This window comes from Parvularcula mediterranea, from assembly GCF_013085255.1.
Taxonomy (GTDB): domain Bacteria; phylum Pseudomonadota; class Alphaproteobacteria; order Caulobacterales; family Parvularculaceae; genus Parvularcula; species Parvularcula mediterranea.
The window spans coordinates 57,015-114,685 of the sequence record NZ_JABFCX010000001.1; the positions used below are offsets into that span (position 1 = coordinate 57,015).

47 protein-coding genes and 1 tRNA gene (2 of these 48 cut by a window edge) are annotated in these 57,671 nt (G+C 61.2%); 15 read left to right on the forward strand and 33 right to left on the reverse strand.

The genetic code is table 11. From position 1 onward, the window contains the following. Positions 1-59: the 3' end of a glycerol kinase GlpK gene (gene glpK / locus HK107_RS00240; RefSeq protein WP_173195635.1), read on the forward strand. Its footprint begins 1,435 nt before the window's first position; 59 of the gene's 1,494 nt are visible here — the last part of the coding sequence; its start codon lies off the left edge, out of view; the stop codon is at positions 57-59. Here glpK and HK107_RS00245 read toward each other — a convergent pair. The 4 genes from HK107_RS00245 to HK107_RS00260 are packed head-to-tail and all read right to left on the reverse strand — an operon-like array spanning position 56 to position 3,451. Continuing rightward, entirely contained in the window at positions 56-784 is a 729-nt protein-coding gene (locus tag HK107_RS00245) for a glycosyltransferase (protein WP_198912247.1), read from the reverse strand. The genes glpK and HK107_RS00245 overlap by 4 nt on opposite strands. Then, positions 781-1,359 carry a TIGR04282 family arsenosugar biosynthesis glycosyltransferase gene (locus tag HK107_RS00250; protein ID WP_173195637.1) on the reverse strand — a complete coding sequence of 193 codons (579 nt, stop codon included), beginning with the start codon at positions 1,357-1,359 and terminating at the stop codon, positions 781-783. The genes HK107_RS00245 and HK107_RS00250 overlap by 4 nt, the downstream gene beginning before the upstream one ends. After that, positions 1,356-2,399 carry an SDR family oxidoreductase gene (locus HK107_RS00255; RefSeq protein ID WP_173195639.1) on the reverse strand — a complete coding sequence of 348 codons (1,044 nt, stop codon included), beginning with the start codon at positions 2,397-2,399 and terminating at the stop codon, positions 1,356-1,358. Before HK107_RS00255 ends, HK107_RS00250 begins: the two co-directional genes overlap by 4 nt. Beyond that, positions 2,399-3,451 (reverse strand): methyltransferase domain-containing protein, encoded by a 1,053-nt coding sequence (locus HK107_RS00260; protein ID WP_173195641.1) that lies wholly within the window; start codon positions 3,449-3,451, stop codon positions 2,399-2,401. Before HK107_RS00260 ends, HK107_RS00255 begins: the two co-directional genes overlap by 1 nt. A gap of 151 nt (positions 3,452-3,602) precedes the next feature. Between HK107_RS00260 and HK107_RS00265 the strand changes: the two genes are divergently transcribed. Further along, positions 3,603-4,580: a radical SAM protein gene (locus tag HK107_RS00265; protein ID WP_173195643.1), complete on the forward strand. Its 978-nt coding sequence runs from the start codon at positions 3,603-3,605 to the stop codon at positions 4,578-4,580. Between the two features lie 107 nt (positions 4,581-4,687). Beyond that, positions 4,688-8,032, forward strand: coding sequence for a S41 family peptidase (locus HK107_RS15905; protein ID WP_173195645.1), 3,345 nt, complete (start codon positions 4,688-4,690; stop codon positions 8,030-8,032). A 222-nt stretch (positions 8,033-8,254) separates the two neighbouring features. Here the strand turns inward: HK107_RS15905 and HK107_RS00275 are convergent, their stop codons facing one another. The 3 genes from HK107_RS00275 to prpB are packed head-to-tail and all read right to left on the reverse strand — an operon-like array spanning position 8,255 to position 10,680. Continuing rightward, positions 8,255-9,415 (reverse strand): bifunctional 2-methylcitrate synthase/citrate synthase, encoded by a 1,161-nt coding sequence (locus tag HK107_RS00275; RefSeq protein ID WP_173195647.1) that lies wholly within the window; start codon positions 9,413-9,415, stop codon positions 8,255-8,257. Then, the gene (locus HK107_RS00280) at positions 9,408-9,764 is read right to left on the reverse strand and encodes an antibiotic biosynthesis monooxygenase family protein (RefSeq protein WP_173195649.1); all 357 of its coding nucleotides are present in this window, start codon (positions 9,762-9,764) and stop codon (positions 9,408-9,410) included. Before HK107_RS00280 ends, HK107_RS00275 begins: the two co-directional genes overlap by 8 nt. 4 nt (positions 9,765-9,768) lie before the next feature. Further along, entirely contained in the window at positions 9,769-10,680 is a 912-nt protein-coding gene (prpB, locus tag HK107_RS00285) for a methylisocitrate lyase (protein WP_173195651.1), read from the reverse strand. Between the two features lie 150 nt (positions 10,681-10,830). Here prpB and HK107_RS00290 point away from each other — a divergent pair, with 150 nt between their 5' ends. After that, a complete protein-coding gene (locus HK107_RS00290) occupies positions 10,831-11,163 on the forward strand; it encodes a DUF3140 domain-containing protein (RefSeq protein WP_173195653.1) in 333 nt (110 codons plus the stop codon). Positions 11,164-11,165: 2 nt separating this feature from the next. Here HK107_RS00290 and HK107_RS00295 read toward each other — a convergent pair whose 3' ends face one another. From HK107_RS00295 to HK107_RS00330, 8 genes are all read right to left on the reverse strand, one after another. After that, positions 11,166-11,684, reverse strand: coding sequence for a DUF421 domain-containing protein (locus tag HK107_RS00295; protein ID WP_173195655.1), 519 nt, complete (start codon positions 11,682-11,684; stop codon positions 11,166-11,168). Between the two features lie 90 nt (positions 11,685-11,774). Beyond that, entirely contained in the window at positions 11,775-13,316 is a 1,542-nt protein-coding gene (locus HK107_RS00300; protein ID WP_173195657.1) for an MmgE/PrpD family protein, read from the reverse strand. Positions 13,317-13,343: 27 nt separating this feature from the next. Then, complete coding sequence (locus HK107_RS00305) at positions 13,344-14,840, reverse strand: CoA-acylating methylmalonate-semialdehyde dehydrogenase (protein ID WP_173195659.1); 1,497 nt, start codon at positions 14,838-14,840, stop codon at positions 13,344-13,346. A 97-nt stretch (positions 14,841-14,937) separates the two neighbouring features. Beyond that, positions 14,938-15,888: a 5-oxoprolinase subunit C family protein gene (locus HK107_RS00310; protein WP_173195661.1), complete on the reverse strand. Its 951-nt coding sequence runs from the start codon at positions 15,886-15,888 to the stop codon at positions 14,938-14,940. Continuing rightward, a complete protein-coding gene (pxpB, locus tag HK107_RS00315; RefSeq protein WP_173195670.1) occupies positions 15,885-16,511 on the reverse strand; it encodes a 5-oxoprolinase subunit PxpB in 627 nt (208 codons plus the stop codon). Before pxpB ends, HK107_RS00310 begins: the two co-directional genes overlap by 4 nt. Continuing rightward, positions 16,504-17,238, reverse strand: a complete 735-nt coding sequence (pxpA, locus tag HK107_RS00320) for a 5-oxoprolinase subunit PxpA (RefSeq protein ID WP_173195672.1) — start codon at positions 17,236-17,238, stop codon at positions 16,504-16,506. The genes pxpB and pxpA overlap by 8 nt, the downstream gene beginning before the upstream one ends. Further along, a complete protein-coding gene (locus tag HK107_RS00325) occupies positions 17,235-18,404 on the reverse strand; it encodes an Nramp family divalent metal transporter (protein WP_173195674.1) in 1,170 nt (389 codons plus the stop codon). The genes pxpA and HK107_RS00325 overlap by 4 nt, the downstream gene beginning before the upstream one ends. Positions 18,405-18,466: 62 nt before the next feature. Then, positions 18,467-19,606, reverse strand: a complete 1,140-nt coding sequence (locus tag HK107_RS00330; protein WP_173195676.1) for a succinylglutamate desuccinylase/aspartoacylase family protein — start codon at positions 19,604-19,606, stop codon at positions 18,467-18,469. Between the two features lie 201 nt (positions 19,607-19,807). Here HK107_RS00330 and cphA point away from each other — a divergent pair, with 201 nt between their 5' ends. The 5 genes from cphA (at position 19,808) to HK107_RS00355 (ending at position 29,449) form a co-directional block, all read left to right on the forward strand. Continuing rightward, positions 19,808-22,549, forward strand: coding sequence for a cyanophycin synthetase (gene cphA, locus HK107_RS00335; RefSeq protein WP_173195678.1), 2,742 nt, complete (start codon positions 19,808-19,810; stop codon positions 22,547-22,549). Positions 22,550-22,577: 28 nt separating this feature from the next. Further along, entirely contained in the window at positions 22,578-24,782 is a 2,205-nt protein-coding gene (locus tag HK107_RS00340) for a cyanophycinase (RefSeq protein ID WP_173195680.1), read from the forward strand. Positions 24,783-25,003: 221 nt separating this feature from the next. After that, positions 25,004-27,253: a CHASE2 domain-containing protein gene (locus HK107_RS00345; RefSeq protein WP_173195682.1), complete on the forward strand. Its 2,250-nt coding sequence runs from the start codon at positions 25,004-25,006 to the stop codon at positions 27,251-27,253. Continuing rightward, positions 27,250-27,669, forward strand: a complete 420-nt coding sequence (locus HK107_RS00350) for a hypothetical protein (protein WP_173195684.1) — start codon at positions 27,250-27,252, stop codon at positions 27,667-27,669. Before HK107_RS00345 ends, HK107_RS00350 begins: the two co-directional genes overlap by 4 nt. Before the next feature lie 4 nt (positions 27,670-27,673). After that, positions 27,674-29,449 (forward strand): M48 family metalloprotease, encoded by a 1,776-nt coding sequence (locus tag HK107_RS00355; protein ID WP_173195686.1) that lies wholly within the window; start codon positions 27,674-27,676, stop codon positions 29,447-29,449. 9 nt (positions 29,450-29,458) lie between these two features. Here HK107_RS00355 and HK107_RS00360 read toward each other — a convergent pair whose 3' ends face one another. Then, positions 29,459-30,871, reverse strand: a complete 1,413-nt coding sequence (locus HK107_RS00360) for a helix-turn-helix domain-containing protein (RefSeq protein WP_173195688.1) — start codon at positions 30,869-30,871, stop codon at positions 29,459-29,461. 138 nt (positions 30,872-31,009) lie between these two features. On the opposite strand from HK107_RS00360, the gene HK107_RS00365 reads away from it, so the two are divergent. Next, positions 31,010-32,602 carry an isocitrate lyase gene (locus HK107_RS00365; RefSeq protein ID WP_173195690.1) on the forward strand — a complete coding sequence of 531 codons (1,593 nt, stop codon included), beginning with the start codon at positions 31,010-31,012 and terminating at the stop codon, positions 32,600-32,602. 602 nt (positions 32,603-33,204) lie between these two features. Here the strand turns inward: HK107_RS00365 and HK107_RS00370 are convergent. The 12 genes from HK107_RS00370 to HK107_RS00420 all read right to left on the reverse strand — a co-directional run bounded on the left by HK107_RS00370 (position 33,205) and on the right by HK107_RS00420 (position 43,371). Beyond that, on the reverse strand, positions 33,205-33,636 hold the full coding sequence (locus tag HK107_RS00370; protein ID WP_173195692.1) for a hypothetical protein: 432 nt from the start codon (positions 33,634-33,636) through the stop codon (positions 33,205-33,207). After that, on the reverse strand, positions 33,633-33,761 hold the full coding sequence (locus tag HK107_RS15780) for a hypothetical protein (protein ID WP_269815554.1): 129 nt from the start codon (positions 33,759-33,761) through the stop codon (positions 33,633-33,635). Before HK107_RS15780 ends, HK107_RS00370 begins: the two co-directional genes overlap by 4 nt. A gap of 97 nt (positions 33,762-33,858) precedes the next feature. Beyond that, positions 33,859-34,434, reverse strand: coding sequence for an RHS repeat-associated core domain-containing protein (locus HK107_RS00375; RefSeq protein ID WP_173195695.1), 576 nt, complete (start codon positions 34,432-34,434; stop codon positions 33,859-33,861). An 801-nt stretch (positions 34,435-35,235) separates the two neighbouring features. Further along, complete coding sequence (locus HK107_RS00380) at positions 35,236-35,685, reverse strand: hypothetical protein (protein ID WP_173195697.1); 450 nt, start codon at positions 35,683-35,685, stop codon at positions 35,236-35,238. 29 nt (positions 35,686-35,714) lie between these two features. Continuing rightward, complete coding sequence (locus HK107_RS00385; RefSeq protein WP_173195699.1) at positions 35,715-36,452, reverse strand: RHS repeat-associated core domain-containing protein; 738 nt, start codon at positions 36,450-36,452, stop codon at positions 35,715-35,717. A 121-nt stretch (positions 36,453-36,573) separates the two neighbouring features. Beyond that, positions 36,574-36,649, reverse strand: a tRNA-Phe gene (locus HK107_RS00390). Positions 36,650-36,708: 59 nt separating this feature from the next. Then, positions 36,709-37,650, reverse strand: coding sequence for an N-acetyl-gamma-glutamyl-phosphate reductase (argC, locus tag HK107_RS00395; RefSeq protein WP_173195701.1), 942 nt, complete (start codon positions 37,648-37,650; stop codon positions 36,709-36,711). Beyond that, on the reverse strand, positions 37,647-38,957 hold the full coding sequence (locus HK107_RS00400) for an acetylglutamate kinase (protein WP_173195703.1): 1,311 nt from the start codon (positions 38,955-38,957) through the stop codon (positions 37,647-37,649). Before HK107_RS00400 ends, argC begins: the two co-directional genes overlap by 4 nt. Continuing rightward, positions 38,950-40,008, reverse strand: a complete 1,059-nt coding sequence (locus tag HK107_RS00405; protein WP_173195705.1) for an acetylornithine deacetylase — start codon at positions 40,006-40,008, stop codon at positions 38,950-38,952. The genes HK107_RS00400 and HK107_RS00405 overlap by 8 nt, the downstream gene beginning before the upstream one ends. After that, positions 40,001-41,209: an argininosuccinate synthase domain-containing protein gene (locus HK107_RS00410; RefSeq protein ID WP_198912248.1), complete on the reverse strand. Its 1,209-nt coding sequence runs from the start codon at positions 41,207-41,209 to the stop codon at positions 40,001-40,003. Before HK107_RS00410 ends, HK107_RS00405 begins: the two co-directional genes overlap by 8 nt. Further along, positions 41,206-42,201: an N-acetylornithine carbamoyltransferase gene (locus tag HK107_RS00415; RefSeq protein WP_173195707.1), complete on the reverse strand. Its 996-nt coding sequence runs from the start codon at positions 42,199-42,201 to the stop codon at positions 41,206-41,208. Before HK107_RS00415 ends, HK107_RS00410 begins: the two co-directional genes overlap by 4 nt. A 120-nt stretch (positions 42,202-42,321) precedes the next feature. Further along, positions 42,322-43,371, reverse strand: a complete 1,050-nt coding sequence (locus HK107_RS00420) for a hypothetical protein (protein WP_173195709.1) — start codon at positions 43,369-43,371, stop codon at positions 42,322-42,324. A 121-nt stretch (positions 43,372-43,492) separates the two neighbouring features. Between HK107_RS00420 and argH the strand changes: the two genes are divergently transcribed. Together argH and HK107_RS00430 are read left to right on the forward strand one after the other, a co-directional pair. Next, positions 43,493-44,875, forward strand: coding sequence for an argininosuccinate lyase (gene argH, locus HK107_RS00425; protein WP_173195712.1), 1,383 nt, complete (start codon positions 43,493-43,495; stop codon positions 44,873-44,875). 3 nt (positions 44,876-44,878) lie between these two features. Further along, entirely contained in the window at positions 44,879-46,021 is a 1,143-nt protein-coding gene (locus tag HK107_RS00430) for a hypothetical protein (RefSeq protein ID WP_173195714.1), read from the forward strand. 2 nt (positions 46,022-46,023) lie between these two features. On the opposite strand, the gene HK107_RS00435 is transcribed toward HK107_RS00430, so the two are convergent. Both HK107_RS00435 and HK107_RS00440 read right to left on the reverse strand, forming a co-directional pair. Further along, entirely contained in the window at positions 46,024-46,440 is a 417-nt protein-coding gene (locus HK107_RS00435) for a response regulator (RefSeq protein ID WP_173195716.1), read from the reverse strand. Further along, positions 46,391-47,908 (reverse strand): sensor histidine kinase, encoded by a 1,518-nt coding sequence (locus tag HK107_RS00440; protein ID WP_173195718.1) that lies wholly within the window; start codon positions 47,906-47,908, stop codon positions 46,391-46,393. The genes HK107_RS00435 and HK107_RS00440 overlap by 50 nt, the downstream gene beginning before the upstream one ends. 285 nt (positions 47,909-48,193) lie before the next feature. On the opposite strand from HK107_RS00440, the gene HK107_RS00445 reads away from it, so the two are divergent. After that, the gene (locus HK107_RS00445; RefSeq protein ID WP_173195720.1) at positions 48,194-49,354 is read left to right on the forward strand and encodes a DegT/DnrJ/EryC1/StrS family aminotransferase; all 1,161 of its coding nucleotides are present in this window, start codon (positions 48,194-48,196) and stop codon (positions 49,352-49,354) included. On the opposite strand, the gene HK107_RS00450 is transcribed toward HK107_RS00445, so the two are convergent. Further along, on the reverse strand, positions 49,351-50,478 hold the full coding sequence (locus HK107_RS00450; protein WP_173195722.1) for a glycosyltransferase: 1,128 nt from the start codon (positions 50,476-50,478) through the stop codon (positions 49,351-49,353). The genes HK107_RS00445 and HK107_RS00450 overlap by 4 nt on opposite strands. 184 nt (positions 50,479-50,662) lie before the next feature. Between HK107_RS00450 and HK107_RS00455 the strand changes: the two genes are divergently transcribed. Further along, positions 50,663-52,138 (forward strand): glycosyltransferase, encoded by a 1,476-nt coding sequence (locus HK107_RS00455; protein ID WP_173195724.1) that lies wholly within the window; start codon positions 50,663-50,665, stop codon positions 52,136-52,138. A 12-nt stretch (positions 52,139-52,150) separates the two neighbouring features. Here the strand turns inward: HK107_RS00455 and HK107_RS00460 are convergent, their stop codons facing one another. Together HK107_RS00460 and HK107_RS00465 are read right to left on the reverse strand one after the other, a co-directional pair. Further along, positions 52,151-53,494 (reverse strand): nucleotide sugar dehydrogenase, encoded by a 1,344-nt coding sequence (locus tag HK107_RS00460; protein ID WP_173195726.1) that lies wholly within the window; start codon positions 53,492-53,494, stop codon positions 52,151-52,153. 199 nt (positions 53,495-53,693) lie between these two features. Continuing rightward, positions 53,694-56,048: an acyltransferase family protein gene (locus HK107_RS00465; protein ID WP_173195728.1), complete on the reverse strand. Its 2,355-nt coding sequence runs from the start codon at positions 56,046-56,048 to the stop codon at positions 53,694-53,696. Between the two features lie 305 nt (positions 56,049-56,353). On the opposite strand from HK107_RS00465, the gene HK107_RS00470 reads away from it, so the two are divergent. Beyond that, positions 56,354-57,671, forward strand: partial view of a glycosyltransferase family 2 protein gene (locus HK107_RS00470; protein ID WP_173195730.1) — the 5' portion only. The gene runs 1,283 nt beyond the window's last position; 1,318 of the gene's 2,601 nt are visible here — the first part of the coding sequence; its start codon is at positions 56,354-56,356; its stop codon lies off the right edge, out of view.

Sequence of the window (57,671 nt, forward strand, 5' to 3'; positions counted from 1 at the left end):
GGCTCAAGCGCTGGAAGGCTTGTGTGCAGGCTGTGTTGAGCGTCGCTGAAGCGGGTTAGCGGACGTCGGGGTACTTGTCGCCGAGGCGCTTCCTTGCGCCGAAGCCCCAGCGGATGCCGACATTGGCATAGACGAGATTGGCCTTGAGCCCGCCCCAGGCGGCAACCCGGCGATCATCCGTCCGCACCAGACGGTCGATGAGCCGTACACGGCCGAGCGCCGTCATCTTCACGCAGAGGTCGGCCTCCTCCATTACCATCATCTCAGGATCACAGCCGCCAACCGCCTCAAAGTCTGTCTTGCGGAAGAACATGGCATGGTCGCCGAAGAGCAGCCTGCATCCTCTGAAGAAAAGGTGGGGGCGGAACAAAAGCGGCGCGTACCAGGTCTTGGCCCAGTTATGGAGCGACGTGATCCACCGGGTCTGACGATCGCCTTCGAGAATCGCGGTGAAACCTGCGAGCACGGTCCTCGGCTCTTCCATCACCTCACGGACGACCTTGCAGGCATCCTCGGGAAGCATGGTGTCCGCATGGAGGACCATGACGAGCGGACCTTGCGCTTCGGCAACGCCTCGGTTGATCTGGCGCGCGCGGCCCTTAGGGTCCTGCTCGATGACCTTGAAGCCCGCCTCGGAGGCGATCTCACGGGTCCGGTCGGTGCTGCCGCCATCGACCAGGATCACTTCGTCAGGCTGCGGATCGAGCGCGGCGATGTTACGGATGGTGCGCGGCAGCGCTTTTTCTTCATCGAGCGCCGGGATGACGATGGTCAGCGCGCTCACTGGGTAAGGTCCGGCCAGCGCTCGAGGTCTTCGGGACGGTCGACATCGTGGAGGGTTTCGAGGACTTCCGGCTCGATCCCCTTCGCCTTCATGCGCTCCACCGTCTCGCCGTAAACGCGCTCAGTACCCCACGGCATGTCGGTGAAGAGCCAGTCGGCCTTCTCCGGAATCGCGAGGGTCCAGTAACCGCCATCATGGGCCGGGCCGATGGCGTAGCGGCCTTCGGCTGAGGCCATCCCCGCCTTGCGGAGGCTTGAGGGCGAAAGGTCCGGGCAATCCGTACCGAGAAAGATGACGGGTGCGGGGTCGCTGGCGAGGGCGAGACGCTCGCCGAGATCGCCGGCCGGCTGCTCCTGGAAATCAAGAGGCCCCAGCCACTCCGTGAACGCATCTTCGTCTGCGCCCGTGCCCCACAGGGTGAAGGGCAGGCCGCTTTCCCGTACGCGGGCCACCGTCAGCTCGGCCAGCTTCCGGTGCATCTCCGCTGCGCCTTCTGGTCCCAGCGCGGGGATGAGCCGGGTCTTGCACTGCCCCGCCACGGGAAAGCGCGCGAGGATGACGATGCGGGCGGTCATGCTGCGCCGCGTTTCTTTCTCGGCTTGATGAAGCCCGCTTCGATGCAGTAGGCGGTGATCCGCTCCCACCATGCCTCGTCGCAGGGCGGACAAGCCTCGCCAGAAAACGCGCGGTACTGACTGTCGTCATACTGAGGGTTGCGGGTGAAATAGCGGGCATAGACTTCAGCGCCGCGCTGGAAGAACCGGCGCTCCGATGGCCTGAGCGATGCCATGTCGAAGCTCTCGGGGTCCACCCAGTCGGGCGAGGACAGCCCCTCGAACTTGGCGAGCGTCTCGGGGAACGCGCGCAAGGGCGTCGGCCTGCCCGAGACGAGGTGGAAGACCTTGCCCTCCGCCTCATCGAACCGCTCCACCATCGCGATGATCCCCCGGCAGACATGGTCGATCGGCACGAGGTCGAGGGTCGCGTGGGGCGCGGCGGGCATCGTCCTGACCCAGCCTTCCGCAAAGACTTTCAGGATCGGGTAGATCGTATCGAAGCTCCGGGTGCGTCCTTCTTGGTGATCGCCAAGGACGATGCCGGGCCGCGCGATGGCGAAGCGCACGTCGCTGTCACGAACGAGGCGTTCGGCGCGGAGCTTGGTTGACTCATAGCCGTTGGTGAAGCCCTGGCCTTCGTCGAACTCTGTCTCGAGGAGCGTGCCTTCGCGGTCGCCAGCGATATAGGCGGTGGAGATGTGGACGAGCTTTGCGCCGGCAAGCTTCGTCAGCGCAAGGACATTCTTCGTGCCCTCAACATTGACCGCGCGGTGGAGGTCATTCTCATCGACGAAATCGGTGACTGCGGCGCAATGGACGATCGTGTCCGCTTCTTCCGCCAGCGCCTGCCACTCAGCCTCGGAGAGCCCAAAGCTTTCCTTGGTGATGTCGCCCTGAACCGCCCGCAGGACGGGCACGGTGCGCCCATCATTCCTCAGGATATCGGGGTTGCGGTTAACGAGGCCGATGACCTCGTAACCCTTATCCGTCAGCCTGCCGCATATTTCCCCGCCGAGAAGCCCGGCGGAGCCCGTGACGAGGACCCTGCCAGAGGCCATTAGCAGCAGGCGCCCGAAGTCGCCTCGGCGTCAGGCTTCACGGCGCTGCCATAGGGCATCTCGATACCGCAGCCCTTGAAGATGCCGTAATGGGTGGAGAAATCACCAATGAACTCGAAATGCTCCGCAAACCGCGTATCCTTCAGCATGAGGAACGTGTTGCCGCAGACCGGGAAGACGCGGCCCTTCTGGATCAGGTGGTGATTGTCGAGAGCGAAGGCGTCCTCCATCCCCGGGATCGTGCCCCGGTAGATGACAGCCTGTCCGTAGTCCTCGCAACGTGGCTCGAGCCCCGCCAGCTTGAACAAGCGGTAGGTCGCGGAGAAGAAGTTGTAGCCCTGCACCTTGGCGAGCTGCTGCGGATCGCCAATGACCAGCGGGCGGTCGTGGACAAGACGCGGATCGGCAAAGCCGCACTCCCGTGTGATGCGGTCGAAATCGCCCCAGTACAGCGCACCGGAGATGCATTCGCCATGCAGGACAGGATCGCGCTGCAGCTCCTCAGGCACGCGGCGGTCGCCATAGACGTCGGAGAAGTAGATCTCGCCACCCTCTTTCAGGAGGCGATGGGCCTGCTCGAACACGGCGCGCTTGTCCTGCACGAGGTTGATGACGCAGTTCGAGACGATGATATCGAAGCTGCCGGGCTCAAGGTCCAGCTCATCGAGCTTTTCGATATCGCCTTCCATGAACTCGACATTGGCAAAGCCAAAGCGCTCCGCATGCCAATCTTTATGGCGGTTCGCGACTTCGAGCTGCTCAGGCGTCGCGTCAACGCCGACGATGCGGCCCTTGGGGCCGACAAGCTGCGAAAGGACATAGGCGTCTTGGCCAGAGCCAGAGCCGAGGTCGAGGATGGCGGCCCCTTCGAGGCATTCGGGAGCGACAAGCCCACAGCCGTAATAACGGCCCGTGACCTCGTCATGGACGTTCGAGAGCGCCTGACGGATCTCAAGCGGCGGGGCTTCGGTGGTGCAGCAGGCATCGGTGCGCAGATCCTCCGAACCCTGAAGGACCTTGCCATAGTAAAGCTGCGAATTCTCGATATTCATCTGATGGTTCCCGGTACCGTCGATCGCCGTTTCGGCATCTCCTGAAGCAATGTGACGCCGATGTCACGTTGATTGACAGCTTCGCTCCGGAGTGGCCAAAAGTTACCGTCTAGGTCGTAACTCCCGCGCGAGAAGGCGCGAACAGGTTTCCATGGTGCAGTTCCCCGATCCCGCCCAGTCGCCCTTCAAGCGCGACGGCGATAGCCTCGGCGAAGGCAAGTTTGCCGATCCCGTCAGGACCGGCGACGGCTCGCGCCGCGCTTTCGTTCCTCTATCGGGCCTCGACACGCTGTGGTTCAACACAGGCACCCTCTGCAACCTCGCCTGCGCGACCTGCTATATCGAGAGCTCTCCGACCAACGACGCCCTCGTCTACATCACCAAGGCGGAAGTCGAGGCCTATCTCGATGAGATCGAGCGGGAAGAGATCGGCACGCGGCAGATCGGCTTCACCGGCGGTGAGCCCTTCATGAACCGCGACATGGTGCCGATCATGGAGATGTGCCTCGAGCGCGGCTTCGAAGTGCTGGTCCTCTCCAACGCCATGCGCCCGATGCGGCGTTTCGAAGAGCAGCTGAAGGCCATCGCCGACAGGCATTCAGGCAAGCTCCTGATGCGCGTCAGCCTCGATCACCACACCAAGGAGGCCCACGAGGCCGAGCGCGGTCAGGATACCTGGGATAAGGCGATCGATGGGCTTCTCTGGCTCCATGACAATGGCTTCCGCGTCGCGGTCGCTGGTCGCCAGCTCCCCACCGAAACGATGGAGGAAGCGCGCGACGGCTATGACCGGCTCCTGAAGGCCATCGGCATTGTCCTCGACCTCTCCGACCCCGAACGCCTCGTCGTCTTCCCAGAGATGGACGAAAGCCTCGACACGCCGGAGATCACCGAGGAATGCTGGGGTATCCTCAGCATGCAGAAGACCGCCGTCATGTGCTCGACCAGCCGCATGGTGGTCAAGCGCAAGGGCGAAGCGACCCCGCGCGTCGCGGCCTGCACCCTCCTGCCCTACGACCCCCAGTTCGACATGGGCGAGACCCTCACCGAGGCGTCCCAGGCGGTAAAGCTCAACCACCCCCATTGCTCAAGGTTCTGCGTCCTCGGAGGCGCGAGCTGTTCCGCCTAGTTCGCGTAAGCCGGGAATAGGAAAAGGATAAGCAGTCCGGCGGTTGCTCTCGGCCGCTGAGGGGTCATATCGTTTCTCAGTATCACAATAAGAAACGAGGACCCCCGGTGACGAAAACCCTGACGAGCTCTGCTCTTGCGCTCAGCCTCCTGGCGAGCACGGCTTCCGCCGAGACCCTTCTGCTGGGCGATCCCGCGATCAGCGAAGACCGCATTGCCTTCACCTATGCTGGCGACATCTGGACCGCCGCTAAAGATGGCAGCGATGCCCGCCGCCTGACTTCGGCCATGGGCGATGAGAAGGCGCCGCACTTCTCCCCCGACGGCTCGAAGGTGGCCTTCACGGCGAACTACAACGGCAACTGGGACGTCTTCGTGGTCGATGCCGATGGCGGCGTGCCGAAGCAGCTGACCTGGCACCCCGGCGGCGATGACGTCCGTGGCTGGTCCGCCGATGGCGAGATGATCGCCTTTGCCTCGTCCCGCGAGACCAACCACGGCCGCTCGGACCAGCTCTTCCACGTGAGCCCCGATGGCGGGATGCCCGAGAAGATGATGGACGCCCGCTACTACATGGGCGACTGGCACGAGGACGGCGAAACCCTCGCCTATATCGACTATGGCCCGGCCAACAATGCGCTCTTCGGCGGCTCGTCAGGCTGGTTCGGCTACCGCGGCGGCACGACGCCTTCGATCATGGTCATGGACACCGAAGCCGGTGAGCTGACCCGCATCCCCGGTGACCGGGTTTCCGACATCTTCCCGATGTTCGACGGCGACGATGTGGTCTTCCTCTCCGATCGTGGAGAGAATGAGCGCTTCAACGTCTACCGCTGGTCCGCCGAAAGCGAGGAAATCGAGCAGCTCACGGATGAAGATGAATGGGATGCTATCGCAGCTGACCTTCACGGCGCGGACCTGATCTATGAGTCCGGTGGCCGCCTCAAGATGCTGGATCTCGACACAGGCGAGGTCGCAGCGCTCGAAATTACGCTCAATGCTGATCTTCCCGAGCTGCAGCCGGGCTTCAAGAACGCATCGCGCAACATCGATAGCATTGGCCTCTCCCAGACCGGCAAGCGCGCGGTCATCACGGCCCGGGGCGATGTCTTCACCATCCCCACCGACGAAGGTTCGCCGAGAAACCTGACGCCAGAAGGCGGCGACCGTGCCTATACTGGCACCTGGTCCCCCGATGGCCAGCAGGTCGCCTACATCCACGATGACGGCGAGACGCAGATGCTCGTGATCCGCAGCCAGCTCTATGATGGCGAAGCGGAGAGCCCGGGCCTCAAGGACGGCATCGCCTTCATCCGCAAGCTGATCGATGGCGACCCCGCGGAAGAGAAGAGCTTCGATCTTGGCGAAGGCTTCAACTCCATCCTCGCCTTCACGCCTGAAGGTGACAAGATCGTCTATCAAGACGAAAAGCTCCGTCTCAGGATGATCGATCTCGATAGCGGCGACATCTCGACCCTTGCGACCCATGAGCGGCGCGCAGGCCACTCGGTCTCGATATCGCCCGATGGCCGCTGGCTCGCTGCCGCGATCGAGAAGGCGAACTTCATGCAGGACATCGAGCTCATTGATCTGAGCACGAATGGTCGTCGCCGGGTGACCCTGTCCGACGGCATGGCCGACGCAGGCTCTCCGGCGTTCAGCCCCGACGGCAAGTATCTCTACTTCACGGCCTCGACCAACTCTGGCCCCACGCAGGTCGGCCTCGACCTGTCGAGCCAGGAGAAGCCCTACCGCGCAGGCATCTACGTCGCCGTTCTCTCCGACGAGGGCATGTCCCCTGTCATGGACGGCAAGGGCGACGAGCCTGCCAAGGCGGAGAAGAAAGACGAGGACGCTGAAAGCAGCGACGAGAAGAAGGACGACAAGAAGACCGATCTCGATACGGATGATCTTATCAACCGCATCGTCGCCCTCCCCGTCCCCGAAGCCTCCTATTACGGCCTCGAAGTCACCGACGCCGGCGATCTCCTCTACCTGATGGGCGAGCAGCCGGGCATTGCGACCAATCCTCCGGGCACACCCTTCGGCCAGAACTTCAAGCTGATGCGCTGGTCCATGAAGGACAAGAAGGCCAGCGAAGTCGCGAGCGGCGTGACGGGCTTTACCCTGTCGGGCGATGGCAAGCAGATGCTCGCCGTGAAGCCGGGCGGCGCCCTCTTCTTCGGCGCATCGGGCGGCTCGGACATCAAGCCTCTCGACCAGTCGGGCCTCCGCGTGATGGTCGACCCGAAGGAAGAGTGGGCGCAGATCTTCTCCGACGTCGTGCGGATGGAGGCGGCCTATTTCTACGACCCCGACATGCACGGGCTCGACTGGGAAGCGACCGCTGAGAAGTATCGCCCGCTCCTCGAACATGTCGGCAGGCGCGCGGACCTCAACACGGTCCTCTCCCTGATGATTGCGGAGATGCAGGCCGGTCATAACCGCGTCGGCGGCGGCGACATTCCGCGTCCTGACAGCTCAGGCGTCGGACTTCTCGGTGCTGACCTTTCGGTCAGGAACGGTGCCGTCCGTATCGAGAAAATCTACACGGGCGAGCTCTGGAACCCCTTCGTCATGGGTCCGCTCTCCGAGCCGGGTCTCGATGTCGAAGAGGGTGACTACATCCTCACCGTCAACGGCATGCCGATCGGTGACGAGGGCAACCTCTTCCAGCACCTCCAGGGGCTCACAGGCCAGCAGGTGACGCTCGGTGTTGCAGACAGCGCCGATGGCCGGGGCTTGCGTGCCGTGACCGTCAAGCCAGGCGGCAGCGAGTTCGCCATGCGCCTCTGGAACTGGGTCGAGGAGAACCGCAAGCGGGTGGACGAGGCGACCGACGGCCGTGTCGGTTACGTCTATCTTCCGAATACGGCGGGTGCGGGCTACACCTTCTTCAACCGCATGTTCTTCCCGCAAGCCGACCGCGACGGCATGATCATCGACGAACGCTCGAACGGCGGTGGTCAGGCTGCGAACTATGTGACGGACGTCCTCGGCCGCTCCTACCTCTCAGGATGGAAAGACCGGTACGGGAAGACCTTCAACACGCCAGGCGGTGCCCATTACGGGCCGAAGGTCATGCTGATCGACCAGGACGCAGGCTCGGGCGGTGACTTCCTGCCTTACGCTTTCCGTGAGGAAGAGCTCGGTACACTGATGGGCACGAGAACCTGGGGCGGCCTGATCGGCATCTCCGCGAACCCCTCGCTCATCGACGGCGGCTTCCTGACGGTGCCGTTCTTCCGCTTCTATGACACGGACTACGAATGGTCGGTGGAGAATGAAGGCGTCGCGCCCGACATCGAGGTGAAGCTCAACCCGATCGCCACCAACGAGGGGACCGACAGCCAGCTCGAAGCGGCGATCGAGAAAGTGCTCGAAGACCTCGAAGGCTGGGATGATCCGGTCCCGGACGAGGCCCCGGCTTATCCGACGGAGCTTGGTCAGTAAGAGCTTCGGGAGGAAGGGCACGACCCCCTCCTCCCCGCTCTCCCGGAAGCGCTGTAAGCGCTATCCGGGACCTATGGACTGACGTTCGAACCGCCGAAACGGCTAAGATGCCTGGTCCATGGATCCCGGATATTCGCGGTGCGAATTCCGGGAAGACGGCAGAACCAAAGCAACAAAAAAGGGCGGCCTGAGCCGCCCTTTTCCTTGATCTGAAGCCCGGCCTCAGCCGCGCTGGTCGATCGGCACGAACTCGCGCTGAGTCTCACCGGTATAGGCGCTCAGCGGACGGATCAGCTTGTTGTTCTCAAGCTGCTCGATCACGTGAGCCGTCCAGCCGGTGATGCGGCTCATGACAAAGAGCGGCGTGAACATCGGGATCGGGAAGCCCATAAGGTAGTAGGCAGGGCCCGCCGGGAAGTCGAGGTTCGGATAGATGCCCTTCGCCTCGACCATGGTGTCGTCGAGGATGCGGCTCATCTCCCAGTATTTCTTCGCTTCGTCCGTGTCCGTGACTTCGACCATCTTCTTGAAATAGTCCGTCATCGTCGGAACGCGGCTGTCGCCCGAGCGATAGACCCGGTGGCCAAAGCCCATGATCTTCTTCTTGGTCGCCAGCGCGTCGAGCATCCACTCTTTGGCGTTCGAAGGTTCACCAACCTCTTTCAGCATGTGCATCACGGCTTCATTAGCACCGCCATGGAGCGGGCCCTTGAGCGCGCCGATGCCGCCGACGGCCGCGGAGTACATATCGGAAGTGGTCGAAGCGATCACGCGCGCAGCAAACGTCGAGGCGTTGAACGAATGCTCAGCGTAAAGAACCATCGAAACGTCGAAGCACTTCACGACTTCAGGCGCAGGCACTTCGCCAAAGCACATGTTGAAGAAGTTTTCCGACCAGGTCAGCGACGGGTCCGGATCAATCGGCCCCTTGCCTTCACGGTGGCGGAACTCAGCGGCCACCATCTCAGGCAGGCGCGCATACATGCGGACGGCGAGGTCATAGAGGCCCTGGCGGTCGAAGCCTTCAGCCGTCATACCGGAGCCAACATTGGCCTGCTCATCTTCCTGACCAGCAAAGCTCAGCGAGGTGCGGACCATGTCCATCGGGTGCGCGTTCTTGTTGTAGCGCTTGATCATGTCATGGGTCGCGTTCGAAATTCCGCGCTCGGAGCGTTCCTTCTCACGGAAGGCCTCGAGCTGCGCCGTCGTCGGCAGCTCGCCGTTCCAGATGAGGTAGGCGGTCTCTTCAAAGCTGCCGTTCACCGCAAGATCCTGCACGGCATAGCCGCGATAGGTCAGCGAGTTCGTCTCAGGCACCACTTTCGAAACGGCGGTGTCATCGGCCAGAACTCCGGCGAGACCGTATTTCACATCTTCAGACATCGGACTTTTCCTTTTCAATCAGACGACGGCCTTCTGGACCGCTGTAGGCGCGCGAAACCCTAGCCACGCGCAGTTCATAGTGCTCGTAGAAGCGATCAATTCCCTCAGCCTGCGCGTCTTTATGCTCGGCGTGGCGTTTCCAGGTTCTGATCGCCTCTTCGTCTTGCCAGTAGGATACCGTGATCCCGAACCCGTCCGGCGACCTCGCGCTTTCGGCGCCCAGATAGCCTTCCATGGTCTTGGCCAAGGCAACCATCCGCTCCGCAGTCTCCGCATACCCCGCACCGTCTGCCAATCGGCTTGAGAAGACGACAGCATAGTAGGGGGGCGTGAGACCGCGCGCGAACATGGCGCTATTCCATCGGCGTATCGCCGACCTCGAAGTTGAAGATCGCCTGGTCGTAGGTCGAATATTCTTCGTACCGAAGATAATCGTAAAGCGTCTTACGGTGCTGCATCCGGTCGAGGATCGCGTTTTGGTCGCCCGCTTCGAGGAGGTGGTCGAGACCCCGCTCGACCTCGCCCATGGCCAGACGGAACGTCGTCACCGGATAGATGACGATGTTGAAGCCGAGATCCTCAAGCTCCTTTTTCGTCAGGAGGCGGCTTTTCCCAAACTCGGTCATGTTGGCGAGGATCGGCACGTCGATGGCCTCGCGGACGGCTTCGAATTCCTTCTCGGACTTCATCGCCTCGGGGAAGATCATGTCCGCGCCCGCATCGACATAGGCCTTCATGCGGTCGATAGAGGCTTCAAGGCCTTCGATGGCGCGCGCGTCGCTCCGTGCAATGACAGTGAAGTTCTTGTCGCGCTTCGCATCGACGGCCGCGCGGACGCGCTGGACCATCACCTCGGTGGGGACGATTTCCTTCCCGTCGAGGTGGCCGCAGCGCTTGGGCATCACCTGGTCTTCGATGTGGCAGCCTGACAGGCCTTTTTCTTCCAGCATACGGATGGTCCGTGCCGCACTCATCGGCTCACCGAAGCCTGTGTCGATGTCGATGAAGGCCGGCAGGTCGGTGACGCGCGCGATCTGCTCACCACGGTCGGCAAACTCGCTCAGCGTCGCAATGCCGATATCGGGCAGGCAAAGATCAGCGGTCAGCATCGCGCCGCCGATATAGACGGCGTCATAGCCCTTGCGCTCGATCATCTGCGCGACGAAGGGCGAGAAGGCGCCGGGCACCTGGTGCAGCTTGCCGTCATTCAGGATATCGCGGAACGCCTGGCGCTTTTCCGCAGCTGTCTTCTTGGTGAAGAGCATGGTTGTCCTTTCCTCTAGCGGGACGCCTTTTCGGCGTTTCTGTTGCATCTTGGGCGCCTCTTAGGCCCCTCTTCCCCCCGCGTCACCCCGTCCTGAACTCCGCGCAGTTTCAAGGCGTTAGCGAAGGCGAAACCGGAGGAGGCTGCAAAGGTGAGCAAGGACAGAGAAACCGTCTGGGACGAGTGGCGCGACCTCGTGAACATGGCGCCCAAGGAGCTCGAGGAGTGGCTCGGAACCGAGGAGTCTAAATCCGTCGGCGACTCAGGCAGCGGCGAGAGCACCGGGCACAAATCCGGCCGCCGCATCGTCACGATCAAGCGCACCAATAAGGACGACCTGACCGATGACCAGTGGGACCACATGGGCAAGGTTGTGGGCTACATCAAACGCCACAAGGCGCAGGGGCCCGAGAGCGACATCGAAAACTCCGACTGGCGCTACAGCCTGATGAACTGGGGTCACGATCCCTGTAAGGACGATTGATTCTACTGGCTCGCATCGGGGATGGATGCTCCGTCTCCGACCTTGTCCTTGGGGATGACGGAAATCGTTCCATCGCTCTCCAGCACCATAGCCGCCACCTCGTCGCGCGAGCCGAGTGAGCTGTCCCTCAGGGCGCTGTCGAGCTCGGACGAAGCGACGCGTTCATTCTTCATCGCTTCCTCGAGTTCCTTGCCGTCGTGGAAAAGGAGCCGAGGCTCCGCCTTCAGAAGCTTATCGAAGCCGTCCCAGCGGCTGGCGAGCCAGGTGAAGCCGAACTGCAGCACCACCAGCGTGCCAATCGCCGCAAGCCCCTGAAGCAGCGGCGTCCCCTTGGACAGCATCATCGCCGCGAGGATCGACCCGAACGCCACGGTCACGACAAAGTCGAACATGTTCAGCTTGGAAAGCGTCCGCTTCCCCGAAGCCCTGAACATGACGATGATGCCGATATAGCCTAGTACGCCGATCATCACGGTGCGGAAGATAGGCTCCCAGCCTGTGAAGATGGCATCTGTTGGCATTCCCGCCCTCTCACTGTTGAGCTAGAACGCAAACAGGCGGGAACGTCGAACGTTCCCGCCTGTCTTTGATCAGGTCTATGCTTTTGAGGCTTAGAAGATGCCCTTCAGTCCGTTCTCCTCAAGATAACCCTGAGGCGCGACCGGGTTGAGGGTCAGGACTTCTTCCGCCGAGAGGTTCGGGAGGCGCTGGACGAGGTCGAGGAAACGATCGCTTTCCGACTTGTCGAGGATATCCTCTGTGAGCGTCACGAACTTCTTGATGTACTGCTCACGCTCGAACGGACGTGCGCCGTCGGGGTGCGCGTTGGCGAGGGCCTTCTCGTCCTCGAGGACCGTGCCGTCATTCATCGTCACCACGACCTTGGCGCCGAAAGCTTTCTCTTTCGGGTCCTGCGAGTGGTAGCGGCGCGTCCACTCAGGATCTTCCGTCGTGGAGATCTTGTGCCAGAGCTGGACCGTGTCGCGGCGCTGGGCGCGTTCCGGGGCATACGAACGAACATGGTGCCACTCGCCATCCTGAAGCGCGACGGCGAAGATGTACATGATCGAGTGATCGAGGGTCTCGCGCGATGCGTGCGGATCCATCTTTTGCGGATCGCCAGAACCCGTACCGATCACATAGTGTGTGTGGTGCGACGTGTGCAGTACGATCGACTTGACGTTATCGAAGCCGCCAGCGTCCTTGATCTTCGGACCCATGTCGAAGGCGAGGTCGATGAGTGCCTGGGACTGGTACTCGGCGGAGTGTTCCTTCGTGTACGTATCCATGATGGCGCGCTTGGCTTCGCCCTTGCCGGGCAGCGGCACGACATAGGTCGGCTCGTAAGGGCTCTTGCCCTGGTCACGGGCCGTGCGGCCGTTGAGGATGAAGCTGAGAACTGAGTCCTCGCCCTCATAGATCGGGGACGGAGCACCCTCGCCGCGCATGCAGCGGTCAACAGCTTCGATGGCTTGCTTACCGGCATAGGCAGGGGCGAAGGCTTTCCACGAGGAGATCTCGCCCTTGCGCGACTGACGTGTGCTGATCGTCGTGTGGAGGCCCTGCTGGATCGACTGGAAGATCACTTCCTTGTCGAGGCCGAGGAGCGTACCGACGCCTGCCGAAGCCGACGGGCCGATATGGGCGATGTGGTCGATCTTGTGCTCGTGGAGGCAAATGCCTTTGACGAGGTTCACCTGGATCTCATAGCCCGTAGCGATGCCGCGCAGGAGCTCATCGCCCGATTTGCCCGTCTGCTGAGCAACGGCGAGGATCGGCGGGATGTTGTCGCCCGGGTGCGAGTAATCCGCAGCGAGGAACGTGTCGTGGAAGTCGAGCTCACGCACCGCCGTGCCGTTGGCCCATGCCGCCCACTCGGCGCAGACGCGCGTATCCGTAGGCAGACCAAAGAGCGTCGCGCCGCCATTGCGAAGGTGCGCTTTCGCCTGGGCGCGTGCTGTCTTGATCGGACCACGGTTGAGCGAGGCGATGGCCACCGAAGCATTATCGATGATCCGGTTGATGATCATGCCCGTGACATCATCGTCGATGCCCACCGGGTCGGCGGCCACTTCGGCCATTTTCCAGGCAAGCTGGTCTTCGCGCGGCAGTTTATCCTTGGACGGATGGGCGCGGACGTCGTGCATTTCCATGTTCGTTCTCTTTCGTGCGTGTAGTGATTATTGCATCGTCGGGATGATGAAGCTCTGGTCGCCGATATCGCCATCAGGCCAGCGCTGGGTGACGGTCTTGATCTTGGTCCAGAAGCGAACGCCCTCCGGGCCGTGCTGGTTCACATCGCCAAAGGCCGAACGCTTCCAGCCGCCAAAGGTGTGGTAGCTCACGGGCACCGGGATCGGTACGTTGATGCCGACCATGCCGACATTGACCTTCGAGGCGAACTCGCGCGCGGCCATGCCGGAGCGGGTGAAGATCGCGACACCGTTCCCGTACTGATGCTCCGAAGGCAGACGGGCTGCTTCCTCGAGGCTTTCGGCGCGGACGACCTGCAGGACCGGGCCGAAGATCTCGTCCTGGTAGGACTTCATCGAAGGCTTGACGTTATCGAAGAGCGACGGACCGATGAAATAGCCATCCTCATGCCCCTGAAGCTGGAAGCCTCGCCCATCGAGCTTGAGGTCAGCGCCCTCATCGACGCCCATCTGAATGTAGCTTTCGATCCGTTCACGGTGCGCTTTCGAGACGACCGGACCATAATGCGCATCCATGTCGGTGGAGACACCGACGCGCAAGGACTGCGCCGCATCCATCATCGCTTCGACAAAGGTGTCGGCCGTCTTCTGGCCCACAGGCACAGCGACGGGGAGTGCCATGCAGCGCTCGCCAGCAGAGCCGTAGGCCGCGCCGACAATGTCTTTCACGACCTGATCCATGTCGGCGTCGGGCATGATGATGCCGTGGTTCTTCGCGCCGCCCATGGCCTGAACGCGCTTCCCGTGCTTGCCGCCCTCCGTGTAGACATATTGCGCAATGTCCGAGGAGCCGACAAAGCTGACGCCCTTGATGTCAGGGTGCTGAAGGATCGCGTCGACCGCTTCCTTGTCGCCATTGACCATGTTGAGGACACCGGCAGGCGCGCCCGCTTCCATCATCAGCTCACAGAGCCGCAAGGGCACCGAAGGATCGCGCTCGGAAGGCTTGAGGACGAAGGTGTTGCCGCATGCAATCGACACCGCAAACATCCAGCAGGGGATCATCGCTGGGAAGTTGAAGGGCGTAATCCCTGCCGTCACGCCGAGGGGCTGGCGCATCGAATAGACGTCGATACCGGGGCCTGCGCCTTCCGTGTACTCACCTTTCAGGAGATGCGGCACGCCGCAGGCAAACTCCACGACGTCGAGACCGCGTTGCACATCGCCTTTTGAATCGGAGATCACCTTCCCGTGCTCGGAGGAGAGGAGCTCGGCCAGCTCGTCCATATTCTCCTCAACGAGGCGCTTGAAGTTGAACATGACCCGCGCCCGGCGCTGGGGGTTCGTGGCCGACCATTCAGGTAGCGCAGCCTTCGCAGCGGCCACGGCCTTCTCCACTTCGCCCCTTGTGGCGAGGGCGACCTTGCCTTGCACCTGCCCAGAATTGGGGTCGAAAATATCGCCGAAGCGGCCCGATGTGCCCGAAACGCGCTCGCCATTGATGAAATGTGTGACTTCCCGCATGGGCGTCCTCCGAATGCTCAAATGCGAGGGTCTATGCGGGTTTGGCCGCCGCCCTCGTTTGCGCTGCACCTGCCAAATGGCAGCCCTTTAGGCAAGCTCAGCGGGCGGGAGTGGGAGAAAGCTCTCGCGGCGTGAGGACACCGGCATAGCGCGCGCAGAGACCGCGGAAGTCGGCCTCTGCTTCCTCCTCGGTGCGCTCGAAGAACTGCACCCGGTGGCCGGGGCCGATCTGGCCGAGGCGATGCATGTCCGCCGCAATGACCGACAGGACGCGGGGGTAGCCGCCGGTCGTCTGGGCGTCCGGGCCAAGGATAATCGGCAGGCCTGATGGCGGCAGTTGCACCGTACCGGGATGAACGGGCGCGCTAGCGATTTCGCTCCTGTCGAGGGCCAGCGCCTCAGCCTCGAGCGGCACGCCCATCCGGCTGAGCTGCCGCGAGGCCGTGAACGGTTTGCTGAACAAGCCTCGTTGGGCCGCGCGCGGGAGCGCACTGAACTCCGGCGAGCGGGTCACACGGATGATATGGCTCTGCGCGAAACGCGGCAGGAGGTCCGATGGAAGGTCCCGTGTCGTGCTCTGATTTGACCCGACCTCAAGAACGTCGCCTTCCCGCAGCGCCCTCCCCGCGAACCCGCCGAGCGATGCTGGCAGGTAGGTGGACGCTGAAGCCATGACCTCAGCCGCCTCAAAGCCTCCCGCCACAGCGAGATAAACCCGGAACCCGGCAGAAACGGAACCGATGCTCAGCTTACTGTTTTTCTTGAGGAGGAGCGCTTGACCGAGCCCAGCTGGCTGACCATCGACGGCCAACTCCGCTTGCCCTCCGGTCACAGCGAGCGCCACATCCTGCTGGGCTTCGAACGCCGCGCCACCCATCGGGATTTCAAGAACAGGATTACCGAATCCATTCCCGCACAGATGATTTGCCAGCGTAGCGCTCAGCTGGTCTGCAGGCCCTGACCACGGCACGCCCACATGCCGGAAGCCGATGCGCGGATAGGCCTGAAGAATGCTCTGTGGCCCCGGTTTCAAAACGCGCAGGCTCATAGGGGTTTGAACCTCACACGCATTCCAGCCTTCAGCGTAAAAGGCTCCTCCGCTTGCGGATCGAAGAGCGTAAGCTCTGTTCGGCCGATGATGTTCCATCCTCCCGGCCCCGGCAAGGAATAGATCCCGCTCAGCGCTCCGCCAATCCCTACCGATCCCGCAGCCACCCGAGGCCGAGGCTGCGCCCGCCGGGGTGTCGCCAGCGCCTCGTTGAGGCCCTCAAGATAGGCGAAGCCGGGAAGGAAACCCACGACGGAAACAGTGTAGACGGAGCTTGTGTGCATCGCGATGATATCAGCCTCGGCCACGCCAGCCCGCTCCGCAACCACCGCAAGGTCAGGCCCCGCCTCTCCGCCGTAGCGGACCGGAATGATGATGTCGCCGCCAGCTTGGGGTGCCTCACTCGGAGAGAAAGAAGCGAGCTGCTGGGCCAACAGCTCCTCGGCCTGCGCTAGGCTCAATCCTGCGGGATCGAACAGCACCGCGACGCTCTCAAGGCCCGCCACCACATCCAGCCACGGGTCCCTGCGAAGATGCTCCGCCAGCGCGCGTGCGGTTTGAGCTCCGTCAACAGAAACCGTCAGTGCACGGTCCGATAGTCGTTCAAGCGCCAATTCAGGCATACGGCGAGCCAATCGCGAACCCGGCACGCGTCAACGCCTCATGGATAGCGCGCGCTGCCTCTGCAGCACCTGGCGTGTCGCCATGAAGGCAGAGGGTTTGCGCGGAGATCACGAGCCCGCCCCCGCTTGCTGTCTTGACGGCATCACCGCGCGCCAGAGCAACGGCCTGCTCGATCCGCGCGTCGGCATCGTCGAGAACCGAGCCAGCTTCTGCTCGCGGCTGAAGGAAGCCTTCATCTGTGTACCGTCTATCAACGAAGCCTTCGCGGATGAAGGCGAGCCCTCTGACCTTCGCGGCCTCCTTCATCGCCGAACCAGCGAGCCCGACAAGCGCCAAGCCCTCCGGCACTGCTGCCACCACAGCGTCGGCAATCGTCCGGTCCTTCGCCGCATCATTGTAGAGCGCGCCATGAGGCTTCACGTGGGTCAGCGCTACGCCTTCTTCCTTCGCAAGCGCAAGCAACAAATCGATCTGCTCACGAAGCGTCCGGGTAAGCTCCTCCGCCTCCATCGCCATGCTCTTCCGGCCGAAATGCTCGTGATCAGGATAGGATGGGTGTGCGCCCGCACTGACACCGTGTGCCTTCGCCAGCCGCAGGGCCGCGCGCATGGAGGCCTCATCACCGGCATGGCCACCGCAAGCAATGTTGCAGCTCGAAAGGTAGGGCATCATCGCGGCGTCAGACGGCATGCCCTCGCCAAGGTCCGCATTGAGATCAATCTTCATGGCCAGACGCCCAGCGCCCTCGCCACACCGCGTAAGCCGAGAAAGAGCGTGAGGAGGAAGACGGCGCCGCCAAGAGCATTGGGAACTGCGCCATTCGTATACGCACCAAGAATGGCCTTCCTGTTCATTAGGACAAGGAGAAACCCTGCCACCAGCGGCAGCAGCACCCCATTCGCAGCCTGTGCCAGGACGATGATCGCCTCGGGCCGCGCGCCGAGCATCGCCACCCCCGTCCCAAACGCCAGCACGCTGAGCGCTGCAGGCCGGAACAGCGCCTCACGCCCTGTGAGCTCTGCGGCGACGTAGCCCGCAGCCATGGGCGCTGTGATCGCTGAGCTGAGCCCAGCAGCCAGAAGCCCCGCGCCGATCAAAAATCGGCTTCCCGCCCCGAACGCAGGCTCCAGCGCAACGACGAGACCGGACGCACCGCCTTCTCCTCCGCCTACGGACGCCACCAGCAGGATCGAAGCGGAAACGACACCGCCCAAGAGGATCGCCAGCACCGTGTCGGCGCGCGCATCTTTCACGGCTGTCTCGCCCTGCCAACGCCGCTTGGCCGCGCTCGCATGGAGGAAGAGGTTGTAAGGCACGATCGTCGTCCCGATGAGCGCCATCAGTATCAGGAGGCTGCCCTCAGGCATTCTTGGCACCAAGCCTGCCGCAATGTCCCCGATCCCGGGCCTGACGATGCCGAGCGCCAGGAGAAAAGCGAGGCTCATCAGGATCACAATACCGATCAGCACACGTTCAATATGGCGGTAGGCTCCAAGAAGAAGCAGCGCCCCTGCGACAATCGCCATTGCAGCAATACCAATCCGCCGCGCATCAAAACCCAGCGCCTCCATCCCAAGAGCCGCGCCCGCCAGATTGCCCCCTTGGTAGGCAGCGTTGCCGATGAGGATCGCCGCACCGACCAACGCAAAGGCCGCCGCACGTGAAACTTTCCCCGTCACCCCCTCACGGATCGCCTCGCCAAGGCCACGCCGAGCACCCACACCAAGCCTTGCCGCCATTTCCTGCAGCACGATCGTCGCGCCAATCGCAAAGATCAGCACCCAGAGGAGTGACGTCCCAAACTCCTGCCCAGCGAGAACGCAGGTCGTCACCGTGCCCGGCCCGATAAAGGCCGCAGCAACAAGGGCGCCTGGTCCGATCTTCAGCTTCATAGGGTCCGCCTGCTGCAACGCTCGGGCGAGCCTAGGGCCCACCGCGCGCGGCCGCAACGGCGTCAGTCGGTGAGCAGCTTGCCCTTGCGCGCTTCAAGCACCTCGCGCCCCGCGACCTTGCCGATCACCTTGCCCTCCCAGGCCCAGCGCTGGTCATGCCGGGCGAAGAGCACGCCGTCCGTCTCGGCCAGAACTTCGGAAGGCTCACCGCCAAGGGGCGGCACAATCTCAGCCAGGACATCACCCGTCCGAACCGTATCACCGAGCCGCGCCTTGTAGACGATCAGACCCTCCGCAGGCGAACGAAGCTGCTGCATGGCCCGCAAGGGGTGCGCATCACAGAGCAGCCGCGGTACGGCTCCCTCTTCACCTGCCACCAGCCCACGGCGGGTCAGGAACCTTAAAAGCGCCGAGGCATCACGCCGCGCATCCTCCGCAGACACACTATTGTTGGACCTCAGCTCCACCGTCGCCGAAAGGCAAGCCTGCAGGATCGGCTTGTCCGGGAACGCCGCCCCTAGCTTCACCCAAGCATGGCCGTTGGACTCATCAAAAGGCTCACCGCCGCTCTCATCGGAAAGGAGCACAGCACGCGCATCAAGCTCCGCCGCCAGATCCTTAGCGTCGGGCCAGTTCACCGTGCCAGTATAGAGGTGAAGCTGTGCCTCATTATCAGCATGCACATCAAGCACGATGTCGGAGTCGCAGCTTTCAAGAAACAGCGCCTTCTGCATCGTCTCATAGGCGTCGGCAGGCTCGATCGCGGCAACCTTCTTCCGCATCGCCTTCCTGATGATCCGGACATTCTCATCCGCGTCATCGCCGAGCTTGCCGGAGACCTTCTCCTGCACCAGCGCACAAAGATCAGGGTACCCACGGTTAAAGTTACGGTCCGTCGCCTCGTCCACCCGGCCCACAAGATAGCCGCCCTTTGTCTGGCTGAGGCCAATCGGATTGCAGACAGGCACCAGGACGATCTCGCCGAGGATCTCGCCCCTCGCCGCCTTCTCCTCCAGCGCCTCGCGCAGGCGCCGCAACACCAGCATCCCCGGCAGCTCATCAGCATGGAGCCCCGCCTGGATGTAGGCCTTGGGACGCGCACCGGGCTCGCCAAACCGCCACATCTCGATAGGCGGGTAGCTCTTTCCTCCAGAGGAAGGCAGCTCATGGGTCTCGCGGTTCACAGGGGATGGAGTGCTCATCGCGTGTTCCTTCGTGGCTGGCGCTGGCATGGGCACACCGGGAGCTAGCGCGCAAGTGCTTCGGAAACGTGACAGGCCGGCGCTTGACCGATAGGGCTTCGCATCCGCAGCATATTCTTGCGCGAGGGCCTCGGATCACGCACGAGCCCTGCGCCGCCTGCTGCAGGTGAGAGCGTAGCCGTCTTTGAGGGAAAGAAGAGCATGAAAGTCATCCGCACCAGGGTTTATGTGGGCCCGAACGTCTATGAGACCGAGCCGGTCGTGCGCATGGCCATGGATTTCTCGGCCCGACGCGATCTCAAGCTCTCCTCCTACCCCAAGAGCGCGGCCGAAGAGCTTCTCGATCTCCTACCCGAGCTCAACAACCGGACCTCTGCCGATGGCCGCAATGTCGGCGAGCTCCTCCTCTCCGGTGACTGTCATCTCGGAGATGTGATGGCGTGGACGGCCCTCGGCCTCCAGCGTCAGGCAGGCGCCAAGGCGGAGATCGCCCGCTACCTCCCCGGCGAGAAGGATGACGAAGGCGATGTCCTGTTCGGCTACCTCTCCCGCTCCACCGGTGTCGAGGCAGGTGAGCTCGCCCGTCAGATCATCCTTGAGCTGATCGATCCCATCCCCGGCAAGCCCTTCCCGATCAAGGACGAGATCGCCGACTATAAGGACTTTGCCAGCCGCCGGGTCCTTGGCCCCTCGGGTCAGGCCCTCGTCGAAGCCGCCGACGCGCGCGGCATCCCGTGGCTCCGCCTCAACGATCAGAGCCTGATCCAGCTCGGCCACGGCAAGTACCAGAAGCGCATCGAAGCGGCCCTCACCTCCGAGACGAGCTGCATCTCCGTCGATATCGCCAAGGACAAGGAAGTCTCGATCCAGCTCCTCCGCGATCTCGGCCTTCCGGTGCCTGAACAGGAATATGCCCGCAGCGCCAAAGCTGCCGTGGATCTCGCCCACGATATCGGCTTCCCGGTGGTCGTGAAGCCTGTCGACGGCAATCATGGACGCGGCGTCGGTATCAATCTGCGTACTGATGACGAAGTGCGCGAGGCGTTTGACATCGCAGCTGGCCAAGGCTCGGGCGTGATCGTTGAGAGCATGATCGAAGGCGAGGACCACCGCATCCTCGTCATCGACGGCAAGCTCGTCGCAGCAGCAAAGCGCATGCCTGCCCACGTTGTCGGCGATGGCCGCTCCACGATCAGTGAGCTGATCACAGAGGTCAACAAGGACCCCCGCCGCGGCGCAGGCCACGAAAACATGCTCACCCGCCTCGAGCTCGGCAAGCGCGAGATCGAAGTAATGGGCGAAGCGGGCCATAGTCCCGACAGCGTTCCCGGCGAGGGCGAGATCGTCTTCCTCAGGAAGACCGCGAACCTCTCCACTGGCGGCACGGCGATTGACGTCACCGATACGATCCACCCGGACAATCAGCGCATGGCCGAGCGCGCCATCAAGGCCGTCGGCCTCGACATTGGCGGCGTCGACTTCCTGACCACCGACATCACCCGCAGCTACCGCGAGACCGGCGGCGCGATCTGCGAGATCAATGCAGGGCCCGGCATCCGCATGCACATCGCCCCCTCCGAGGGCGAGCCCCGCGACGTGGGCGGCGCGGTCATGGACATGCTGTTTCCCGGCGATGCGCCAAGCGCCATTCCGATCGCTGCCCTCACGGGCACCAATGGCAAGACGACCACGGCCCGCATGCTCTCCCACGTCCTCAAAATGGCAGGCTCCGTTGTCGGCCAGACCTCGACGGACGCGGTGATGATCGACGGCAATGTTTCCATGAAAGGCGACATGACCGGACCCGTCAGTGCACGCATGGTCCTGCGCGACCCTGACGTCGACATGGCGGTGATGGAAACAGCGCGCGGCGGCATCGTCCGCGCAGGGCTCGGCTACCGCTACTGCGACGTCGGCGCGGTCCTGAACGTCAGCTCGGACCATTTGGGCCTTGGCGGCGTCGATACGCTCGACGACCTTGCGAGGGTCAAGCGCCTCGTGGTGGAGGTCGCGAGGGACACAGCCGTTCTGAACGCAGACAATATCTACACGCTGCAGATGGCCGCCCATACCCCGGCCAAGAATATCTGCTACGTCACCATGAATCCGAACAACAAGATCGTCCGTGAGCATATCAAGCTCGGCAAGCGGGCCTTCGTCCTGGAAGAGGGTGCGAACGGCCAGCAGATCATGCTTTATGACCGCGAGGTCGCAACGCCGCTCATCTGGACCCATCTCATCCCCGCGACCCTCGAAGGCAAGGCCCGGCACAATGTCGAGAACGCGATGTTCGCCGCCGCCATGGCCTACGCGCTGGGGCTCAGCCTCGACCAGATCCGATCAGGCCTCAGGACCTTCAACAACAGCTTCTACCAGTCGCCGGGCCGCATGAACGTCTTTGACGAGCACGGCTTCCGGGTCATCCTCGACTATGGCCACAACGAAGCCGCCATCTCTTCGATGGTCGATCTTGTCAGCCAGCTCGACACACGCGGCAAGCGCATCGTCTGCGCCACCTGCCCGGGCGACCGCCGTGACGAGGACATCCGCGCCATCGGCGAGGCCATCGCGGGCAAGTTCGACACCTACCTCCTGCACACCGACGACGACCTGAGGGGCCGCGAAAAGGGCGCCATTCAGGAAATCATGGCTGAGGAGCTGCGCAAGCACGGCGTCTCCCCTGACGCGATCCACATCATGGACTCAGAGGAGCAGTCGGTCTCCGAAGGCCTCCAGCGGGCCGAGCGTGACGACCTCGTCCTGATGTTCTGCGGCGGCATTACCCGCGCCTGGAAGCAGATCACCAAGTTCGAGAGCCCCCACCGCCACACCGAAGAGGGTGACACGGTTGCGCAAAAAAACCTCGCCGCGGAAATAGACGTGCCCGACGGTTACACCATAGTCTCGGACGAAAGGGGCGTCAGGCTCGCGCCCCTCTCCTGACCAAAGAACCGAGCCAAGGTGAAACTGCATGCCCCTCCGATCGTTCGCGAAGCCGTCCAAGAAGGCGGCCAATCTCAAATACGCGATCATCGGCGGGCGGCTCGAGGACGATAACCGCAGGGTCTACCGCGAGATGCGGCGGCTCTGCGGTGGCCGTATCCTGATCTTCCCCACCGCTTCCTCGGAACCTGTCGAGGTCGGCGAGGAGACCCTCGAGGTCTTCCAGAGCCACGGCTTTCAGGCCGAGGTGATGATGGTCACCGAGGACAATGGCCCGATGACGGTCCACGACCCGGCCCTCATCGCCAAGGTCGAGGAGTACGGCTCGGTCTACTTCACCGGCGGGGACCAGTCCAAGCTCCTCGCGGCCCTCAAGCCCGGCGGCATCGACAGCCCGCTCCTGAAAGCCATCCGCAAGGCCCATTCCGAGGGCGGCCTCCTCGCAGGCTCCTCCGCAGGCGCTGCCATGATGTCCGATCCGATGATCGTCGGCGGCACATCCTACGAGGCGATGTTCCACGGGTACACGGACAATGAGGAAGAGCCCGGCCTTCTTCTTGGCAGGGGCATGGGCTTCTTCCCCCACGGCCTCGTGGACCAGCACGTCATCAAGCGCGGCCGCCTCGCCCGCATGGTCGTCGCCATGGCCCATGCCAAGGTGAAGCGCGCCTTCGGCGTCGACGAGAACACGGCGATGGTCATCGACGGCCAGCGCGGTCAGGTCGTCGGCGAGTATGGCGTCTTCTTCCTCGACACCCGCGATGCCAAGCTCGACCCCGAGAGCAAGGTCTATGACGACGTGAAGCTCTCCTACGTCGACGACGGAGACAGCTTCACCCTCCCCGGCTTCGTCGTCCAGCCGTCGGAAGCCAAGCGCCGTGTACGGAAGACTGAGATCGCCTACCGCGCACCCGCAAGATCCCAGCGCAACGCCTTCGGCGCCTACGCCATCTACGACCTGATTGCCCGCATCGTCCTCGGCGATCAGACCACCTACGCCTCGGACACGCTCTCCGTCATCGACCCCAAGACCAAGGCGATGGCCAGCGCCACCATCCGGCGCAAGAAAGGCGTCAGCCGCTGCCTCATCGCAGACCTCGATGACGGCATCCGCATGACGGCCTTGAACCTCAGGCTCTGGCTCGACCTCAAGCCGGCAACGGATGAGCTGATGGAAAGCCGTGAGAAGCGCGGCATACGAACCTTTGGCATGGACCTTAACGAGCGGTCGCGGATCATCCTCCTGGGCTCCTCTCCTCTTTATACAGAGAAACGAGACCAGCAGGAGATCATCAGCCTGATCGGGCAAGGCCCTGTCGGCATCTTCGCAGCCGCATCCGCCGAAGCCCGCCGCACGGCGCAGGACCATGTCGACTTCTTCCGCGACCACGGTGTCGAAGCCGTCGACCTCGGCATCACCATCGACAATGTCGACTACGCCGAGAAGAACCCGTCCCTCCTCCACCAGATCGAGGACTCCAAGGCCCTCTTCCTCTGCGGCGGCAACCAGATCCGCCTCGTGGAGACCCTCCTTCACCGCGGCGAGGAGAGCGCGGTTCTCCGCTCCATCGCACGCGCCTACGCCAATGGCGCCACCATCGTCGCCTCGTCGGGTGCCGTCTCTGCCCTCAGCAGGCTGATGATCGCGGGCGGATCCTCTTATGAGGCGATGCGCTACGGCGTAGCCTCGGACCTCGGCCATGAGGGCCTCGTCATCCAGGAAGGCGTTGGCCTTCTGGCCGCTGGCGTTGCTGACCAGAACATCATCTCCGGCCGTAGGCTCGGTCGCCTCATCATTGCCTGTGCGGAGGAAAACGAGCCCTTCGGCATCGGCGTCTGCGACGAAAGCGCTGTCATCGCACAAAAGTCAGGCTACGAACTGACTGCCTCTGGCCGCTACGGCTTCGTCCTCGTCGATACCCGCGCCTCGGCCTTCCACAACGGCCAGGACGGCTTCGTCGCCAAAGACGTCCGCATCCAGATGTTCGGCCCGGGCGATAAGGTGAACCTCACCTCCGAACACGTCGAACGCCTCAGCTCCGAACGCGCCTCGGCAGAGGTCTTCGACCGCCTCCTAGACCAGATCCGCCGCGAAGGCATCGACCTCGGCCACATGGAAAAAATGGGCGCAGAACCCTCCAAACGCCACGCCATCCGCATGCGCCTCAACAGGGACACCCCGCTGTCGGCCACCCTCGACCTCGAATGCTCGAGGGAAGAGCACGATGCCTAGCCATCTAGTCGTATTATTACTCAAGAAAGTCATAAGCTTACCCTGAATGTTCTTGAGCGGGATGATGTCTTGCTGCAGTTCCTGCTGCAGGCGCCTGTTTCGCCTGTGTGAACTCTTCTTCTTTTCGTGTATGTAACCATTCATTAACCTCTAGGCAGGGCAGGTTGCAGGCACGGAAGATCAGGGACTGGGCGTTGGCATTCGGCGTCGTGGGGCTCGCCATGAGCTTAGCGGCGCTCGACTTCTTCGGCATGAGCGCCGCCAGTGAGCGTCAGAGCGACTCGAACTTTCAGTCGATCGACGATGCGCTGACCTTTTGGCGCGACCCGGCGGATCAAGCGGTGACGGACTCTGTTCTCATCGTCGAGTTCACCAATCGCGCGCCGGTTGGTCCGGATGACGCGCTCCTCGAGCCTCAAGCGCACACCTTTCAAACGGCGGGTTGGCCGCTTCCGATCACGACGTTCGATGAACTGTTGAAGACGGCGATGGCCGACGGGGCTAGATCGCTTTTCCTCGACGTTATTCTCGGCGTTCCGCGCAAGTCGGAAGAGGCCGATTTCTGCCTCTTTGCCCACCGGTTGGCCGAGGCGGGAAACATCGACGTTGAGTTCAACGGACTCCTGCTGAAGACGCTGTATCGCACGCCGCGAGTCGGTGGCGGGGCTTTCAACCCCAGCTGCCTCACGGTCGGCGAAGAGTTTGATCTGGCTCAGTACGTGATCACGCCAGACTCCCGGCAGGGCCAGACCATGTCCAAGGTCGAGGAAATCATGGACTATGGAGGTCTACCGGTCTTCATCGGCGCCTCCGTTTCTTATCTCAGCTTCGAACGCACACTCAAAGACATAGGCGAGGATACGAGCATTCTCAGCGAACAGCGACGGATCTCGACCCTCCAGCAACAGATCCTGGACCAGGTGGCAGTCCTTGTTTCCGTGGACACCTACCGTCAGCCTGAGAATGGTTATGTTCTCTTCCCCCAGAATGCCTATGTGAGCCCTGCACTCGCGATGGCCTATGCTCAGTGTCAGGACGATGATTGGTCAGGACCCTGCCATGCTGCCGAACCGCTCTCGAAAAACGGAGGCTCACGGACCCCGCCTCACTACATAGGTTGGGACGGTCAGGCCGCAAAAGCAGCAGGCATCGGCGATTGCGTGGCTGGGCCGCTGCGGCTTCATAAGGCGTTGGCGACCCTGCTTTACGGAATGATCCCCAACACAGAAGCCGGCAATCGCGTCCGTGAGACAACGTGTCGGCGTTTTGAAACCGTCTCGCTTGCCTGCGTGATGGACGGCTCCTGTAGGTCGCCTGGTCAGCTCACGGATCGTCACCTCTTTTTCGGCACCAGTCTCAACGTTCTTGGTGACCAATTCACCGTGCCGGTTCGCGGTGTTGTGCCGGGCGTTGATATTCACGCCACCTCTTTTGACGGCCTACTCAGAAAGATCAGCCCAAAGAGTGTACCGGGGAAAGACGGGAGCAACTTGAGGTTTTTCGGGGCAATTCTCCTCACCTTTGTCCTGTCTTACCTGCTCCGCAAGCTTCGCCGGCGTGCCCAGGGGGACGAACCCCGCGGCCTCGACCCAATCCCAGCGTTCGCTTGGCTGTTCTCCTCCATCCCGGTGATCACCGCCTGCAAGCTCGGGATCGTGCTGGCGACGTTCACGGGTGCGCTCGGAGTCGGCGTCGGTTTCTCCGCCCTCGCTAGCCTTCCTTCGTCTATCGAATACATCGACGTCGCAAGGATATTGCCCGAGCTTCTTGCTGCAGCTTTCCTCCTTATACTAACCTTCCTATTGGCCGCTGCAGCTCAGCGTCTCCATAGCGAAGCCAAACCAATCAGCACGCCCGCCCTGACACGTCGAGGCATGGAGCCATCTCGCATCCTGCGCATCCTCGTCCAGGCGTCTGTTCTGACCTCGCTGATCGCCATGCTCCTTGTTCCGCTCTTCGCCGGGTCAGAGAACCTGGGGCAGAATCCTTTCGGTGCTCCGATTTATTCTGTAGGCGTATCGCTCACGCTAGGTGCGCTCGCCATCCTCTTCCTCATCGGGCAAGAGCTTTGGGGGAACATCAGCATCAGGAAGCGAGAACTTTCCTGGGTGACGCAGGGAGAGCCGAAAGATGCCGACCGGTTCTTCGATTTCCTTGATGAAGTCAGGATGAACATCGCTGAGCGCCTCCACTATAATGGCGTTCATCTCTTCGCGCTTGCCGCGCTCATTGCCCTGACCTTCACGATCGCCAAACTTGTTGCGGACTGGCGAGGGTTGCCGCCATCGAACATGTTCGGGTTCTTCTTTTGTATCGTCGCGGTCTATTGGATCACTTTCAGGGAACGCGTTCAGCCAGACTTCCGCCTCGGTTCGTCTGCACTCCGCAGGCAGAACACGCCCGCTCCGGTGAATGATCCGGGCACCGCTCAGCTTCCAAACTCAATTCCGCTCAAGGAGACAGGCACATGATTACGTCCTTTCTGGTTGCCACCACACTGGCCCTCACATCGGATGCCTCCACTGAAGTTGTGATCAACTACGTCAACAGAAAAGGCAAAGTGAGCTGCTTGACGGAAGCGGGCACTCCGCTGGCCGGCATGACTGACCTCGGCCGCACTGATATGAAGAAGCTGTGTACTGCTGATTGTGCGACGAGCGCGCAGAAGGAAGCCAAGCCCTTCTACTTCCCAATCAAAGAGAAGGCCGGCGCCACAGACAGCTTTCCGAAGGGCATGGCACGGATAAAAATCAAAGACAGTGCTTGCTGGCTAGACCTCTCTCAAGTGCGTATAATGAAGATCAACGAGGGGCTGAAAGGCCGCGACATCGCCTGCGCAGCAGGCAGCACCGCTGCCTCCTTCGGCAGCCACAAGTGCGAAGGTTAATCCAATGATCCGCTCACTCATCTTCAGTGTCGCTACCGCAACAGCGTTCGCCCTACTGCCGTCGTCGGCGAGTGCGGCATCCTCCGCCGCCCTTGAGAAGGAACAGATGACCTGCCCGCTTGAGCGGGTGCAGAGCCTCAGCACGGCGATGGGCCGGCAGGCTGGCAGGGTCCGTGGCATCGGCCGACGTCTGCGCAGGGGCGAAAGCGACGATCAACTGATCGATCAGCCGCCGGCGCCCATGCAGTCATACGTCAACGTTGAGAGGATCAGAGCGGACCGGGCCAAACAGTCTCTCGATCGGATCATGGACAAACTCATGGCCGCAGCAGGGGACCGTGCACCGGCGACAAGGCCTGCCATCACGCTGTCAGCAGACCCCGTCTATCGCGGTGACGTCTTCTTTGACGAGAAGATGGTGATCTCTCACGAGCTCTTTCGTATGGCCGACGGCGATGACGAAATCGCTTTCATCCTCGCCCATGAGCTAGCGCATATCATCAACGGCGACACGCGGAATGCAGCGTCGATGAACCGTTCCCTTGAACGTGTTCAGGCGATGCAACGAGGCATCGAATTCGCTGCGGACCTCGCCAGCCTCAAAGCTGAGCCTGCTCAACAACAGGGCCTGACGCCGATCGAAGAGACCGAAATTGAGGAGCATAATCGAAAGATCCGTGAGCTGACGGACAGGTTTGTACTGCTCTCCCAGAAAGTCGTCACACCGATCTGGAAGGCAGAACAGGAAGATGCTGCTGACCTCCTCGCAGCTGAGCTGATGCTGAAAGCGGGCTACTCCATCGTCGGCGCGGACCTCGCCATGGAACATATGCGCGAGAGCAAGCTCGAGGTATGCCAGGTCCTTGAAACCTTCAGGAAGAGCGTCGACGAGTACTCCTCCGTTGCCCAGTCCTTCGACTGGAACACGGTGCTTGAAGGCGGGGACTACATCTCGATCGGCGCATCCTTCGCCCAAATCAATAAGCGCGCCGAGAAGAAGTTTCGCGACGCACTCATTGCCGCTGCGCTTCCATCTACCCATCGTCCGTATGATGAACGTGTGGAGCGGATCAGGGGATGGCTCAATGACGAGGCGAACGAAGACTACCTCTTCATGTCCGAAGACAATGCCCGGGTGATACGGGAGCTCAACGGCTACCGCGGAACACCCGCGTTCAATCGAACGCAAGGCTCGATTGATGCCGCTATCGAGGTCAACGCATTCCTCGACAAGGGCGACCTCGTATCCGCAGATCAGAAGATGCGCCTCGTGGACACGTCTTCCTCACACGGACGAATCCTGAAGCGACGCTTACGCAACGAGCAGGGAAAGCCTGCCGATGCCGCAGAGAACCTTCGCCTGGCCCTTGTCAGCGCGTCCGTGGAACCTGCGCTGATCGTCTACACAATGCGCGCGGAGGACTTGCTGACATCAGGAGAGGTAGGATCCATCGACGCGCTGGCTGGGCTTGCAGCTCGTCAGTTCAATGATGATGCCTACTTCCTTCCGGACCGGATCAACGCCGCAGCCAAACTTGGCGCCACGGAGACAGTCACGACACTCCTAGAGGAATGCCAATCGCATCAGCGTGCGCAACTGATCAAGACATGTTTCGCCGCAACGGTCGCAGAACGTCAGGACTACCGGAAAGCAACGGAAGAGCTTTACAAGCTAGCGGGTTGTGACGGTAACTCATGCAGTACGAAGCGCGTGGGCAACTGGCTCAACAAAAAGACAAAGCAACTCGGCTCAGGTCTTGTCGACGCAATCAAGCAGTAGGCGGAGCGTCTAGAACTCCTCATCGGTGAACGCGAAGGGCGTGCCCGGTCTTCTGAACGTGTCATCCGCCACCGGACGACCGATAGGCGGCTCAGCCCTCGCGATGCAGCCCGTGCGGTGGCAGAGCCTGCAGGAGACGCCGATGGGCGTGGGCTCGCTGGCGGAGAGGCTGGGATCATCCGCATAGAGAAGCTTTCCTGCGTGCTCCTCGGCGCAGGCAAGCGCGATCGCCCGCTCGACCCTGGGCGCCTCGAACGCACCCCCGCCCGCAGTCACGGTCCGTGAGATCGAGAAGAACCGCTCGCCGCCCGGCAGCTCCACCCACTCGGGGATGATCTTGCGCGGCGCCTTGAATGCATGGTGTACGGACCAGATCGGGCAGGATCCGCCATGCCGCGCGAAAGGAAACCCAGCACCGTCGAGCCGTTTGGAGATGTTCCCCGCCGCGTCCACCCTGATGAAGAAGAACGGCACACCCTCCTGCCCCGGCTTCTGGAGGGTCGTGAGCCTATGCGCTGTCTGCTCGAAGCTCGCACCGAAGCGTCGCCCGAGCGCCTCAAGGTCATAGCGAAGCTCGCCAGCCGCCGTCCTAAAGGACGCATACGGCATGATGATCGCACCGGCCGCATAGTTGGCCAACGCACGCTTCGCGAGCCTCCGCCCGTTCTCGCTCTGGAAGCTTCCCTCCTCGAGAGCAGCATCGATCGCTCCGCCCACGGCAAGATAGGCAAGCTGCAGCGCGACCTGAAAGCGCCGGGCTGCGCTGTCGAGGGTCTCATCCATCACGAGCTCGCGCCGGTGATAGTCGAGCCGCCGCACCGCGCCGGAGATCACCTTCCGCGGCAGGCTCCTGATGGTGAAGCCGTGCTTCTCCTCAAAGTACCGGGCAACGCCTCCTGCCTTGCCCACATCCTCAGCAATCCGCTCGGCCTGGCTATCGATGACGGGGAAGAAGTTCTTCCGGGCAAGGAGGAAACGCCGCGCCTCGGCCACAGGATCAGGGCCAAGAGGGCTCTGCCGTGCACGATCCGCAAGGGCCCCTTCGTTCTCGCGATAGGCCGTATGGAGACGAAGAATAGCGTCCGCCACACCGGGATAACCCGACGCAATGTCCGCAAGATCGCCGGGGGCGATGTCGATATCGTTGAAAATCGGATCGCGAAAGACGTCACCCAACCGGTCCGACTGATCCGAGGCATTGTCCCCGGCGAACCGCGCGACATCGAGCGCATAGGTCGTCGCGAGCCGGACCAGCATCTCCGCCGTCACCGGCCGCTGGTTCCGCTCCATCAGCGCGATGTAGCTGGCCGAGACCTCGAGATCCTCGGCCATCTGGACCTGGGTCATGCCCAGCTCACGCCGCAGCCTGCGCAGCCGCGGTCCGATATAGGTGCCTCTCTGGCGGTCGGTTCGTTGGGGCATGTCAGAACTTTACAGCTTTACACTCAATTTCTGTAAAGCCGTACCATCTTACCGATCTATTATTCAATCTCGTTGATGGGCCCGTTACCTCGCTCTCGTAGATTTCTAGCCAGCCTTGGCACCCTGGGAGAACGGGATATGACCTACCAATCTGATATCAATGAAGTTTCGCAGCTGATCAAAAGCTATGACGGCAAGTGGGACGGCATCTCTGCCGAGAGCGTCGCCCGCATGCGCGCCCAGAACCGCTTCCACACGGGCCTCGATATCGCCCGCTACACCGCCAAGATCATGCGCGAGGACATGGCCGCCTACGACGCGGACCCCGGCAATTACACCCAGTCGCTTGGTTGCTGGCATGGCTTCATCGGCCAGCAAAAGATGATCTCGATCAAAAAGCATTTCGGCTCGACCAAGGGTCGCTACCTCTACCTCTCCGGCTGGATGGTCGCGGCGCTCCGTTCGGAGTTCGGCCCGCTTCCTGACCAGTCGATGCACGAGAAAACCTCCGTGCCCGCACTGATCGAAGAGCTCTACACCTTCCTCAAGCAGGCCGATGCCCGTGAGCTCGGCGGCATGTTCCGCGAGATCGACGCTGCCCGTGAGGCCGGTGACAAGGCCAAGGAGAAGGAACTCCTCGACGCGGTCGAGAACTACGAGACCCACGTCGTGCCGATCATCGCCGACATCGACGCAGGTTTCGGCAACGCAGAGGCCACCTACCTCCTCGCTAAGAAGATGATCGAAGCAGGCGCCTGCGCCCTCCAGATCGAGAACCAGGTCTCGGACGAGAAGCAGTGCGGCCACCAGGACGGCAAGGTCACTGTTCCGCATGAGGACTTCCTCGCCAAGGTCCGCGCCTGCCGCTACGCCTTCCTCGAAATGGGCGTCGATGACGGCATCGTCGTGACGCGTACGGACAGCCTTGGCGCTGGCCTGACCAAGCAGATTGCCTACTCCGCCAAAGAAGGCGACCTTGGTGATCAGTACAACGCCTTCCTCGACTGCGAAGAAGTCACCGCCGACCAGCTCGACCCGTCGGACGTCGTGATCAAGCGTGACGGCAAGCTGATGCGCCCCAAGCGCCTCCCCTCGAACCTCTTCCAGTTCAAGCCGGGCACGGGTGCTGACCGCTGCGTCCTCGACTGCATCACCTCGCTCCAGCACGGCGCGGACCTTCTCTGGATCGAGACCGAAAAGCCCCACGTCGAGCAGATCGCCTCGATGGTCGACCGCATCCGCGAAGTCATCCCGAACGCCAAGCTCGTCTACAACAACTCGCCGAGCTTCAACTGGACGCTGAACTTCCGTCAGCAGGTCTTCGATGCCTGGCAAGAGGCTGGCAAGGACGTCTCCTCCTACGACCGCGCCAAGCTGATGAGCGTCGAGTATGACGAGACCGACCTCGCCAAAGAGGCCGACGAGAAGATCCGCACCTTCCAGCGCGACGGCTCGAAGCGTGCAGGCATCTTCCACCACCTCATCACGCTGCCGACCTATCATACGGCTGCTCTGTCAACGGACAATCTTGCCAAGCGCTACTTCGGCGAAGAAGCCATGCTCGGCTACGTCAAGAACGTTCAGCGTGAAGAGATTCGCCAGCAGATCGCCTGCGTCAAGCACCAGAACATGGCCGGCTCCGACATGGGCGACGACCACAAGGAATACTTCGCCGGCGACGCAGCCCTCAAGGCCGGCGGCAAAGACAACACGATGAACCAGTTCTCGTGATCTAGGGAGAAGGGCAAAGCCCGGAAGAGAAGGCCCCGCTGGCAACAGCGGGGCCTTCTTCTATGGGGTGGGTGGACGTTTTTAATCCTTCGTTAGCCCACGAGGGAGGGGGCGCACGGCACTGGCTTCCAAACAGGGTTTTATAAGGTTCGTAAACGGAACTTAATGGCCCCATCGCTCTATTCCAGCGATGTCTCGATAAACGCCCCTCATGGTGTCCACAGCTGAAGAAGAGAAACAAGGTCAGCCAGCGTGTGCGGAACGATCCGCACACCAAGAACGGGCATTCGGAAGAACAGTGCATTACCGGCGTGTAGGGGTACAACACGTATCCGCCGTAGACCTCACGACCGCTGGCATGCGGCACCCATCGGATACCGATAACCGAACTGCACGACGATCCCGGACGAGCCCTCAATACCGCGCCAACACTGGAACAGAGCCCCCCAAAGCACCCTGTGGGTCGTGTGCAATCAGTCCAGGGCTGACAGACTGGCCGTCTGGGGCTAGAACAAGACGTGGTCCTTTAGGGGGCTAGCGGTAGGCAGACCTTACCGTTGAGGCAGCTTACCTCAGTCCCATGCAAGACACCTACTTCGCCTTCACTCGTCGAAATAGGAAGGAGGGGCAATGAGAACGCTCTGTGCTGGTTTTTCCGGTTCGTCTGAGTGATCAGGAAAGTAGAAGCTGATTCCCAATCCGGTATCTTCAACTGTATCATCGGTCGATGATGGCGATCCACCTAGCGAACGGATTGTATTCTCGGCTTCGACGTAGGAGAGACCACAGAGCGACCTTCCGCCTGAGGCTAAGCTTCCTGTTTCGTCGAACTCTAATGCCTCAACTATACCGTTCTCGTTATAGTTGACGAATAGGCCCAGCGTGTCGAACCGATCCAAGGGATGCTTCGATAGAAAGTTACGTTTAAAGGACCTTGGCGACGATTGGATCACACCACGAACCTCGGCAACGGTCATCCCGAAAGAGATCGGCAACGCTCCAACACCTGGTCTGAAATCGAACGAAGCCGTCATTGGTCTAAGGTATCCGTGTAGTCTCGCATCTCTTGAATCGCGTCGTCGTATTTATCTCCGAACTTGCTCTGAATATCATCAATATCCATCTGCTGTGCACCTTTGAAGTCGCCAGCCTCAATCATGTCGGATTGCTGATGGCGGTATGCTTTAGCGTCGCGCGAGTTGCCCCAGCTAGCAGTCTGGCGGTGGTCCCCTATTTCCATTTGGACTGCCGGGCCATCACCTTTTGAGAGCGGAGAAGCAGAGGCTGCGGGGCAGTGATGACACTGCCACCCTTTTTCCGGACCCAGTCAACTTCTTGTACGCGCCGCCAGCAAACTTCGCGCCCGCCTTCGCGTCTCGGGCACTGACCGGTGAGAAAACCTCAGTGGCGAGAGAAGCTACTGCTAGGGCCCGAGCCGAAACAGTCGTTCCACTGCGTATCGTTTTCAGGTCAGCTGCTGCCCCCGCGAAGGTAGCGCCAATGTCACCTCCCTTGATAGCAACCTTCAGAACTTTTGAAGCCAAGCCCCAGGCTCTTCCATCCGGGTCTAGTTTATTCACCGGATCGTTTGCGGCATAAGCATACCGGCCAAACATGTCCGTCCTAGCCGGAGAGAACTGCACCGGGTCCGTGGAGAGGAACCTTCCGATCACGGGGTCATAGTACCGCGCCTGCATAGAGGTGAGGCCCGTGGAGGTGTCCTTGACGTGCCCAGTGAAACCCGGCTGGTCCGTGAGCTTCGTCAGGTCACCGCTCTCGACCCACTCCTCACCGAAGGGCGAGGCGACTCTATAGCAAGGATGCGCGCCCATCGTCCCGGGACGCCACGCAACCGCTCTTCAGTGTGCCGATCAGCAGATGAATAGAAGGCATCAGCACAAGAAAACGGACCGCCAAACCTCGGCAGAGCGCACTCGTGAGTAACATGGCAAATGGTGCCTGGGGCGGATTCAAAATCGATGGCTAACTCGCTGATCTGCAATGCGTTAAGTGTCCAGGAGAAAATGCACACCCTCATTTGCACCCCCACCTTCCGCGAGTAGGAGGACACTTACCCGGCGCGACGCGCCCTCGGTGTAGCACAGTCTAGGACGACTCAGCCGCGGAGGACTCCGTCCATTAGCAGGAGACTAGCAATCAGCGTAAGGATCTTCGCCAGCAGATCGCCTGCGTCAAGCACCAGAACATGGCCGGCTCTGACACGGGCGACGACCACAAGGAGTACTTCGCCGGCGACGCAGCCCTCAAGGCTGGCGGCAAAGACAACACGATGAACCAGTTCTCGTGATCTAGGGAGAAGGGCAAAGCCCGGAAGAGAAGGCCCCGCTGGAAACAGCGGGGCCTTTTTCTATGGGGTGGGCGGATTACTTCGCTGTGCAGAGCGGGGACCAAGAATATCTCGCGATCAGGGTCCGCACGGAGGTCTAATCAGCTTTAAGCAACAGGCGAATAGCGTCGCATCGGCGCGTTCTTCCGACAGCTCCAAGCACCCCTCGCCAGATGACCCAGCAATTGGAAGGCACTCCTAAAAAAACGTACGTCAGGTGCGATAAGGATAAAGGGTCAGGTTGTCCTCTCTGCACATCCGAGGCCAGGCTTTGAACAGACTTACTTCATTTGATGGAAAACAGTTGAGCTATCCCAGGGTCGAAGCGGGAAAAGACTTGTCGCACTTCCCTGCTGACCATTAGAGGGGCAATGTCAACTGTTCCTTTCCTGAGGCCGAGGTCGCCTAAAGCAGTCGCTAGTCTTTGGTCTTTAGAGGAAACTCGCCTCAAAAACATAATCATCACAGCCGTATCCGCGGGTGAAAATAACGCCTCCCGCATCGCGGATACCGTGGACGGCAAAAGTCCGAAGATGCGAGAAAAGTCTTTGTTCTTAGAGTATGCAAAAATCCGCGATAAACGAATAATGATACCTGCCTTCGAGCTAAGTTTTATACCCACATTATCAGCTTCGTAATTCTCTGTTCGCTTTAACAGATCGCGGAAATCTCGATATTCAGCTATTTCTTCAGCAAAGGTTATAGCATCTAAATATTCGTCGCGTAATTCAGACATACAGTTCAAGATTCTTCCGTCTATCGGTTTCAGTCTGGGTCAGGACCAGGCGCACCTTCATCTAATTCTCCTAAAGCTTGGCCAAGAGCACCAGCAACAGTGTTATTTTTGGGGTCTCCTTGGGTGGACAGCTTGTCACTAGCCTCCTGTCGGTTTCGCTCTCCATCGATATCAGGTTGTTCAGTGCCCGTTCCAAGGGGACCGACTTTTCCGTTTTCATCCCTGACTCCGACAATGTTGCCGTCTTCGTCAATGACTACCGAGCCTTCGCCACCGATTCCGACGATATCTCCGTTCTCCCCTATGGAGACCTCGCCTTCACCAAGGGGAGGATAGTTGTCATTGGCGGCATCACGAATCGCAGAGATCGCATTCGAGATGCCTCTCGCCGCATCATCGCAAAAAGCCACACACGCCACCACCGCAGCACCAACGGCTGCGCATGCAGCCGCTTGCGGCCCAGCACATGCCGCCAGCGCAATCGGATTGCGCCCATCCGGATCGAACAAGTTCACCGGATCATTAGCGGCGTACGCATACCGGCTAAACATGTACGTCCTAGCCGGAGAGAACTGCACCGGGTCCGTGGAGAGGAACCTTCCGATCACGGGGTCATGGTACCGCGCCTGCATAGAGGTGAGGCCCGTGGAGGTGTCCTTGACGTGCCCCGTAAAGCCCGGCTGGTCCGTGAGCTTCGTCAGGTCACCGCTCTCGACCCACTCCTCACCGAAGGGCGAGGCGACTCTATAGCAAGGATGCGCGCCCATCGTCCCGGGACGCCACGCAACCGCTCTTCAGTGTGCCGATCAGCAGATGAATAGAAGGCATCAGCACAAGAAAACGGACCGCCAAACCTCGGCAGAGCGCATTCGTGAACAACATGGCAAATGGTGCCCTGGGGCGGATTCGAACCACCGACACGCGGATTTTCAATCCGCTGCTCTACCAACTGAGCTACCAGGGCAGGAAAGGAGCGTCTAACGCCTCGGATTTGTGCTGTCCAGCGAAGAATCGGTCGTTAACTCAACCATTCTCCCCAAAGCCGAAGGCGAGGCGCAGATTCTCCATCGCCTGGGTCGCTGCACCCTTGCGGAGGTTGTCGAGCGCCGAGGAAAAGGTGAGCTGTCGCCCGCCATGAGAAAGCGCAAAGCCGCCAATCAGGCAGCCATCCTGCCCCGCCGCATCCTTGAGATCGGGCAGGTCCGAACCCACCGACACAAGCGGCGCATCGCGATAGAACCCCTCGAACCGCTTCCGCATCGCCTCCCCCGTGGCAGGCGCAGAGAGCCGCGCCATAACCGTCACCATGAGGCCCCGGAAGAAGCCACCAACATGGGGCGCGAACACCACTTCGAGGCCCGTCGCCCCGGCGATCTCCCCCTCATGCCCATGCCCACCGAAGCCGTAGGGGATAATGTTCGCCTCCAGCCGTTCAGGATCATTACGCGGACCGGGGGTCGTCCCCGCACCCGAAAAGCCCGAAACACCGAAGACCTGCACGGGTCCTTCCGTCAGCCCACGGAGCGGCAGGAGCGCAAGGTTGGCTGCCGTGGCGTAGCAGCCGGGATTGGCAATCCTACGGGCATTGCGGATGGTCGTCTCATTGAGCTCAGGAGCGCCGTAAACCCACCCCTCTTGATGCCGATAGTCCGCACTAAGATCGACGATGCAGCATTCAGGGTTCCGCCGCCCGATGGCATCGACGTAGGGCTTAGCCAACCCATTCGGAAGCCCCAGGATCACCGCATCAGCCTCTCGCGCGGCGGCCTCTTCAGGACCGAGCTCCTCTGCCTCAAGCGCGCCAAACCGGGTGAGGCCAGCAAGCTGGGGCATGGCTGAAAGCCTCTTCCCTGCCATCGCACGCGAACTCGCAAACACGAGCTCGACGTCGCTGTCTTCATCAAGGGCAGCGATCAGCTCCCGCCCAACATAGCCTCTTGCGCCGATAAGACCGACACGGATCATAAGTCACCTACGAAATCACCAGGCCGTATGAAGAGCTCATCAGCAAGCTGATGGATCTCCCCCTCAAGCCCATCACCGGTCCAGAACACAAGCCAGGGGCCGCGCCGCACGAAACCATCCGCGACGCTACTATAGAAGCCGTTGAACAGGTTCCCCGAGCGTGAACGCCAGACAAGCCGAGGCGCTTCCGCCTGCAGCTTCTCCCAAAGCGACTTCGCCAGCCCTTCGCCTTGTGCAGATGACGCGACAGCGAACTTGTCGAGAACGGGCACGGAGGACCCTCGCGTGACGATAGCGCAGGCCCGCTTATGCTCCGACATGAGGGAGAAGAGCGGGTCGAGCGCTTCCCAATATTCCTCTTTAAGCTGACGACCAAAAGCGCTCTCGATGAGCTTGGTGAAAGCATCGCGCGAGGCATGAGAGTACCGGGCAATCGCCTCGCCACGGCGGATCAACGTCCCGGATCCCTTATGGGTGAACAGCTCCCGCACTAGACCCTGAGCACTGACGATCGATACGGAGGACGCAAGCGGCAGCCTCTCTAAGAGGTCGCGAACCTCCTCCATCTTATGCCGCATGCCGCCTTCCAGCCAGGGAGACGAGAACAGCTCCTCGCCCTCCTCTGCGAGGTTGATCGAGTTGATGATCGATCCGTCCTCACCCAAAACTCCACCCGTCCCTGTCACGAAGACGATCTTCTGGGGACGGAGGGCCTCGGCAGCCGCATTGGCGAGTCCGTCGGCGTTGAGGTTCAGGAGCCTTCCCCGATCATCCGCGTGGACACAGGGGAGGAGTGGGATCGAACCGGTGGACAGGATCTGCGTCAGGAGCTCCGCATCGATGGAGGTCACCTCCCCGACCGCGCCATAGCGCTCTGTGTCGATGGCCCGTGCCTTGACGGCCGCGCCCTGCACCGTGACCGACGCTGCACCGCGACGCCTCAGGGCGTCGGAAAGCGCTATCGCCATTCGGCTCGTCCGTGCGCCGACGATTGACATGGCTTCCTCAGGCGTCACGCGCAGGCCATCACGTCGCTCGTGGGGGATACCTGCAGCCTCGAGATCCTTGTCGAGCTGCGGCCCAGCGCCGAAGATCACCAGCGGCGGCAACTCGAGGAACTGCAACAACGCCAGCGCATCGGCGAGAGGATCAAGATCGCGCTCCATCACTGCGCCGCCAACCTTGATCACAGCGAAGCATCCCTCAGCCTGCCGACTGAATTGCTTGAGATAGGCGCGCACCTCGCGCCCCTCCTCAAGCCCAGCGAGAAGGAGGCTCGCCCGTTCCCTGAAGCTCATCTCACCCATGACTGATAATCCGTTCGTAGAGAGACGATACCGTCAGTAGCTGCTCATAGGTAACGAACTCATCGGGTGCGTGGGCTTGCTTGATGGACCCAGCGCCGAGAACGATCGCAGGAGTGCCCGCCTCAGAGAAGAGAGAGGCCTCGGTCCAGAAATCCACCGGCTCACCCGTTGCGAGGCCCCATTCCTCCGCAAGCTGCAGGGCATGTTCTTGAGCCTTCGCGGAATGGCCGTCCGCATCAGAAGGCAGAGCCGGCCCCACGAAGCGAGGAGCCAGATCGGCATCCGGCACGATCCCGGCGAGGCTCTCCAGCAGCTCAGAATGATCCGTGCCGGGAAGGCTCCTGAACCCAAAGAGAAGCACGGCCTCAGCAGCGATCATATTGGGCTTTTGCCCCCCTTCAATCCTACCGAAGTTGAGCCGGTTCTCCTCCGCCCAAGGCTGCTCAAGCGCAGTCGAGATAAGCCGTGCAGCATCATGGACGGCGCTCCTGCCGCCAGCGACCGAGGCATGACCGCTTTGTCCACGGAAGGACATGCGCGCGGAAACCAGCCCCCGGTTACTGAGCCTCGCAAGGCCGTCCGTCGGCTCCGCCACGATAGCGCAGCGATGCTCCCTCTCTCGCTCGAGATAGCTCCGGATGCAGCGGCTCTGACCTGCCTCTTCATCCGTTGTCAGAAGAAGATGCATCGGCGCATCCGTCCGCGCCGCCAGCGCGAAGAGAATGGCCGCCGCCCCTTTGGTATCGCAAGTGCCAAGCCCAAACGCCCGGTCATCACCGCGCGTCAGGGTGTGCGGATGATGGCTCCACCCCGGAGCGACCGGAACGGTATCCATGTGGACGTTGAAGACAAGATCCGTCTGTCCTCGGATGGCCTCGATGATGAGACAACCCTCACCGAGATCCTCGACGAAGATGTCAAAACCGGGAAGGCTTTGCCTGATCGAGGCCAGCAAGGGATGCTCCCCGTCAATCGCGCGGGGAGGGTTTTGGGTATCAGCAGCAATCAGCGGAGCGAGATAGCCGAGGATCGCTTCAAGTTCCTCAGCCATCGGACGACCCTGCCCTTGCATGTAGCACAGTCGCCTGCCCGAACAGCTCCGTGAACCCTTGAGCCGCACCCCCGGACCATGCCGCCTTCTGGGCATAGACCGCACCCTTCAGCTCAGGAATGTTGTCCGTCCGCACGGCCACAGCCTGCGCCGCACCTGCGCGAAGCTCGACGTCCACTTCACCCGTCGTGCGCGCCCGCGATGAGGCCAGGTAAGCCTCAAGGTCATCGCGCAATGCGTCTGCGGTGAAGCCGTCATAGATCAGGTCGCACCACGCCTCGCCAACCTTTCGGCGGAACCCGTTCTGCGCACGGGAGCTCACAGCCTCGCAAAGCGACGTATGCGCCTCTTCAAGGACCGCCAGGGCAGGCGCCTCGAAGACAATCCTGCCTTTAAGGCCGACAAGCGTATCGCCCGTGTAGATGTCATAGCCTATGCCATAACGCCCCGCCTTCTCATTCAGCAGGCGCATGATCTCCGGTCCGGACGTCGAGACGGCTTCACCGTCCGACAAGAGCGCCACCGGGACGCCCTTCTCGAACCGAACGGTCAGCTTCTCCTTCTCCCCCGGCGCAAGCTCATCGGCGCCCCCGGTGAAGACCCGGGCCTCTTCTGAAGGCACCTCCCACCGGTCAATCGCCCCGCCGGAAAGCGTCGCACCCAGAAGGTTCTCATTCACCGAGAACAGGCTAGCGCGCTCGGGCACATCAAACCCGCGGGAGCGCAGATACTCCTCCTCATAGGCGCGGACATTCTCCTTGTCCTGAATGTCCCGGATCGGCGCGAGGATGGGGCGTTCGGAGAAGGCACGCAGCTCGGTCTCAAACCGCACTTGGTCATTGCCCATCCCCGTGCAACCATGGGCAATAACATCAGCGCCGACGCGGTCTGCCAGCGCCACGCCGCGCTTGGCGATGATTGAACGGTCCGCACAAAGAACAGGATAGCGTCCCTGACGCCGCGCACCGCCTGCCAGAAACGGCACCACGATGACTGACCACAGCTCCTCCGAGGCATCCTCAGTGATATGATCGTCGGCACCTAGCTCCTCAGCGCGCGCGGCGATCTTCGCCTCGGCCTCAGGGTCCGCGGCACCCGAATGGACGTAGTAGGTGGTGACCCGATAGCCCTCATCACGGAGCTTCAGGACGCAATAGGACGTATCAAGACCACCTGAAAAGGCGAGAACACAATGCTTCATGATCCGATCAGTGCAGAGAGCACCGCCTTCTGGACATGGAGGCGGTTTTCCGCCTCATCGATGATGAGAGAGTTCGGCCCGTCGACAACCGCATCAGTCGCCTTGACATTCCGGCGCATGGGCAGGCAGTGGCTGAAGGTAGCGATATTGGTCAGCGCCATCTTGTCTTCATCCACGATAAATCGTCGCAAATCGTCCGACGTCAGACGTTCTTCCATCGGAAGGCCAATCTGGTCGAGCCGCCCCCAGCTTTTCGCATAGACAGCGTCCGCACCGCGATAGGCGTCCTCGATATCATGGCTCACGCGAACGCTCGCGCCCTCGGCGGCCGCAAGCCCGCGACCCGCTTCCATAAACTTCTCATCGAGCATATACTCAGCTGACGGACAGAGAAGCGTCACATTCATCCCCATCTTCGTCGCCGCCAGCAGCGCCGAATTGGCCACGGCCGTATTCAAAGGCTTGGGATGATAGGTCCAGGTCAGCGTCAGGTTCTTGCCTGCAAGATCGCCATGCCGCGCCTGAAGCGCCATCAACATGGCAAGCTCCTGACACGGATGAACGATCGTCTCCATATTAATGATCGGCACGGTCGCGTGCTTCACGAAGCCTGCGAGGATCGGATCCTCCCGCTCGCGGCTCCAGTCCTCGAACTTCGGAAAGGCGCGGATGGCGATGAGGTCCACATAGGTCGAGAGGACCCGCGCAGCTTCGGCCACATGCTCCTCCGCCTCGCCGTCCATGATTGCGCCGGGCTCGACCTCCAAGGGCCACGTCCCCGCCGCATCGAGCACCACGGACGTGCCGCCAAGATCGGCGATCCCTACCTGGAAGCTCGTCCGTGTCCTGAGCGACGGATTGAAAAACAGGAGCGCGCAACGCTTTCCTCGGAGACGGCCGGACTGCGGCGCAGCCTTCAGGGCGCGCGCATCCTCAAGAAGCGCTTCGATCTCCTGTTTGGTCCAGTCTTCGGTCGTCAGAAAGTGCCGCACGGCAAAGGGTCCTCCTTAATTTAGAGAAGGAACCTTTGCTCATTGCTGCGCATGCGAAAAGGGGGCGGTGCGAAGTTTCACCGCGCCGCCCCCTGAGAATATCTGACCTGACGGAGAGGCTTACTCGCCTGCCGCCTGGGCCTCCCAGAAGGCACCGATCTTCTTGGGAAGATCAGGGGTCGGAAGACCTTCGCGCTCCATCGCCCAGAAGACGAAATTGTCCGAAGCCGTCTCTTCGGGGTGGATGATGTAGCCCGTATTCCCGCCAAGCGTCTGAAGAAACTCAGGAACATCCTGCGGAGGGATCAGGCCCTCCGGCCCCTCAACCACCGTCGAACAGGTGCCGTTCTCCACCGAAACCGGCAGCAGCCCAAGGCCGAAATAGTTGCCGAGCACCCCTTCGCCATCATAGTCGCGGGTGGCATAAAGATAGGGCAGCACCCCATCCGCGCCGACGATATCCACCGGCACATAATGGTCATAGACCGGCGCATCGGGGTTCGAGAGCCGCACAGCACGCAGGCCCTCAGGCTCCTCCACCTCGCAAGGCCGGTAACCGATGAGGCCATAATAGGCGTCGTGGACATCCGTGTTCGCGCGGCTCAGCACATGGTGCAGCTCATGCAGGTAGAGGGACTGAAGCCCATCACCAGACGGGATCGTTCCGCCAGCGAAAATGATGGCGTTGGCCCGGGTATGGGGCAAACCGCCCTCCACGACCGAGCCCGTCTTCACCAAAAGCACCGGGTCAGGCAGCAGCCCGTCGAGCAGGTCCAGCACATCCTGATGCGCCGCCACCGCCTCGCGCAGGGCGTCCTTCTCCTCGTCCGTCCACTCCTGGACGTCCTCTTCGTAGAGCGGCGCGTAGCCTTGGAAGGTCGTCACGCTCGCATCCTGCGCCCGGATCCCCGCCTCACGCGCCTGCACCTCGGCGGTGTACTCATCCTCCGCCGTCAGAACCGCAGCGCCCTCAGCCGGGCTCGCGAAGACAACCCGCAAGCCATCGTCCGACGTGCCCGCGAGCATCGCGTTCAACTCATCGCCCCTGAGCTCGCTGACTTTGTAGCGAACTTCCGAAAGCTGAACTTGCTCCTGAGGCTCCTCCGCCTCCGGAAGGAGCTGGTCACAAGCCACAAGCAGCAGCGGCGAAAGAAGAGCGAGGCGTTTCATCGAGTGTCCCTTCGGGGCGATACCGAAGAACCCTACCCGACCCGGCGCAGAGGTCCAGCACCCTCCCTCTGGACGCCCCCGCCCCATGCGCCCTAACCATCTGGCATCAGTGGGGATCACCATGACCGACGACACCAGGAACCCGCTTTGGGGCGGGCGTTTTGCGGGCGGGCCTGCCGAGGCGTTCCAGCGCTTTGGCCATTCGCTCGATGCCGACATCAAGCTCTGGCGCGAGGATATTCAGGGCTCCAAGGCGCACGCTCGAATGCTTGCTGCGCAGGGGATCATTTCGGAAGCGGAACGCGACGCCCTCCTCTCCGGTCTCGATCAGGTTGCCTCCGAAATCGAGGCAGGCACCTTCGGGTGGTCCGAAGCCCTCGAAGACGTCCACATGAATGTCGAGGCGCGCCTGCGCGAGATCGCGCCTAAGGCTGCGGGCAAGCTCCACACCGGGCGGTCGCGCAATGACCAGGTGGCGACAGACCTGAGGCTCTGGGTCCGCGCGTCCCTCGACCGCTGCGCCGAAGCTGTCAGGGAGTGTCAGCGCGCCTTCCTTCATCAGGCGGAGAGCGGCCACGACGCCCTGATGCCCGGCTTCACCCACCTCCAGATCGCCCAGCCAGTGACCTATGCCCACCACTGCCTCGCCTATGTCGAGATGCTGGAGCGCGACCGGAAGCGCCTCCTCTCGGCGCGCGAACACCTCAACGAGAGCCCCCTCGGCGCAGCGGCCCTTGGCGGCACGCCCCACCCCATCGACCGGGACATGACGGCGAAGGAGCTCGGCTTCGATCGTCCGATGGCGAACAGTCTCGATGCGGCGTCCGCCCGGGACTTCTGCCTCGAGGCCGTCGGCGCGGCCTCCATCTGCGGCGTCACCCTTTCGCGGTATGCGGAGGAAGTCGTGCTCTTCTCTTCCGCGCCCTTCTCCTATTGGCAGTGTTCGGAGAGTTTCTCCACCGGCTCCTCGATCATGCCGCAAAAGAGGAACCCCGACGCCGCCGAGCTGATCCGCGCCAAGGTCGGACGGCTCACCGGCGCCTTCAACGCCCTGACGCTCCAGACCAAGGGCCTCGCCCTCGCCTACGCCAAGGACATGCAGGAGACTAAACCCGTCACGATGGAGGCGCTGGACCAGCTCGAAGCCACCCTCCTCATCACCGCCGGAATGGTCCGTGAGATGACAATCAACAGGGCCCGCATGGCCGAGGATGCGAACGCAGGCTACGCCACCGCCACCGACCTCGCCGACAGCCTCGCCAAGGACGGCATCCCCTTCAGGGACGCCCACCACATTGTCGGCGCCCTCGTGGCCTTGTGCGAGGAAAAAGGCTGTACCCTGTCAGAAGCCCCGGAAGCGGAGGCGCAAGCCATCTCCCCCCTCCTCACCAGGGACCGCCTCGCTGGCCTCACCCCTGAGGCTTCGGTCCAAGGCAAGCTCTCCTACGGAGGCCCAGCCTTTACCCGTCAGCAGGCGGATCGTTGGACAAAGGCGCTAGGCTGACCCATGCGCCGAGGCCCGGAGATCACCGAAGAGCAGGACGAAATCCTCGACTGGCTCGACGACGGCTTCAGCCGGACGGAGAATGTGACTCTCACCTTCCGGCTGGCTGACTACAGCTTCGCTCAGGCCGTGACCGCCACCCATGACGGCTTCCTCGTAACGCCGCCATTCCCAGATGGGATGCCGGATTTCGGCTATTTCGTCAGTGTACATGAGCTGCGAGAAGAGCTGTGCCGCAGCACCGTCCGTGAGGTAGAGGATGGGCCGCAAGACAGCCACAGTGACGCGCAAAACCGGTTTGAGATCGCATATGCCGTGGGCGGTCAACTTATCCCATGGGCCATCGCAGCAGGTCTCGCTTTTCTCATCACGCGCTGGCTAGAGCGACAAGACTTCCCGCTCCCTGAGTGGATTGCAGAGGACCTGTTCGTCTGGGTTATGCTGCCGATGCTCCTAGCCCTCTTTGGCCTTGCGCAGCTCATTGCTAAGCCAATCAGAGAAGCCCTCACGAATAAAAAGATCGCGCGTGATGACCTTGAGTTCCGCACAAAGAGCATACTCTCCCAAGGACGAACCCGCTCCTTCACCGCGAGGCAGTACGATACCATCGCGGACGCCGTTTTCGATCGTAATTTTCGCGTCAGTCACGCTCTGGAGCGCTTAGACTCGCCCCGGAAGCCGACCAGCTCAGGTGGTTTGCTTCCCTCGAGGAAAAAGGGATATCCGCGGGTCTTCGGTCCGTTCTCTCATACACTCCGCGCCGTCATGGCACCGAACGCGCCGTCCCTGCTGGCACCGCGAGAGAAGTTTGAGGGTGGCGGCCTGATGGCGCAGCTGCTCTGGTTAGGGGCCCTCGCTGCTTTGTTGCTACTCTTTCCAATGGAGACCGCGGACGAGGAAGAGTCTCTCGGAGAAAACCTCCGTTACATCGCTCTCGTCGTCGGATCCTGCATTCCGCCCATGCTGATAGCCGGCCCTGGCCTTCTCGCGAGGCGTGCCATCCAGCGTCGCCGCAAAGCAAAAATCGCCGCCCGCCACGCCCGCCTCGTCGCGGCCGCCAACCTCGTCCTTAACGGCGAAAGCCCCGTCGGCCATCGCTTCGGACCGTCGCTGCGCTGGCTCGAGCGGATGCGCGCCTTCGTCTGAGGTCAGAGGATCGCGGCCATCGCTTTCAAAAGCTCGCCGCGGGGCACCGGCTTTTTGCAAACCGGTACGTCGGGATAATCGGCTTGCAGCTCGGCCCTCGTCCCGTGGCCGGTCTGGAACAGGAACGGGATTCCCCGGCGCTTGAGAATGTCCGCAGCCGGAAAGACGTCGAGCCCGGCAAGGTCGATATCCACGACCGCCCCGTCAATGCCCTCGCCGCCTGCATGCTCTACAGCCTCGTCGAGGGTCGCGATCGGCCCGATCACATTGGCGCCGGCATCGGCGAAAGAATCACAGATAGCGATAGCAACGAAGGCTTCGTCTTCGATCACGAGGATCGTCTTTCCCGCCAGCTTCTTCTCAGCGTCCTCAGTTGAGATCGCTGGGCCGGTTTCCTGCGGGTTTGAGTCCCTTGCCAAGGCTTGCGCTCCTTGTCCGTGTACCGCCCACTTTCTCATCGAGCGAGAAGGTCAGTACCGTTTCCATCCCCTGCGCGGACCAGGTCCGCGTCAGCTCCCCATCGAGCTGTCTTGCCGATTGCTGGATCAACGGCAGGCCGAGACCGGGAGGCGCGCTGGGCGCAGCATCACCGCTTCTCGTGAACCGCTCAGTCCAGACAATGTTGATATCATTCGTGCCCTGACCAAGATCGCCAGCCATCCAGCTGACCGACAAATGGCCATCGGGCTCTGACCATGCTCCGTACTTCACAGCGTTGGTCGCAAGTTCGTGGAAGATCATGCCGACAGGCGTCACGGCCCGGCGCGGAAGCTTCGCTTCGAGACCACGCAGGGTCAACTGATCCTTACGCTGCTCATAGGGTGCGAGCACCGCCTCCATCACTTGCCTGAAGGAAACGGCACGAATGTCTTCTTCCTCGATCGAGATCATGTGCGCGGCAGCCAGAGCCGCAATCCGCGCCTGGATCTTGTCCGTCACGACCGCAGGGTCGCTCTCGCCACGGCCGCTGACAGAGACCAGCCCCTGCACAATGGCAAAGAGGTTCTTCACCCGGTGATTGAGCTCACGGTTGAGGAGCCTCAGGCGCTCGTTCGCCTTGTGCTCTGCCGTGATGTCCCGGTTGATCTCAAGAATAAGGACGTCGTCTGAGGAAATCTGAATAGGCGACAGCCGGGCCGATGTATGGATCGTCGATCCGTCGGCGCGACGCCGCTCCACCTCACCTGACCATTGCTCGCCAGCATCGAGCGCTTCAGCCACTTCATCCCAGCCATTGGGGTAGCGCGCGCTCGTCAGCTTGTTGGGATCCGCCCCGGCCGCTGTCTGGCTTGAGACGCCAAAGAGGCTCACCGCACCGCGGTTCCAACGGCGGATGCCTCGCTTCAGAGACCAGGCAAAGACCGCATCGCCAGAGAGCTCGATAAGCTCCGAAAGCTGACGGTCAAGCTCATGGGCCCGTGTGTCGTGGACGATCGTATGGGCACCGAGCATCCTGACAGGCTTACCGCCCTCGCGGATCGCCATGCCCCGTGCGCGCACCGTCACGGTATTGTTCTGTGCACCCTTAAAGCGGATGATCTGGTCAAAGGCGTGGCCAGCGTTTTCGCAATGCCGGCGCATGTTCTCGAAGACCATCTCACGGTCGGCCTCGAGGATCAGGCTGCGCCAGTCCTGGGGCCGCTGGTCCGCTGGCACCTGCGCATAGCCGAGCGCGCGCCAGAACCCCGGCGACACCCACTCGCGCCCCGGCTTCTCCAGATCCATGAACCACAGCCCGTCAAACGCAGCCTTGTCGAGGAACGGCAGGGCACCCGGCTGCGAAAGCAGCTTGGCGAACTCCTCCTCGAGATAGTCCTGCGACAGCGCCATGAGCCTTGAGATCCCCCTCCCGGTCAGGGTGATCCTGTAGCGCAACTGGCGTGCCACACGCTTCACGATTTGGTGTATGAGGGGTTAACCGCCCTCTGCAGGCCGTTGTTTCACCACCCGTTCTTGACAGCCGATCCGACTTTCAGAACCAATTCATAGCCTTGCCGGTCTCGATTAACCATGGAACTTTCCCGTGAGGTTGCGGCCGCACTGCAATGCGACCATGGGTAGTCGCCGCGCGTGGCCCCCGGCGTAATGAAAGGTGGCGCTTCGTGAAGCTCCCCCTTCTGGACTTCACGGCCGCCCGGGCCTAGCGCCAAGCTCCTAGTTTCGGAGTGTTCCATGGGTATCGCCTTCATCGACCTTCAGGCGCAGCGCGCGCGAATTTCGGATAAAGTCGACGCCGCCATTGCGCGCGTTCTTGAGCATGGCCGCTTCATCATGGGGCCTGAAGTCACCGAGTTCGAAGAGAAGATGTCGGCCTTCTCCGGCGCCAGGCTCTCCTGCGGCTGCGGCAATGGCACCGATGCCCTGGCCCTGCCGCTGATGGCCTGGGGCCTCAGGCCCGGCGATGCCGTCTTCTGCCCCAGCTTCACCTTCACCGCGACGGCGGAAGTCGTCCCGTGGCTCGGCGCCAGCCCGGTCTTCGTCGACATCGAGCCTGACACCTACAACATGGACCCCGTCTCGCTTGAGGCCGCCATTGAAGACACGATCAAGAACGGCGAGCTGCGCCCCAAAGCCGTGATCGCTGTCGACCTTTTCGGTCAGCCTGCGAACTATCCCGCGATCAAGGCCCTCTGCGACAAGCATGGCCTGAAGCTCATCTCGGATAGCGCCCAAGGCTTCGGTTGCACCATCGACGGCAAGCACCCGATCGAGTGGGCCGATGTCGTCACCACCAGCTTCTTCCCTGCCAAACCGCTCGGCTGCTACGGCGATGGCGGCGCGATCCAGACCAATGACCAGGAGATGTGGGACCTCCTCGACAGTCTCCGCGTCCACGGCAAGGCCAGCCAGGCCGACATGGATGCCGCCAACTATTCAGGCCACGAAGCAAAGTACCTGAACCCACGGATCGGCATGAACTCCCGCCTCGACACGATGCAGGCCGCCATCCTCCTCGAAAAGCTCGCCATCTTCGCCGATGAGATCGCGCTGAGAGAGAAAGTCGCGAGGAGCTACAACAGCGCCCTCGAAGGCTCGGTCGCCCAAGTCCCGTTCGTGAAGGAAGGCTACCAATCAGTCTGGGCTCAATACACGATCGAAGTCGAGAACCGTGCCGAAGTGCAAAAGAAACTCGGCGCCCAAGGCATCCCGACGGCCGTCTACTATCCGATCCCCATGCACGAACAGGCCCCCTACCGCCGCTTCCCCACCGCCCCCGACGGCCTTCCGGTCACGGAAGAAAAGAAGCACACAGTCATGAGCCTCCCCATGCACCCCTACCTCGACGAGGAAACCCAAGGCGTGATCGTCGAAGGCGTGAAGGCTGCGGTTTAGAGCCGACCGACCGCTTCAAGCAGAGTCTTTGCGACGTCTGCTCCGGATGGAGGAGGCGCGAGACCCTCCGGAAATTCGCGCGTTCCGTTTGCCCATCCAATGAGCGCTTGCGCTGGATCAGCATCAAGGCCCTCGCGCGCGGTCCAACCACTTCCGCCGAGGGTCGCGATAGGCCTGCCGGCAGCCCGGTACTCGCTGAGCTTCCCCGGCGGCATGATTGCGCCGTCAGCAGCGACCAAGAGCAGCGCTGACGCCTGCTGTTGCTCTGCCCAACTCTCAACGAGGCTCACCGGAGGTTTGATCGTCAAGCCTTCAACTCGTGAGGCTCGTTCGCGCTCTTCGGACGTAAGGGCGCCCTGAAACAAAAAGTGCACATGGGGCGCAGAGGCCCGGACCTCTGCAACAAGGTCGAGCGCCGGGCCTATGTCCCGCTCGGCGTGGGACGTTGTGAAGCCGCCGGTATGAAGCACGCGGAACACCCGCCCCGAAGGAACCGGCGTCGCTTTCAGTAAAGCGGGGCCTGGCTGGGGCAGATGCAGCGTGGGAACCGTCGGCGCGTAGACCCGCATCTCACGCTGCATGGACCTCTCTGCGGCGGTAATGAGAGAGGCGCGCTGCAGAAGGCGACGCGCAAGAAAACCCTCGACATGACGACGCAAGGAGAAGGTGCGCTCTTCCATCAGCGGCGCAAGCAACCAATGATCACGCACATCCGCAACCCAGGGCACGTCAAGGGCGCCCGCGAGCCACGCTCCACCAAGATGAATGCTTTCGGGAGGGCTCGTCGTCAGGACAACATCTGGGCGATAGCTGCGTGCGTGCTCTTTAATTCTGCGTGCGTTCCTGACAACCCAAGGAAGCTCCGGGTCCGGAACAAGAAGCGCAAGACGCATCCTAGCGCGCAGCGACGGGGCTGCATGTCCTGTTTCCGACGCGGCGGTAGGTTTCAGGACGGGATGCCCCAATGCCAGACCTGGCTCCCCTTCCGGCAAAGCAGGCGCAACAATCCGCACATCCGCGCCGGCCGCGCGCAGGCCCTGTGCCAACAGGAAAGGGCGCCTCGCTCCTCCCGAAAGCAGCGGAGGATAATGCCGCGTAAAGATCAAAATGCGCATGTTTGCCATCGCTAGACCAAGCCGGTCTTACGTGAGATGAGTGACGATGGCCACTGAGCAAGACCGGACAGAACCTGAGGCCGCGAGCACATATGCTCTGCGCTCCGCCCTGCGGGATGCTCGACAGTTGGAGCGGCAAGCAGTCAAAGAAGCATCTACGCTCCGCGGGAGTCTCCGCTACAGACTGGGTAGCGTGCTGATAGAGACCCTGGCGCGCCCACGTCGCTGGCTTACCCTTCCACAGGAGCTCCTTGCCATCGGTAGGCTGATAGCCGCCCGAAGATTCGAAGAAGCGATTTACGTTGGGCTTCCCATCGATCCCGGCAGCGGATCTGCCCACCCGCAAACCCCGATCTCTATCACTCGAAAAGCCGCGAGAATTGCCGAGGCCGGTAAGGTCCCGCCCACCGATGGCATGGCCACGGATCAGCAACGAAGGCTCGAAGACGCAGCACGTCTAGCAATAGCGAAATCCCGCGATCTGCCGGAGGCGCGACGGCAACAATCTGTTGGAATGCGGCCCGCATTGGTCGTCGATACCCACATCGGTGTCGTCCGCTCAGGCTATACCAGGCGAACTCAGGCCCTTCGGCAGGCGCTTGGAGACCTTGGTACAACGACTGCTGAGATCAGTCGTGATGGTGTTCTGGACAGAGAAGTACTGAGGATCGACGGGAGCATCGCGGAATGCCGTGACGTGACCTCTTCCAACAATTTATCCGCGTTCACCGCAAATCTTGCTGATGAGATCGAGCAGGCGGCGATCGAGATGCAGGCTAGCCTTCTCCACGCAGCTTCGAATCACGCCCTGGGCTTTGCCACCCTTTCCGCCGCGAGAAGGTTAGGAATACCCTTCGTCTACGAACTAAGGGGGTTATGGCATGAAACACGAGCCGCCCTCAGGCCTTCCTACCGCGGCACGCTTGGCTTCACTGCCCAGGAGAACGCCGAGCTCGAAGTGGCTGCGGCGGCAGATGCAGTTCTCGCCAACGGAGACGGCCTCGCCGCGTGGCTTTCCGAGAGGAACTGCGACCCGGACCAGGTATCCATTGTCCATAACGGCATCGATCCTACCCTGTTCGAGGACCTTGAGAATGCGCAGGCCGTCCGACAGAAGTTCGCCCTCGGTCCTGAGCCTATTGTTGCGTTCGCGGGAAGCCTCACGGCGTACGAGGGCCTCGAAGACGTCGTTCGTGCGATGGCGAAATTGCAGTCAAAGTCACAGCTGGTCTTGGCCGGAGATGGGCCTGCCGGGGACGCTGCTGAACGGTTGGCTCGCGAGAGCGGCGTCAAACTCCACCGCACAGGGATGCTTCCTCAAGCTGAAGCCTTCGCCATCCTGGCCGCCGCGGACATCGTTCCGATAATTCGTCCGGACACCCCGCTTACACGGTATGTAGCACCGTTGAAGCCTGTCGAGGCGATGGCAGCCGGTGCCGCGCTGATCGTCTCCGATCTCCCGGCTCTCTCTTCGCACACAGACGAAGGCCGCGGCGTGACCGTCCCCCCCTCTGATTCGGAAGCGCTAGCACAGGCGATGGATGTCCTGCTTTCGGACAAAGACAGGCGTCTGCGCATCGCTCAGCGCGGTCAGGCGTGGGCACACGAGCATCGAACGTGGAAGCAATCGGCTCTCACTATTCAATCCGTCTACGATACCATCTTGTAGCGAGGCCAAACGTCAAGCCTTTACGATCTTGTCGCCATACTCGTCCGCATACGTGTGAAGCGCATTCCTGGTATCCACGACCAGCGGCACGGCGGAGAGCAGCGGCTTGTAGTCGATCCCATCATGGTCTGTAGCAATCAGAGCGACATCAAATTGCTTCAGTTTGTCCTCCGTCCACGAAGCGCTCTCCATTCCAGCGATCTCCGCATGCTTTCGGGTCAGCGGAACGACCGGAATGAACGGGTCATAGTAAGTCACATCAGCGCCGCGCTCGATGAGCAGATCGATCAGCTCCAATGATGGGCTCTCCCGCGTATCATCGACGTTCTTTTTGTAAGCAAGGCCGATCACAAGCACCTTCGACGAGCGGATCGCTTTTGCGAGATGATCATTCATGGCACGCCCGAGCCGTTCGATGACGTGCTCCGGCATCCGCGTATTGATCTCACCGGCGAGCTCGATGAACCTTGTCGAATGTCCGAATTCCCGTGCTTTCCAGGTCAGGTAGAATGGATCGATTGGAATGCAGTGGCCGCCAAGCCCGGGGCCTGGATAGAACGGCATGAAGCCGAAGGGCTTCGTCTTAGCCGCGTCAATGACTTCCCAAACATCGATCCCCATATCCTGAAACACGACCTTGAGTTCGTTCACCAGCGCGATGTTCACGGAACGGAAGATATTCTCGGTGAGCTTCACGGCCTCCGCGGTGGCCGCTGAGCTGACCGGCACCACCTCGGAGATGATGCCCGAGTAAAGCGCCACCGCCATCTTGCGCTCAGCTTCCGAAGGCGCACCAACCACTTTCGGGATGGTCGTCGTCTCAAAATGCTGGTTGCCTGGGTCCTCACGCTCAGGAGAGTAGGCCATCGCGAAATCAACGCCAGCCTTGAGACCGCTCCGCTCCAGAATGGGGGCCATGACCTCCTCGGTCGTCCCGGGGTAGGTCGTGCTTTCCAGAACCACGAGCTGACCGGGGCGAAGATGCTCGGCAATCGTCTCACAGGTGCGCGTCACGAAGCTAAGATCCGGCTCCCGATAGAGATTCAACGGGGTCGGTACACAGATTAAGACAGCGTCGACCTCAGAAAGGCGCGCAAAATCCGTCGTAGCTTCCATGAACCCGGTGTCACGGATCGCCTCCATACGCTCAGCACCGATATGCTTGAAGTAAGGACGCCCTTCGCGGATCGCGTCGCACTTCGCCTCATCCACATCAAAACCCAGCACACGATGTCCGTTGCGAACAAAACCCTCCGACAACGGAAGACCAACATATCCAAGACCGATCACGCCGACAGTCAGATCTTTGGCTTCCGCCCGGGTGACAAAATCATCCGCAATGCGCTCTAGGGACATTCTAAACTCACGGTAGTTTGGGCGCCAAAAGCGCGTTGAATCTTCTGTCGCCATTGCAGCGCAACCACGCGTTTGTCCACCCGCGAGCACTTTGCTCTTCAACAAACTTGCCCACCAGAGCGACGCTGGGCTGAATCAGAGGTCAGGCCCCTATCCTCCTGATACGATAAAGCTTTAGATACCTCGCACGCCGACAGACTCAGCCCAGAAGCAGTCCTTCATAAGTGCATTCTCTGGGTCCGCGTCTCCCTGTTAGAAGAAGCCGATTCCCTGCAACCGAGCCAGTGAGCTCGATGGGTTTGACCACACCTCCTCTGCGGTATTGGCCTCGAAGTTCCGCGGCATCTCCGCGAACGGTGAGGGTCCATTGGTCAAAATTACCCTCGTCCTGCGCCACAGCACCGCTTTCATACTCACCGACGTTTTCAGGACCGAGAACCGTTGGTTGGTTGTAAGTCACAGCAGGCGACGTCGGTGACAAAGCTGGGCAGATCATTTCGCCGTCAACGACAACCATCTGCTGATCCGACATGGCGCTGTAGTCGACCAGCGTGTTCTGTGAATTCGCAACGAGGTCGAAAGGGCCCACAAGCCTACTCTGCCATTCCTCACTCGCGACGAGCCTGGTCAGAAAGTGGGCCGACCCTGCGGGTGAGAGGTGATGAGTATCACGGTGCGTCAGGTATCCTTCGCTGGTTACGAATGAGCATACGCGTCCCGCGCACTGGGCATCGTGGACAGGAAGATAGCGGGCGATCAGTTGCCTAAGCTCCTCGTTGTAAGCCAGTTCCTTTTCCACGGCCTGAAGCCGAGGCTGGCAGACTTCAGAGAGTTGCTCATCGCTCAGGATGAAGGACGGAACTGATCGACAGCGCCCAAGCTCCGCTTCTGGGCGAATGAAGTCCTCAAGGAAAAACGGCTTCAAGCCGGAAGCTGCGAGCTGATCCAGGATGGGTTCGGTCAACTCTGCCATTGACCGAGGGGTCAACCTCTTCGCATTGGTCACAAGGACAGGATTACCGCGCGGCGCCTCATTTTCAGCCCACTGAATGAACGCACGATTACGCTCTACGCAAGCTTCTGACTTGTCCGCACGTGAATACTCCCAGACAAAATCGCTCAAGCCGCTTTGGGGCATGCACCCCGTCAGATATGCGACGGCAATGTTGGCCCTAGGAAAGGCCGTACTCAGACCAGCGACAAGATGGCGAGCGTGACTATCGCCCCACACGATGAGCGTTTGTTCAGCTTGCCGATCGACTTGGCAAGTGAAAAGCTCCTGCGGGAAACCTTCGATTGCAGCACCACAGAACGAGGACTCATACTGACGGAGAACCTCGTCAGAAAGGACCAGCCGGCTTGTCGGAATCCGAGAGATCTGTGAGGTCCCAAAAGCCATCACCACTACCAAGAGGACAGCGGCAGGCAGGGTGGCCCGTTGAAGAAAAGCCTGCCGATCAACCACCGGCCCGGTCAGGAACCCCGCATAGCGGAAAGGCTTCTCGACAGACAGATACAGGCCGTATCCGCAAACGATCGCTGCTCCGGCCAGCATCGCCTGCTCAATCGAGGACAGCTCCGGGCCCGTGGCCAATTTCCAAAAGACAACCAGGGGCCAATGTACAAGGTACACGGAGTAGCTGATCCTGCCGATAAATCTCAAAGCGGACGATGAGAGTATTCCGGCGACTGGGTTGGCAACGCTTCCGCCGACAATGAGGGCCGCGGTCCCCAACGCAGGCACCAGCGCATTTGCATACGGAAAAATAGTATCGGCATCGAACAGCACCGAAGCCCCGAAAATGACGCCCAGGCCAATCAACGAGATAACCGAGGCTGCATAACGGCCAAGACGAATGATGGAGCCGGTTCCCGCCGCAGCGATGAACCCGCCTATTGCGAATTCAAACACCCGAAAGGGAAAGAGATAGAAAGCAGACGCTTCGGCATCGCGAGCTTGAGAAAGCCAACCGGTGGCTGGCGTTATCGAGACGATCCAGTCCGTCTCGAAAAAGACCCAATTCAGGGCGAAGGAGAGTAATGCAAACGACGCGATAGCAGCCAGCGGTTTTCTTATCCACCTGAGAGACAGAACAACCATCAGTGGCCAGAAAAGGTAGAACTGCTCCTCAACACCAAGAGACCAGGTGTGCAGCAAAGGCTTAGTGAGCGCACCAGTGTCGAAATAGTCGACATTAATCCAGAAGAATACATTCGACACGCTCAAAACGGCCGATATCGCAGAACCAACTAGCTCGCTATAGGCGTCCTGAGAGAGGAGCAAAAAGCCCCCAAGCAGTGTTAAAAACGTTGCGGCGACCACAGCCGGGGTGAGGCGCCGAAGGCGCCGCCAATAGAAAGTGCGAAAATCTACCCTGCCGGTTTCACGGTGTTCACTGATCAGCAGGCGGGTAATCAGAAACCCGCTGATGACGAAGAAGACGTCGACACCGACGAACCCACCCTTGAGCAATGCAAGGTCTACGTGTGCGGCCACGACGAGGAGAACGGCGATCGCACGAAGCCCGTCAATATCTGCTCGATACTCTTTCATTTCACTCGCTCTCATGAGTGGATGTCGTCAAGCAAGACCGAAGCGGGGCCTGGCTATTTCTGTTCCGGCTCCTGTCGATGCCCGACCACCGCATCCATATCTACCGTCTCCGCCCATGTCACTCTCCGAGCAACGAAGTTTGCCGAGAGTGAGGCGGCCTCGAAAGGTTGATGGCCGAGCTTGAATTAGTCTAACCGCCTTCGGAAACCGAAGGGAAAAGCTCCTTCGCAAAGGAACTTGTCATGCCCACCCCGAACCCTCGATTCCGGAACGTCTTCGTTCTCTGCACTGGACGCAGCGGTTCCATGACCTTCGCCAGGGCATGTGAGCAGATTCAAAACTGGACGGTAGGTCACGAGACGAGATCACGGCAACTTGGCGTCGAGCGGCTGAACTATCCTGAGCATCATATTGAAGTCGACAATCGGCTTGCCTGGTTCCTGGGGCGCCTCGAAAAGAGTTACGGCGATGATGCTCTTTACGTTCATCTGACGAGGGCTCGGGAACTGGTGGCTCTCAGCTACGACGAACGCTGGGCCAACCTCGGGAATATTCCCTACACGTACGCTCAGGGTATTCTCATGCGCGGGATCTTGGGGAGCGACACGCCGACACTAGAAATCTGCCGGGACTACGTCGACACCGTCACCTCAAACATCACGGCTTTCCTCGCACGTCGCCCGAACACCATCACGCTCGACATCGGGGAGCCAAAAGGAGCCTTCGCAGACTTCTGGGGGCAGATCGGAGCGGACGGGGATCTTGACGCCGCGTTGGCGACCTTCGACCAACGGCATAATTCGAGCGCTGATGATGCCTCAACTCCCGACGAAGACGGGGAGAGCGAATCTTACGGTCAAACAGACTCGGAGCGTGTACGGAAGCTTTTTGAAAATCGTATCCTGAGGCAAGCTGATTCATTGCGCGATAGCTTGCGCGACGCAAACGCAGAGCTAGGTTCGGCAGTCGATCAGATTGAACGCTTGAACGGCTCTGTGGACGATCTCCGAACTGATCGTCAGCAACTCCTTGAAAAAGTCAAAGAGCGAAATGAAAAAATCCGAGCGCGTGATGAAGAGCTCAAGCAACTCCGCGGCGAGTTAAAAACGTCGCTGGCTGAGGGCGAAAGCAGGCGCATCGAATTGGAACGACGTCTCGAAGAGGAATCTGTAAGGCTCATTTCCGATCATGAAGCAGCCGTTGAATCTGCAAGAAGCGAGCTGGAATCGCGCCTCGAGCAGACTGTGGAGGAATACTCCGCTCAACTTGATGCTCATCAGGAGGCCCTGAAGGAGTATCAGGAATCAGAAGCTCAGCGAGAAGCAACGCGTGCAGAGGAAAAGGCGGATTGGACCGCGAAGCTTCAGAAGGCGGAGCTGACTATCCAACGACAGGCCCAAGCGATTGCGTCCGTGCGAAAAGACCTCATTCTGCAGGATGAAGACAGCCGCTCGTTGGCGCAAACTCTCAAAAGCGCCAATAAGTCAATCCGACAACTGAGGGAGAGCCAAGCCAGCCTCAACGCAGAGCTCCTAGAGATGAGGGCGAATTCCTACATCCAGCAGCGGACACTCGGCTTCCGGCTTGGTCGCGCCATAGCTGCTAACAGCTCAGTGACCCGTC

Coding starts and splice junctions, on each gene's coding strand:
- HK107_RS00250 (WP_173195637.1), bottom strand. CDS start 1,359: ATGACCGCCCGCATCGTCATCCTCGCGCGCTTTCCCGTGGCGGGGCAG.
- HK107_RS00255 (WP_173195639.1), bottom strand. CDS start 2,399: ATGGCCTCTGGCAGGGTCCTCGTCACGGGCTCCGCCGGGCTTCTCGGC.
- HK107_RS00260 (WP_173195641.1), bottom strand. CDS start 3,451: ATGAATATCGAGAATTCGCAGCTTTACTATGGCAAGGTCCTTCAGGGT.
- HK107_RS00265 (WP_173195643.1), top strand. CDS start 3,603: ATGGTGCAGTTCCCCGATCCCGCCCAGTCGCCCTTCAAGCGCGACGGC.
- HK107_RS00275 (WP_173195647.1), bottom strand. CDS start 9,415: ATGTCTGAAGATGTGAAATACGGTCTCGCCGGAGTTCTGGCCGATGAC.
- HK107_RS00280 (WP_173195649.1), bottom strand. CDS start 9,764: ATGTTCGCGCGCGGTCTCACGCCCCCCTACTATGCTGTCGTCTTCTCA.
- prpB (WP_173195651.1), bottom strand. CDS start 10,680: ATGCTCTTCACCAAGAAGACAGCTGCGGAAAAGCGCCAGGCGTTCCGC.
- HK107_RS00295 (WP_173195655.1), bottom strand. CDS start 11,684: ATGCCAACAGATGCCATCTTCACAGGCTGGGAGCCTATCTTCCGCACC.
- HK107_RS00300 (WP_173195657.1), bottom strand. CDS start 13,316: ATGGAAATGCACGACGTCCGCGCCCATCCGTCCAAGGATAAACTGCCG.
- HK107_RS00305 (WP_173195659.1), bottom strand. CDS start 14,840: ATGCGGGAAGTCACACATTTCATCAATGGCGAGCGCGTTTCGGGCACA.
- HK107_RS00310 (WP_173195661.1), bottom strand. CDS start 15,888: ATGAGCCTGCGCGTTTTGAAACCGGGGCCACAGAGCATTCTTCAGGCC.
- pxpB (WP_173195670.1), bottom strand. CDS start 16,511: ATGCCTGAATTGGCGCTTGAACGACTATCGGACCGTGCACTGACGGTT.
- pxpA (WP_173195672.1), bottom strand. CDS start 17,238: ATGAAGATTGATCTCAATGCGGACCTTGGCGAGGGCATGCCGTCTGAC.
- HK107_RS00325 (WP_173195674.1), bottom strand. CDS start 18,404: ATGAAGCTGAAGATCGGACCAGGCGCCCTTGTTGCTGCGGCCTTTATC.
- HK107_RS00330 (WP_173195676.1), bottom strand. CDS start 19,606: ATGAGCACTCCATCCCCTGTGAACCGCGAGACCCATGAGCTGCCTTCC.
- cphA (WP_173195678.1), top strand. CDS start 19,808: ATGAAAGTCATCCGCACCAGGGTTTATGTGGGCCCGAACGTCTATGAG.
- HK107_RS00340 (WP_173195680.1), top strand. CDS start 22,578: ATGCCCCTCCGATCGTTCGCGAAGCCGTCCAAGAAGGCGGCCAATCTC.
- HK107_RS00345 (WP_173195682.1), top strand. CDS start 25,004: ATGAGCTTAGCGGCGCTCGACTTCTTCGGCATGAGCGCCGCCAGTGAG.
- HK107_RS00350 (WP_173195684.1), top strand. CDS start 27,250: ATGATTACGTCCTTTCTGGTTGCCACCACACTGGCCCTCACATCGGAT.
- HK107_RS00355 (WP_173195686.1), top strand. CDS start 27,674: ATGATCCGCTCACTCATCTTCAGTGTCGCTACCGCAACAGCGTTCGCC.
- HK107_RS00360 (WP_173195688.1), bottom strand. CDS start 30,871: ATGCCCCAACGAACCGACCGCCAGAGAGGCACCTATATCGGACCGCGG.
- HK107_RS00365 (WP_173195690.1), top strand. CDS start 31,010: ATGACCTACCAATCTGATATCAATGAAGTTTCGCAGCTGATCAAAAGC.
- HK107_RS00370 (WP_173195692.1), bottom strand. CDS start 33,636: ATGACGGCTTCGTTCGATTTCAGACCAGGTGTTGGAGCGTTGCCGATC.
- HK107_RS15780 (WP_269815554.1), bottom strand. CDS start 33,761: ATGATTGAGGCTGGCGACTTCAAAGGTGCACAGCAGATGGATATTGAT.
- HK107_RS00375 (WP_173195695.1), bottom strand. CDS start 34,434: ATGGGCGCGCATCCTTGCTATAGAGTCGCCTCGCCCTTCGGTGAGGAG.
- HK107_RS00380 (WP_173195697.1), bottom strand. CDS start 35,685: ATGTCTGAATTACGCGACGAATATTTAGATGCTATAACCTTTGCTGAA.
- HK107_RS00385 (WP_173195699.1), bottom strand. CDS start 36,452: ATGGGCGCGCATCCTTGCTATAGAGTCGCCTCGCCCTTCGGTGAGGAG.
- argC (WP_173195701.1), bottom strand. CDS start 37,650: ATGATCCGTGTCGGTCTTATCGGCGCAAGAGGCTATGTTGGGCGGGAG.
- HK107_RS00400 (WP_173195703.1), bottom strand. CDS start 38,957: ATGGGTGAGATGAGCTTCAGGGAACGGGCGAGCCTCCTTCTCGCTGGG.
- HK107_RS00405 (WP_173195705.1), bottom strand. CDS start 40,008: ATGGCTGAGGAACTTGAAGCGATCCTCGGCTATCTCGCTCCGCTGATT.
- HK107_RS00410 (WP_198912248.1), bottom strand. CDS start 41,209: ATGAAGCATTGTGTTCTCGCCTTTTCAGGTGGTCTTGATACGTCCTAT.
- HK107_RS00420 (WP_173195709.1), bottom strand. CDS start 43,371: ATGAAACGCCTCGCTCTTCTTTCGCCGCTGCTGCTTGTGGCTTGTGAC.
- argH (WP_173195712.1), top strand. CDS start 43,493: ATGACCGACGACACCAGGAACCCGCTTTGGGGCGGGCGTTTTGCGGGC.
- HK107_RS00430 (WP_173195714.1), top strand. CDS start 44,879: ATGCGCCGAGGCCCGGAGATCACCGAAGAGCAGGACGAAATCCTCGAC.
- HK107_RS00445 (WP_173195720.1), top strand. CDS start 48,194: ATGGGTATCGCCTTCATCGACCTTCAGGCGCAGCGCGCGCGAATTTCG.
- HK107_RS00450 (WP_173195722.1), bottom strand. CDS start 50,478: ATGGCAAACATGCGCATTTTGATCTTTACGCGGCATTATCCTCCGCTG.
- HK107_RS00460 (WP_173195726.1), bottom strand. CDS start 53,494: ATGTCCCTAGAGCGCATTGCGGATGATTTTGTCACCCGGGCGGAAGCC.
- HK107_RS00465 (WP_173195728.1), bottom strand. CDS start 56,048: ATGAAAGAGTATCGAGCAGATATTGACGGGCTTCGTGCGATCGCCGTT.